The 57,671-nt window shown below is 32.2% G+C and carries 54 protein-coding genes and 1 other RNA gene (1 of these 55 running past the window's edge); 32 read left to right on the top strand and 23 right to left on the bottom strand.

The genetic code is table 11. The features are described from left to right. Positions 1 to 2,294, bottom strand: partial view of an endonuclease gene (locus tag DK442_RS07860; protein WP_109435314.1) — the 5' portion only. It extends 283 nt beyond the left edge of the window; 2,294 of the gene's 2,577 nt are visible here — the first part of the coding sequence; it begins with the start codon at positions 2,292 to 2,294; the stop codon falls past the left edge of the window. Positions 2,295 to 2,596: 302 nt separating this feature from the next. On the opposite strand from DK442_RS07860, the gene DK442_RS07855 reads away from it, so the two are divergent. The 5 genes from DK442_RS07855 to DK442_RS07845 all read left to right on the top strand — a co-directional run bounded on the left by DK442_RS07855 (position 2,597) and on the right by DK442_RS07845 (position 4,026). Beyond that, entirely contained in the window at positions 2,597 to 2,782 is a 186-nt protein-coding gene (locus DK442_RS07855) for a hypothetical protein (protein WP_109435313.1), read from the top strand. Positions 2,783 to 2,904: 122 nt separating this feature from the next. Continuing rightward, on the top strand, positions 2,905 to 3,081 hold the full coding sequence (locus tag DK442_RS28150; RefSeq protein WP_160114085.1) for a hypothetical protein: 177 nt from the start codon (positions 2,905 to 2,907) through the stop codon (positions 3,079 to 3,081). A gap of 174 nt (positions 3,082 to 3,255) precedes the next feature. Beyond that, positions 3,256 to 3,441 (top strand): hypothetical protein, encoded by a 186-nt coding sequence (locus tag DK442_RS07850; protein WP_109435312.1) that lies wholly within the window; start codon positions 3,256 to 3,258, stop codon positions 3,439 to 3,441. 103 nt (positions 3,442 to 3,544) lie between these two features. Next, positions 3,545 to 3,721: a hypothetical protein gene (locus tag DK442_RS28145; RefSeq protein WP_160114084.1), complete on the top strand. Its 177-nt coding sequence runs from the start codon at positions 3,545 to 3,547 to the stop codon at positions 3,719 to 3,721. Between the two features lie 119 nt (positions 3,722 to 3,840). Continuing rightward, positions 3,841 to 4,026 carry a hypothetical protein gene (locus DK442_RS07845; RefSeq protein WP_109435311.1) on the top strand — a complete coding sequence of 62 codons (186 nt, stop codon included), beginning with the start codon at positions 3,841 to 3,843 and terminating at the stop codon, positions 4,024 to 4,026. A 243-nt stretch (positions 4,027 to 4,269) separates the two neighbouring features. On the opposite strand, the gene DK442_RS07840 is transcribed toward DK442_RS07845, so the two are convergent. From DK442_RS07840 to DK442_RS07815, 6 genes are all read right to left on the bottom strand, one after another. Then, positions 4,270 to 5,460: an acetate/propionate family kinase gene (locus DK442_RS07840; protein ID WP_109435310.1), complete on the bottom strand. Its 1,191-nt coding sequence runs from the start codon at positions 5,458 to 5,460 to the stop codon at positions 4,270 to 4,272. Positions 5,461 to 5,479: 19 nt separating this feature from the next. Beyond that, entirely contained in the window at positions 5,480 to 7,573 is a 2,094-nt protein-coding gene (pta, locus tag DK442_RS07835) for a phosphate acetyltransferase (RefSeq protein ID WP_109435309.1), read from the bottom strand. A gap of 180 nt (positions 7,574 to 7,753) precedes the next feature. Then, complete coding sequence (locus DK442_RS07830; RefSeq protein ID WP_109435308.1) at positions 7,754 to 8,854, bottom strand: DUF2911 domain-containing protein; 1,101 nt, start codon at positions 8,852 to 8,854, stop codon at positions 7,754 to 7,756. A 209-nt stretch (positions 8,855 to 9,063) separates the two neighbouring features. After that, the gene (locus DK442_RS07825; RefSeq protein ID WP_109435307.1) at positions 9,064 to 10,131 is read right to left on the bottom strand and encodes a hypothetical protein; all 1,068 of its coding nucleotides are present in this window, start codon (positions 10,129 to 10,131) and stop codon (positions 9,064 to 9,066) included. Between the two features lie 12 nt (positions 10,132 to 10,143). After that, complete coding sequence (locus tag DK442_RS07820) at positions 10,144 to 10,542, bottom strand: lipocalin family protein (RefSeq protein WP_109435306.1); 399 nt, start codon at positions 10,540 to 10,542, stop codon at positions 10,144 to 10,146. 258 nt (positions 10,543 to 10,800) lie between these two features. Beyond that, positions 10,801 to 12,030, bottom strand: coding sequence for a peroxiredoxin (locus DK442_RS07815; RefSeq protein WP_109435305.1), 1,230 nt, complete (start codon positions 12,028 to 12,030; stop codon positions 10,801 to 10,803). 147 nt (positions 12,031 to 12,177) lie between these two features. Here DK442_RS07815 and pheT point away from each other — a divergent pair, with 147 nt between their 5' ends. The 3 genes from pheT (at position 12,178) to DK442_RS07800 (ending at position 17,418) form a co-directional block, all read left to right on the top strand. Further along, positions 12,178 to 14,613: a phenylalanine--tRNA ligase subunit beta gene (gene pheT, locus DK442_RS07810; protein WP_109435304.1), complete on the top strand. Its 2,436-nt coding sequence runs from the start codon at positions 12,178 to 12,180 to the stop codon at positions 14,611 to 14,613. Between the two features lie 140 nt (positions 14,614 to 14,753). Beyond that, positions 14,754 to 16,613 (top strand): PQQ-binding-like beta-propeller repeat protein, encoded by a 1,860-nt coding sequence (locus DK442_RS07805; RefSeq protein ID WP_109435303.1) that lies wholly within the window; start codon positions 14,754 to 14,756, stop codon positions 16,611 to 16,613. A gap of 247 nt (positions 16,614 to 16,860) precedes the next feature. Next, complete coding sequence (locus DK442_RS07800) at positions 16,861 to 17,418, top strand: helix-turn-helix domain-containing protein (RefSeq protein ID WP_109435302.1); 558 nt, start codon at positions 16,861 to 16,863, stop codon at positions 17,416 to 17,418. Positions 17,419 to 17,765: 347 nt separating this feature from the next. Here the strand turns inward: DK442_RS07800 and DK442_RS07795 are convergent, their stop codons facing one another. Together DK442_RS07795 and gyrA are read right to left on the bottom strand one after the other, a co-directional pair. Further along, complete coding sequence (locus DK442_RS07795) at positions 17,766 to 19,040, bottom strand: tetratricopeptide repeat protein (RefSeq protein WP_109435301.1); 1,275 nt, start codon at positions 19,038 to 19,040, stop codon at positions 17,766 to 17,768. A gap of 27 nt (positions 19,041 to 19,067) precedes the next feature. Next, positions 19,068 to 21,611, bottom strand: a complete 2,544-nt coding sequence (gene gyrA / locus DK442_RS07790) for a DNA gyrase subunit A (RefSeq protein WP_109435300.1) — start codon at positions 21,609 to 21,611, stop codon at positions 19,068 to 19,070. Between the two features lie 370 nt (positions 21,612 to 21,981). Here gyrA and DK442_RS07785 point away from each other — a divergent pair, with 370 nt between their 5' ends. The 3 genes from DK442_RS07785 to DK442_RS07775 all read left to right on the top strand — a co-directional run bounded on the left by DK442_RS07785 (position 21,982) and on the right by DK442_RS07775 (position 25,556). Then, on the top strand, positions 21,982 to 24,540 hold the full coding sequence (locus tag DK442_RS07785; RefSeq protein ID WP_109435299.1) for an ATP-dependent Clp protease ATP-binding subunit: 2,559 nt from the start codon (positions 21,982 to 21,984) through the stop codon (positions 24,538 to 24,540). A 129-nt stretch (positions 24,541 to 24,669) separates the two neighbouring features. After that, the gene (locus DK442_RS07780; protein ID WP_109435298.1) at positions 24,670 to 25,065 is read left to right on the top strand and encodes an STAS/SEC14 domain-containing protein; all 396 of its coding nucleotides are present in this window, start codon (positions 24,670 to 24,672) and stop codon (positions 25,063 to 25,065) included. Between the two features lie 113 nt (positions 25,066 to 25,178). Then, positions 25,179 to 25,556, top strand: coding sequence for a hypothetical protein (locus tag DK442_RS07775; RefSeq protein WP_109435297.1), 378 nt, complete (start codon positions 25,179 to 25,181; stop codon positions 25,554 to 25,556). An 86-nt stretch (positions 25,557 to 25,642) separates the two neighbouring features. Here the strand turns inward: DK442_RS07775 and rny are convergent, their stop codons facing one another. The 5 genes from rny to glf all read right to left on the bottom strand — a co-directional run bounded on the left by rny (position 25,643) and on the right by glf (position 29,228). Then, a complete protein-coding gene (gene rny, locus DK442_RS07770; protein ID WP_109435373.1) occupies positions 25,643 to 27,211 on the bottom strand; it encodes a ribonuclease Y in 1,569 nt (522 codons plus the stop codon). A gap of 55 nt (positions 27,212 to 27,266) precedes the next feature. After that, positions 27,267 to 27,374: non-coding RNA, 6S RNA (gene ssrS / locus DK442_RS07765), on the bottom strand. A 53-nt stretch (positions 27,375 to 27,427) separates the two neighbouring features. Next, complete coding sequence (locus DK442_RS07760; RefSeq protein WP_109435296.1) at positions 27,428 to 27,718, bottom strand: cell division protein ZapA; 291 nt, start codon at positions 27,716 to 27,718, stop codon at positions 27,428 to 27,430. A gap of 7 nt (positions 27,719 to 27,725) precedes the next feature. Next, positions 27,726 to 28,016 (bottom strand): hypothetical protein, encoded by a 291-nt coding sequence (locus DK442_RS07755; protein WP_109435295.1) that lies wholly within the window; start codon positions 28,014 to 28,016, stop codon positions 27,726 to 27,728. A gap of 93 nt (positions 28,017 to 28,109) precedes the next feature. Further along, positions 28,110 to 29,228, bottom strand: coding sequence for a UDP-galactopyranose mutase (glf, locus tag DK442_RS07750; protein ID WP_109435294.1), 1,119 nt, complete (start codon positions 29,226 to 29,228; stop codon positions 28,110 to 28,112). A 179-nt stretch (positions 29,229 to 29,407) separates the two neighbouring features. Between glf and DK442_RS07745 the strand changes: the two genes are divergently transcribed. The 3 genes from DK442_RS07745 (at position 29,408) to DK442_RS07735 (ending at position 34,688) form a co-directional block, all read left to right on the top strand. Next, positions 29,408 to 30,454: a beta-1,6-galactofuranosyltransferase gene (locus DK442_RS07745; RefSeq protein WP_160114083.1), complete on the top strand. Its 1,047-nt coding sequence runs from the start codon at positions 29,408 to 29,410 to the stop codon at positions 30,452 to 30,454. A 62-nt stretch (positions 30,455 to 30,516) separates the two neighbouring features. Further along, a complete protein-coding gene (locus DK442_RS07740; protein ID WP_109435292.1) occupies positions 30,517 to 32,205 on the top strand; it encodes a M23 family metallopeptidase in 1,689 nt (562 codons plus the stop codon). Positions 32,206 to 32,219: 14 nt separating this feature from the next. After that, entirely contained in the window at positions 32,220 to 34,688 is a 2,469-nt protein-coding gene (locus DK442_RS07735; RefSeq protein ID WP_109435291.1) for a carboxypeptidase-like regulatory domain-containing protein, read from the top strand. A 10-nt stretch (positions 34,689 to 34,698) separates the two neighbouring features. On the opposite strand, the gene DK442_RS07730 is transcribed toward DK442_RS07735, so the two are convergent. Continuing rightward, complete coding sequence (locus DK442_RS07730; RefSeq protein WP_109435290.1) at positions 34,699 to 35,847, bottom strand: cysteine desulfurase family protein; 1,149 nt, start codon at positions 35,845 to 35,847, stop codon at positions 34,699 to 34,701. Between the two features lie 219 nt (positions 35,848 to 36,066). Here DK442_RS07730 and DK442_RS07725 point away from each other — a divergent pair, with 219 nt between their 5' ends. Both DK442_RS07725 and DK442_RS07720 read left to right on the top strand, forming a co-directional pair. Beyond that, positions 36,067 to 37,080, top strand: a complete 1,014-nt coding sequence (locus tag DK442_RS07725) for a hypothetical protein (RefSeq protein ID WP_160114082.1) — start codon at positions 36,067 to 36,069, stop codon at positions 37,078 to 37,080. A gap of 19 nt (positions 37,081 to 37,099) precedes the next feature. Then, positions 37,100 to 37,633 (top strand): hypothetical protein, encoded by a 534-nt coding sequence (locus tag DK442_RS07720; protein WP_143916646.1) that lies wholly within the window; start codon positions 37,100 to 37,102, stop codon positions 37,631 to 37,633. 1 nt (position 37,634) lies between these two features. Here DK442_RS07720 and DK442_RS07715 read toward each other — a convergent pair whose 3' ends face one another. Next, the gene (locus DK442_RS07715) at positions 37,635 to 38,183 is read right to left on the bottom strand and encodes a Smr/MutS family protein (RefSeq protein ID WP_109435287.1); all 549 of its coding nucleotides are present in this window, start codon (positions 38,181 to 38,183) and stop codon (positions 37,635 to 37,637) included. A gap of 2 nt (positions 38,184 to 38,185) precedes the next feature. Next, on the bottom strand, positions 38,186 to 38,401 hold the full coding sequence (locus DK442_RS07710) for a hypothetical protein (protein ID WP_109435286.1): 216 nt from the start codon (positions 38,399 to 38,401) through the stop codon (positions 38,186 to 38,188). A 109-nt stretch (positions 38,402 to 38,510) separates the two neighbouring features. Here DK442_RS07710 and DK442_RS07705 point away from each other — a divergent pair, with 109 nt between their 5' ends. The 6 genes from DK442_RS07705 to DK442_RS07680 all read left to right on the top strand — a co-directional run bounded on the left by DK442_RS07705 (position 38,511) and on the right by DK442_RS07680 (position 40,565). Then, a complete protein-coding gene (locus DK442_RS07705) occupies positions 38,511 to 38,783 on the top strand; it encodes a DUF2752 domain-containing protein (RefSeq protein ID WP_167571818.1) in 273 nt (90 codons plus the stop codon). Between the two features lie 7 nt (positions 38,784 to 38,790). After that, a complete protein-coding gene (locus DK442_RS07700; RefSeq protein ID WP_109435284.1) occupies positions 38,791 to 39,114 on the top strand; it encodes a CCC motif membrane protein in 324 nt (107 codons plus the stop codon). A gap of 120 nt (positions 39,115 to 39,234) precedes the next feature. Beyond that, positions 39,235 to 39,513 carry a CD225/dispanin family protein gene (locus DK442_RS07695; RefSeq protein WP_109435283.1) on the top strand — a complete coding sequence of 93 codons (279 nt, stop codon included), beginning with the start codon at positions 39,235 to 39,237 and terminating at the stop codon, positions 39,511 to 39,513. Then, positions 39,514 to 39,906: a DUF2752 domain-containing protein gene (locus tag DK442_RS07690; protein ID WP_109435282.1), complete on the top strand. Its 393-nt coding sequence runs from the start codon at positions 39,514 to 39,516 to the stop codon at positions 39,904 to 39,906. Between the two features lie 47 nt (positions 39,907 to 39,953). Next, on the top strand, positions 39,954 to 40,244 hold the full coding sequence (locus DK442_RS28850) for a DUF2752 domain-containing protein (RefSeq protein ID WP_109435281.1): 291 nt from the start codon (positions 39,954 to 39,956) through the stop codon (positions 40,242 to 40,244). Positions 40,245 to 40,253: 9 nt separating this feature from the next. Further along, the gene (locus DK442_RS07680; RefSeq protein WP_109435280.1) at positions 40,254 to 40,565 is read left to right on the top strand and encodes a CCC motif membrane protein; all 312 of its coding nucleotides are present in this window, start codon (positions 40,254 to 40,256) and stop codon (positions 40,563 to 40,565) included. Between the two features lie 70 nt (positions 40,566 to 40,635). On the opposite strand, the gene rocD is transcribed toward DK442_RS07680, so the two are convergent. The 3 genes from rocD to DK442_RS07665 all read right to left on the bottom strand — a co-directional run bounded on the left by rocD (position 40,636) and on the right by DK442_RS07665 (position 43,092). Continuing rightward, positions 40,636 to 41,913, bottom strand: coding sequence for an ornithine--oxo-acid transaminase (gene rocD, locus DK442_RS07675; RefSeq protein WP_109435279.1), 1,278 nt, complete (start codon positions 41,911 to 41,913; stop codon positions 40,636 to 40,638). Positions 41,914 to 42,161: 248 nt separating this feature from the next. After that, positions 42,162 to 42,545: a DUF6768 family protein gene (locus DK442_RS07670; RefSeq protein WP_109435278.1), complete on the bottom strand. Its 384-nt coding sequence runs from the start codon at positions 42,543 to 42,545 to the stop codon at positions 42,162 to 42,164. After that, entirely contained in the window at positions 42,538 to 43,092 is a 555-nt protein-coding gene (locus DK442_RS07665; protein WP_109435277.1) for an RNA polymerase sigma factor, read from the bottom strand. Before DK442_RS07665 ends, DK442_RS07670 begins: the two co-directional genes overlap by 8 nt. Positions 43,093 to 43,208: 116 nt before the next feature. On the opposite strand from DK442_RS07665, the gene rlmD reads away from it, so the two are divergent. From rlmD to ggt, 6 genes are all read left to right on the top strand, one after another. Then, entirely contained in the window at positions 43,209 to 44,618 is a 1,410-nt protein-coding gene (rlmD, locus tag DK442_RS07660; protein WP_109435276.1) for a 23S rRNA (uracil(1939)-C(5))-methyltransferase RlmD, read from the top strand. A 372-nt stretch (positions 44,619 to 44,990) separates the two neighbouring features. Then, complete coding sequence (locus tag DK442_RS07655) at positions 44,991 to 45,299, top strand: hypothetical protein (RefSeq protein WP_109435275.1); 309 nt, start codon at positions 44,991 to 44,993, stop codon at positions 45,297 to 45,299. A 44-nt stretch (positions 45,300 to 45,343) separates the two neighbouring features. After that, a complete protein-coding gene (locus tag DK442_RS07650; RefSeq protein ID WP_109435274.1) occupies positions 45,344 to 45,754 on the top strand; it encodes a hypothetical protein in 411 nt (136 codons plus the stop codon). Positions 45,755 to 46,239: 485 nt separating this feature from the next. After that, on the top strand, positions 46,240 to 46,758 hold the full coding sequence (locus tag DK442_RS07645; RefSeq protein WP_109435273.1) for a DUF6452 family protein: 519 nt from the start codon (positions 46,240 to 46,242) through the stop codon (positions 46,756 to 46,758). After that, positions 46,724 to 47,458 carry a DUF6048 family protein gene (locus DK442_RS07640; protein WP_109435272.1) on the top strand — a complete coding sequence of 245 codons (735 nt, stop codon included), beginning with the start codon at positions 46,724 to 46,726 and terminating at the stop codon, positions 47,456 to 47,458. Before DK442_RS07645 ends, DK442_RS07640 begins: the two co-directional genes overlap by 35 nt. 55 nt (positions 47,459 to 47,513) lie before the next feature. Then, on the top strand, positions 47,514 to 49,199 hold the full coding sequence (gene ggt, locus DK442_RS07635; RefSeq protein ID WP_109435271.1) for a gamma-glutamyltransferase: 1,686 nt from the start codon (positions 47,514 to 47,516) through the stop codon (positions 49,197 to 49,199). A gap of 115 nt (positions 49,200 to 49,314) precedes the next feature. On the opposite strand, the gene DK442_RS07630 is transcribed toward ggt, so the two are convergent. Together DK442_RS07630 and DK442_RS07625 are read right to left on the bottom strand one after the other, a co-directional pair. Further along, positions 49,315 to 52,587, bottom strand: a complete 3,273-nt coding sequence (locus DK442_RS07630) for a glycosyl hydrolase (RefSeq protein ID WP_109435270.1) — start codon at positions 52,585 to 52,587, stop codon at positions 49,315 to 49,317. Positions 52,588 to 52,728: 141 nt separating this feature from the next. Then, on the bottom strand, positions 52,729 to 53,886 hold the full coding sequence (locus DK442_RS07625; protein WP_109435269.1) for a class I SAM-dependent RNA methyltransferase: 1,158 nt from the start codon (positions 53,884 to 53,886) through the stop codon (positions 52,729 to 52,731). Positions 53,887 to 53,991: 105 nt separating this feature from the next. Between DK442_RS07625 and DK442_RS07620 the strand changes: the two genes are divergently transcribed. From DK442_RS07620 to DK442_RS07605, 4 genes are all read left to right on the top strand, one after another. Beyond that, positions 53,992 to 54,723 carry a class I SAM-dependent methyltransferase gene (locus tag DK442_RS07620; RefSeq protein ID WP_109435268.1) on the top strand — a complete coding sequence of 244 codons (732 nt, stop codon included), beginning with the start codon at positions 53,992 to 53,994 and terminating at the stop codon, positions 54,721 to 54,723. Then, positions 54,723 to 55,400 (top strand): ZIP family metal transporter, encoded by a 678-nt coding sequence (locus DK442_RS07615; RefSeq protein ID WP_109435267.1) that lies wholly within the window; start codon positions 54,723 to 54,725, stop codon positions 55,398 to 55,400. Before DK442_RS07620 ends, DK442_RS07615 begins: the two co-directional genes overlap by 1 nt. Positions 55,401 to 55,404: 4 nt before the next feature. Beyond that, positions 55,405 to 55,833 carry a DUF4268 domain-containing protein gene (locus DK442_RS07610; RefSeq protein ID WP_109435266.1) on the top strand — a complete coding sequence of 143 codons (429 nt, stop codon included), beginning with the start codon at positions 55,405 to 55,407 and terminating at the stop codon, positions 55,831 to 55,833. Positions 55,834 to 55,933: 100 nt separating this feature from the next. After that, positions 55,934 to 56,734 carry a hypothetical protein gene (locus tag DK442_RS07605; protein ID WP_109435265.1) on the top strand — a complete coding sequence of 267 codons (801 nt, stop codon included), beginning with the start codon at positions 55,934 to 55,936 and terminating at the stop codon, positions 56,732 to 56,734. A gap of 50 nt (positions 56,735 to 56,784) precedes the next feature. Here the strand turns inward: DK442_RS07605 and DK442_RS07600 are convergent, their stop codons facing one another. Then, entirely contained in the window at positions 56,785 to 57,414 is a 630-nt protein-coding gene (locus DK442_RS07600) for a hemolysin III family protein (RefSeq protein WP_109435264.1), read from the bottom strand. Positions 57,415 to 57,671 lie beyond the last annotated feature (257 nt).

Here is a 57,671-nt window from a genome sequence, read left to right as displayed (position 1 = left end):
TTAGAAGCTGAAGCTCCAATATTTACTGTATAATCTTCTACTTCACCATAACCAAAAGTTTCACAAGAGGTTGGCGCTCCATTCCATTTCATAGAAACTCGCATTCTAGTTGTACCAGAACTGGCAGAAGTTGGAATCGTAAAATTATATGACAAATTACCTGGGTTCGAAGTAGAACCTGTAACTACTTGTTCTGAAGCTTCAAAGGATCCATTTTTATTAAAATCGATCCAAACTGCCCAATGTTCGGTATAAGAAGCACTCACAAATCCAACACTTAACACAATTGTATTATCACCATAATTGAGGTTTCCTACCCGAGAAGTAAAATCACCATAACCTCCATTAGCTTGAGTAGTATTGGCAATACCTCCTATTCCAACATAATCAATAAACTCATAATTTATTGTATTTCCTTTTGATTCACAATAGGATACTATAATATCTTGTGTAGTTACAGTTATCGTATTACTTGATACAGAATTATTTCCTGCAGCATCATAAGCCTGTACTGTAAATGTATATGATGTTCCTGTTGTTAAACCAGACGCAATATATGTTGTTGAACCAGTAGTTGTTAACAATGTACCATCTTGAAATATAGAATATCCTTCTACACTAATATTATCGGTAGCAGCAGTCCAGGAAAGGTTCACACTATTTTCTGTGATATTAGAACCACTAAGGTTTGTAGGAACAGATGGAGCTTCTGTATCAACACTATTACCTCCTCCATTAAAAGTATGCTTTCCCAAATCATCAGTTGTATTTTGAGGAAAAGAATCCCATTCGATAGATTTATACGTAGACGAAGGAGATGAAATATCTGCTTTTCTTCTTAAGGTAGCATCTTTTGCAAAATTCGATGATCCTCCATTAAAATTTCCAATAATATCTATCAAAACATTATTTTTAAACAGACCTACAGGGTCATTACCATTAAAAGTCATCTCTGAAGCCCCAGAAGTTAAATCTGCAACATTTTTGATTGTATTAGAAGCTGAACTATTTGCTATCACAAAAACATCATTATTGGCTATACTTCCTGATAAATTTAATCCTCCAGACCAAGATCCAGAACCGTTAGTTTGTCGTTTTATTGTATATCCAGAAAGATTAACCGATGCTCCTGTATAATTTGCTATTTCTAATGCTTTATTATTTGATGATCCCTCTATATATTCTGAAAAAAATAATGCGGTTGCGTTACCTCCAGAAGAAGCGCTTTGAGTAGTTACCGTTATGGTGCTACTAGAAGCTGATATATTACCAGCAGCATCTTTTGCTCTTACAGAAAATGAATACGTTGTATTTGCTGTCAATCCTGAAGCACTATAACTAGTCGTTGTAGCCGAGGCCAAAAATGTATTGTTTCTATAAATATCATACCCGGTAACACCAACATTATCTGTAGATGTATTCCAAGATAGTACTGTAGAAGTTTGCGTTGTAGAATTAGATACTAAGTTACCCGGCACACTAGGAGCTTGAGTATCATTACCTCCCCCTACATTTCCGAACCTATCTTCTGCTTGTGGTCCTCCCCAAATTTGTGTCGCAAATGCCGGGTTATCGATAAATGGATTCCGGTTTCCTTGAATTCCTTCTAAGATTGGGTTACGCTGTAATTCTAATTGTGATACCGGATCTTCTGCATTCCACTCAAGAAATAATTGAAGCATATTACTATCACTTGCCGCAGGAGAACCAACACCAACATTTTTTGGTAGACAACGATTACCATAATGAATATACATATACATCATCATACGCGCTACGTCACCTTTAAATTCATCTCCAGGATACCAATGTCCTTGAGCCGTGGTTCCTGAGTTTCCAGAACCGTCTGCAAATTTTCTATTTCCTCTGGATGAATTACGTTGTACATCAGAAGGTCTTAGATGATGAGCATCAGAACCTGGGCCTGAAGAACCAAGATTTGGGTTTCCTAAAGATCTTGGATAGACATGTTCTCTATTCCAATCGGTAGATCCTCCTCCGTTATTATTCACTCCTCGAGTTCTGTCTGTTGTCGTATTTCCATCGGTATCACTAAATCCATAAATCAAAATTACCTTAGAAGCGTCAGAAGGATCCAGGTCTGTTTGTTTTAGAGCATCCCAGACTCCTGGAGTATATGTAAGAAAAGTGGTATGTGTATTTATAACTTTATTACCCAATTCATTTTGTAGAGCGTTTCCAGATAAATTAAGATTAACATCATTATAATATGATGGTATTTGACTATAACCAATAATTGGAATAGCCAATAATAAAAGAATTATTTTTTTCATTGTGTTGTGAGTTAGTTTATTATGTGTGATTATGCGGATTCGAAACTAAAGTTATTTTCTTAGACTTACTATAGTCAAACGTTATCAAAACGTTACCTAGTATGTTGACAATCTAGGAATTAAAAAAAACATTTAATTCAAAATATTAAAAATCAAACCTTTACAAACCTTAACACTTGTTAATAAGTTATTTCTTACAACACAAAACCAATAAGAAGACCTTACATATTCGGTGGTTTTTATGTAACTGTTATTCAGTATTTTAAACTAAATTTAAGTACTAACATTTAAATATACACATCATGAAAAAAATCTTAAACCTAACAGGAGTTCAGAAGCTATCCAAGGAACAACAACAAGAAATAAAAGGTGCTTTTGGGCGTGCTACTTGTTGTCCTAATGGACGAGGATGTCTTATCAGTTTTGGTAACCAAAGTTTTTGCGAACCAGGATATTGTGATCGTTGGGGGCGATGTATTTTTGCCTAATCTCGATACTAATCATACAAAGAAGACAAACTTTAGGTTTGTCTTTTTTATTAGTAAATAATTCTAATTGGAATATCATTATAAGTCAAAAATTGAATTATTAACTTTTAAATATACACATTATGAAAAAAATCTTAAATCTAACAGGAGTTCAGAAACTATCTAAAGAACAACAACAAAATATTAATGGATCAGCTTCGAGAGGAGTTTGTTGTCCAAGTGGCAGAGGTTGTCTCATTGCCGGACGTTTTTGTGAACCAGGTCGTTGTAATCCTTGGGGAGGATGTGTCTTTTACTAAAAACATAAACAAAACACACATAATCAACACCTTAACCTGTTTAACCCTTTTAATTTAATACCCCAAATTTATAAATATCATGAACATAAACTTGTATTCCCAATAAACGTCTTATAACTTTAGAATACATATTTATACCTGAATTTTAATTACTAACTTTTAAATATTTACACAATGAAAACAATATTGAAGCTAACAGGAGTGCAAAAACTAAGTAAAAAAGAACAACAGGATGTAAATGGAGCCAATTTTTCCAGACCTTATTGCAATGGTCCTAATAGATGCTGTGTAAGAACTCCAAGTGGAATAGAATTTTGTGACTATGGATACTGTGTTAGTGGCGGATGTATCTGGGCATAATAAAATATAAATAATGAAAAGAGGATGACTTTATTGCATAAGGTGATCCTTTTTTGGTTAGAAAGCATATCTCAATTCGTATTAACTTTAAATTAAATATATAATGAAGAAAATCTTAAATCTAACAGGGGTTCAGAAATTATCCAAAGAACAACAAGGTCAAATTAAAGGTGCAGCTTTCGCTGGTTGTTGTAGTCCAAACAGGTGCCGAGTAAGCTTTCCAGGAGGAAGTTTTTGTGAGCCTGGACGTTGCACAAGTTTTGGTTGTATCTTTTACTAAGAACGCAATTAGTATAAAAAGACAAACTTTAGGTTTGTCTTTTTTATTAGTGAATAATTCTAATTGGAATACTATTCTAAATCAAAAATTGGATTATTAACTTTTAAATATATACAAAAATGAAAAAAATTTTAAATCTTTCGGGAGTTCAGAAATTATCTAAAGAACAACAACAAGAAATAAAAGGTGCTATAAGAAATTACGGTTGTTGCAATAGTCAACAATGTCGTGTAAAACTAGCGGGTGGTGCTTTTGGTTGTGAATATTCACTTTGTATTGATGGTTTTTGTCAATACTTGTATTAAACACTAATCGTAAAAATTATTCTTGTTAAAAAAATCTTAGAATTAAGTAGAGTTCAGAAATTATCCAAATGAACATTAAGGAAGAATTAAAGGAACCAGAAGAAATCCAGGATACTTTAATATTCAATGTGATCTAATAGGTATAGGTAATTCTCTTTGTCTCAATAGTACATGTGCAAATCTCTATTACAAAATTCTAAAACAACCTCTTATTTCAAAAAACAAGAGGTTGTTTTTAAGTCATTATGAGGACAGCACTTCAAATGATTGCTTAGCAATCTCTAATTCTTCATTTGTTGGGATAACCAATATTTTTACTTTTGAAGAAGGTAAGTTAATCTCTCGGATCTCTTTTGATCGTATCTCGTTTTGTTTTGTATCTAATTGAATCCCAAGGAACTCTTGATCATTACACACTAACTCTCTAATAACACTAGAGTTCTCCCCTATTCCTGCAGTAAATACAATAGCATCTAAACCGTTCATTATCGATGCATAAGCACCAATAAATTTTTTGATTCGATATGCATTCATCTGTAATGCCAATTTACAATCTGAATTTCCTTTTTCTGCTTCGGCTTCAATATCTCTTAAATCACTATATCCTGTTAACCCCAGCATTCCACTTTCTTTTTGTAAGAGGTTATTTACTTCATCTAATGAATACCCTAGCGAGTTTACCATATAAAAAATAACCGCCGGATCAATATCACCGCATCGTGTCCCCATAATTAAACCATTCATAGGTGCAAACCCCAAAGTATGATCAATACTTTTACCATCTTTGATCGCTGTCATACTACATCCATTCCCTAAGTGAATCGTAATAATTTTTGAGTTCTTTTTCTTTTCCAAAAACGCTATCGCTTTTTCTGAAACATATTTATGACTAGTTCCATGAAAGCCATAAACCCTAATATTATTCTCATCCAAAAATGTATTGGGAATTGCGTATTTATAAGCATCAACAGGCATGGTTTGGTGAAAGGCTGTATCAAATACTGCAACTTGTTTTGCCTCAGGAAAAATTTCTTCAGCTACCAGGATCCCTTCAAGATTAGCAGGGTTATGCAATGGAGCTAATACTGATAGTTTTTCTATTTTTTGTTTTACTTCTTCAGTAATTTCAACTGTTTCAGCAAAAGTACTCCCTCCATGAACCACCCTATGCCCTACGGCTTCAATTTCTGAAGCTGCCTGAATAACGCCTATTTCTTTATCCATTAAATAACTTGCAATAAATTGCAAACCATCCTTATGATTATTAATTATCTCTGTCGCTTCAATTTTATTGATATCTGACCGATAGTTAATTTTTGCATTATCCAATCCAATACGTTCTACCAATCCAGAGCAAATAACTTTTGCCTCTGGCATGGTAAATAATTGAAACTTTATCGATGAACTTCCTGAGTTTAATACAAGTATTTGCATGATCTTCTTTTCTCTTTTTTTATAATCCTTGAGCTTGAATTGCAGTAATAATCACCGTATTGTATACATCATCTACAGTACATCCCCTACTTAGGTCATTTACGGGTTTATTTAACCCTTGTAACATTGGACCTATTGCTAATGCACCTGTTTCTCTCTGCACAGCTTTGTATGTATTGTTTCCTGTGTTTAAATCTGGAAAAATTAAAACACTGGCCTGACCTGCAACTTCGGATTCCGGAAGTTTACTTTGTCCTACTCTCATGTCTACCGCAGCATCATATTGTATGGGACCTTCTATTTTAAGATCAGGACGCTTCTCTTTAACAATCGTAGTTGCAGTTCTTACTATTTCTACATCCTCACCTTTACCAGAATTCCCTGATGAATATGACAGCATTGCAACCTTTGGTTCGATCCCAAAAGCAGCAGCAGACTCTGAAGAAGAAATTGCTATTTCTGCTAATTCTTCGGCGTTTGGATTTGGATTTATCGCACAATCACCAAATACCGAAACTCGGTCTTCGAGACACATAAAAAACACAGAAGAAACCACTTTTACTCCTGGTTTTGTCTTAATAAACTGTAGTGCTGGACGAATAGTATGCTGAGTAGTATGAACTGCTCCCGAAACCATTCCGTCGGCATGTCCCATATAGATCATCATTGTACCAAAATATGACACATCTGCCATCATATCTTTAGCCATATCCAGGTTTACATTTTTATGTTTTCTCAATTCATAAAATGTCTGTACATAATCATCATAATGAGGAGATTCTGTTGGGAAAACAATATTTACTTTACTAAAATCAATTGGGATATCGAGTTGTGTAACTTTATTTTTTATTTTTTTTTCATTTCCGATTAAGGTAATGTCTACAACTCCGGAAGCTAATAATCTTGAAGTTGCCCTTAAAATTCTTTCATCGGATCCTTCAGGAAGAACAATATGCTTTTTATGCTTTAATGCACGTCTTAATAAATTATACTGAAACATACGTGGTGTTAACCCCTCTGATTTAAAAGTAATCATTCTATCTGCCAGGCGATCTTCATTAGCATATTTCTCGAATGTACTTATAGAGGTGTTTATTTTTTGTAAATTATCCAAATAAACTTTTGATTTAATAGCTCCTATCCTATTCGCAATAGAAAATGTGCCACTTGGAACGGCTATAATCGGGAATGATAAAGAAACCCCTTCTATAAGTTTAAGAATTGATTGTTCAGGAATTATTCCCCCTGTTAATATAATTCCTGAAATCTTAGGGTAGTTATCAGAAATATTTGCCTGTAACACTCCCAAAATAATATCTGCACGATCCCCAGGTGTAATCACCAGACTATTATCCTTAAGATGAGTTAAATAGTTTCGTAATTGCATGGCTCCCACTCCAAAACTACCTGCTTGATTATTTAAATATTCTTTACCAAACAAAACATTTCCATCTAACTCATTGACAATCTCTTTGATTGTTGGATTTAATAAAGAATTGATCTTAGGAATTACAATTCGATCTACCTCATTAGTGAAATCATTTTCAAAAACACGTTCTAATCCATCTTCATTCCCTTGGGTAACTTTGTTTGCAACAACGGCCAAAACTTCAACATCTTTACTATTAAAAGTATCATAGGCGAGCTTTAAATTACCTACAATTTCTTTATTGGTCTTATCCAATCCACTGGCTACTATTACTGCCGGAATTCCTAAATTTTTTGCTATAACAACATTTATGTCAAACTCAATAATACTACCTTCATCAGAAAAGTCGGTTCCTTCTACAAGGACAAAATCGAATTTTTCTTCAAGATTTTTATATTTTGTTATAATACCATCTATAATCTCTCCTGCCTTACCTTCATTATACTTCTGAAGCACTTCACTTCTGGTATACGCATATGCTTTTTTGAAATTAATATCTAACTCAAAATGAGAAATTACAGTATTGATATGATTATCTACTTCTCCTGCTGCAGGATCGTCAATTATTGGTCTAAAGTATCCTACCCGGGCAACCTTGCCCAGAAGCATACGCATCATCCCTAAAACAACAATAGATTTACCACTATTCGGTTCGATAGTAGCAATATAAACGGCTTTGCTCATGTACATAAATTTGGTGTATACAAAGATACGGTAATGCACTAATGTACCATAAAATCATATGATATTAAAACTGTTTTCTACGATAGTATTATGTTATTAACAGTTTGATTTTAATTTCAATAAAAAAAGGTTTAGAAAAACTCTAAACCTTCTTTAAAAAACTATAAATTTTGATTTTTTTTAATTTATATCTTCTCCTTTTTTAAGTTTCTCAAGAGCAGCCGTTAACCTTGGCTTAAATCTTTCTGGTGCTTTTGTCATTGCTATATTTAAAGATTTTACGGCATTTTTATAATCTCCCTTTGCAGAATATGCCCTTGCCAAACCAAAATTTGAAGGCCATGCACCGTTATTATTCTTTACATTATCTTTTAAAATAGCTAACGCTTTATCATTTTGTTTTTGGCTAATCAATCCGGTTCCTAATTGAAAAACCTGACTTGCATTACCTAATTTAGCTGCTTTATCAACAAGTGTCATAGCATCATTTGTTTTTCCTTGTTTTACTAAGATCTGTGATTTAAGAGATAAATTTGAGAATGTTTCTTTGCTAAAAAAGTTCCCGCTAATAGAACCATTAATCCACTCTAAAGCTTTATCTAATTCACCTGCATTAAAAGCATAATTTGCTGCATTATCCCAATTTGATTGAGTAAACCCTGAAGTATTACGAAGGTCATTTTTAATTCCCGCCATTACTATGCTCTTTACATCTACTTCTATTTTAAACGGAATTTCTTTTTTCTCCCATCGTAGAGCCGCTACGGTACTATTGGCTTCAATTATAGGGAACGAAAAGCTCAAAATTTCTGTGTGTGGCGCCTCTTTAGTTTTGACATCTACTCTTAAAGCATCTTCTTTTTCATCATAAAAATAACTTCCCCAAGAAGTAGAATTGTTAGAAAATATTATGGTAGCTCCTCCATCTTCTTTTAATGCTATATGTAAACCATAGATTCCTGCCTCAATATCTTTTCCTTCTACCTTTACGTCATTTGTAAATTCAATAGTTGTATTAAGATTAGCTCCAGCTCTCCAAGGTGCTGCCTTTGATGTACCAAAACCAAGGTCATTATAACCATAAGGTACTAATTTGCCCCATATTTCGCGTTCTTTTACACTAGGTCTTCCATAATCAATTGTAATATTAGTAATTCCCACACGTTGCATTACCTGTGCACGTTGGCTTCCCTCGGGCGTCTTTAATTGTGCCTTCGTATCAATTGTGAATAGCATCATTGCTGCCGCAATACATGCGATAATAAGGTTGGAGTTTTTCATGACTGACTTTTTGATTTAATAATTATTTATAAATAGAAATCGATCTCGATTTCTACCCCAAAACAATGTAAGAGGTAATTATTAATCCTAATGTTACGATAGTGTTAAACTCAATAAAAAATTAATAATAGATTGTTAAACCACTCTTTACTTAACAACTAATTAACAAAACTATATTGCTATTATTTTTAAGGACATGCTTTAGCTTCTTAAAAATTAACCCCTAATTCCAATTCAAAACCAAAATCTGTTTTATATACTTTGGATGTTTGAACTTGTTGAAATATATTGGCTCCCATAACAATCCCAAAGTCTTTAAAAGGGATAAGTTTTATCCCTTGTTTTGCGTTTATACCTATCAAAAAATTAGTCCGTTTCCTGTTTTCTGTGTTTCTTGTAACTTCAACACCTATTGGCACTCCAATACCTAAACCAACATATACTCCCGGGAACATTTTAAAATATCCATCAAAACCTGCTCCTAGTGCAAAATAATCAACAGATTTGTATCCTTTATTCCTCAATGACTCTGGCTTTATTTTATAGGTACTATACGATAATACAAACGGTAAAATAAAACGATCTTCACTATCTGAAAATCCTATATAACTAATGTTATACCCTTCTCTATTTTTACTAAAAAGTTGTTTATATGTAAAAATATCAAACCACTTACCCAATTTGGGTACTGTAGCCAAAGAAATTGGTTCTTTGGATGCCCTAAATTCTAATGTATCCTTTTCAGAAGTTTTATTTTCTTTATAGTTTTTTACAAAAAGTTGCATGCAATATTCTAATGTTGCTCTAATATTCTTTTCATGACTTTCAAATATTCCAGATGTATTCGATATGTCAAAAATCTGATCTTCGTAATGATTAATATTAAAAATTTCTTTTAATGAATTTTCTTCTTTTTCAAAGAAAATTAGATGCGCATATGCTCTTGTTGTTACAGTATTTATAGCACTTTGTGATTGCTGTATTTCTAATGCTTTAATTTTAATATAAATTGGCGTAGCTTCTTTTGAAAAAGGAAAAGAAACATCCATAAATTCCTGAATTGCTTTTGACGCATTTGGATTTAATATTACTGTACTTTGTTTTCCTGAGCTATTATCTACATTACCTAATGACTTTTCTTTTCTTTCGTCCCTTATATCCTTTACATATATTGATATATTATCTGTTTCAAAGAGAACTGTATTAAGACGAATCCTTTCTTGAGCGAATGTTGTAAAGGATATAACTAAAAGCAGTATTGTGCATTTATATTTCATAATCACTCAATTTTATAAATGACTACTATACACAACTTCGACTTCTTTAATCTCTGCTACGTCAAAGCGCAGTATTAAATTCTCAAAACTTAAACTTACGATATAGGCTTTTATCGTTTCATTGTTATCATCGATCATCAAAATATAACCACCATTATTATTTAATATCCAAGTTCCGGTTTCTATTGTATTTTCTGACTTAGAAACAAATGTTCCATCTTCCTTAAAATGTATATAATCATTCTTTTCTTTTTTGGATGGTGAATACTCTTTGCTCTTAATTTTATAACTATTCAAATGCCAGATTTCAAACAAATTAGTCTTGTCTATTTTTTGAGCATTGATAGTATTGATAAAAAAGATTAATCCTATTCCTATTAAAGCAAAGGCCATTTTGATTTTATATTCCATATCGTTATTCTAATGTTTTGAACAAAAATATAGATCGCAAAAAGTATGGTGTTTGTTCTTTTTGGACAAAAACAAAAAATTGATTTTGTTAAGAAAACTTAAGTTTAAAATGGATCAGAAAACTATAAGGTTACTTTTATAGATAGTAATGTTATGCAGAAAATTGAGCCTTAATGTATTGTATCTTTAGCTATGTATCAGTAAAACTCTACCAGCATGATACTATCACGATGGTAGAGTTTTATCTATTTAATATACTTATTCTTTTGATAATTGATCAACAAATTCTTCAAATTCCTTTTTGAAATCAACATATTTTTGACCTGTCGCGGGCCCATTAAAACCTGTATGGATTTTACGTACTTTCCCCTTTTTATCTATAAAAATGGTCGTAGGATAGGATAACACATGATTAAGCATAGGTAATTTCTCTTGTGCCTTTTGTTTGTCTGAGGTACCATATTGAGCAAGAAGAATTGGATATTCTACATTTAATTTTTCTTTCAGTCTCTTTATTGACTTAAAGGCCTTTTCTTCAGTTTTTGCATATTCAAAAGCTAAGGCGACAAGCTTTACATCTTCAGAAGTGTTACGATTATAAAAATCTACATAGTACTTAGTTTCATCCATACAATTTGGACACCAGGTACCCATAATCTGCACTACTACTACTTTGTTTTTAAACTGTTCATCCTGAAGTGAAACTTCTTTTCCATTGGTATCAGGAAAACTAAACGTCAAACTATCATACCCTTCTTTTAAGAACGTTAATGAATCTTCAGACGGTAATTTAAAGTGCTCATTTCTTTTGGCAACAAACGGTTCTTTCCAATGGTTTCCAGAATAGAAAGAGCCATTAAGGGTACTATCTGTTACTTGCGCTGTAAACAGAAATGCATGCGCACCATCAAAAGTAGATAATTGCAACTCATTATTATTCATTACTCCTTCTAAGTAACGGTAGTCCCCGGTGGTTGTTCTAAATGTTCCTGTAACAATATTTCCATTTTGTTTAAAAATCCCTTTAGCAATATATCTATCTTCTTTATTGTCTTCACTAAAAACAGCCTCCCAATTCCCTGTAATATTGTATTCTTCCTTTGATTCAATATCAAATCTATCCTGTTCTCCATATTTTGCTTCAAATGGTACTACTCTATCCAAACTTTCTTTAATAAAACTACCCGAAATTGTCACAGAATCTACAAATTTTGCTGCAACATATCCTTCAAATACAGGAAACTTGATGGTAATTGAATCTCCACTGACCACAACTTCATCAACATTTATAGTTTCTTCTGCATTAAAAATCTTTAAAGTATGATCTTCCATAACCTCCATTAAAAAAGGCAGTTTTTTATTGTCCTGAACTTCTAACGTTGCTCTCCAAGGACCACTTTTAAGATGCATTATTTTGTTGGTTTGATCTTTCTTACAAGAAGAAACAATAACTAAAGAGAATAAGATAAGTGTGATAATTCTTTTCATTATAGAAATTTTATAAAGAGTCCGGAAAGTTACTTAAAACTTACCGAATTATTTCAGTTCATTTTATATAAACATTTTGGTATCTGTTTATTTTAACAGGCAGATTCAATATATTATCTTTACCGACTGAATTAAGAAAGATCACAAATGAAGATTTCATATAACTGGCTAAAACAATTTGCTAACCTAGATTGGGATGCAGAAAAAACGGGCGAACTCCTTACTGATTTAGGACTAGAAGTTGAAGGAATAGAAGCTTACCAAAGTGTAAAAGGAGGTTTAGAAGGAGTTGTTGTAGGGCAAGTTCTTAACTGTGAGAAACATCCAAATGCAGATAAACTAAAAATCACAAAAGTTGATTTAGGAAATGGAGAACCTGTTCAGATTGTATGTGGAGCACCTAATGTATCTGCTGGCCAAAAAGTACCAGTTGCAACTATCGGAACTAAGCTTTATGACGATAAAGGTGAAGAATGGACTATAAAAAAAGGAAAAATCAGAGGCGAAGAAAGTCATGGAATGATTTGTGCCGAAGATGAATTAGGATTAGGAAAAAGTCATGACGGAATCATGGTTCTTAATTCTGACATTCCTGTTGGGACAAAGGCTGCAGAAATATTTGATATCGAAAATGACTATGTTTTTGAGATAGGACTAACTCCAAATCGTGCTGATGCAATGAGCCACTGGGGTACAGCAAGAGATCTAAAAGCTGGTCTACTTCAAAAAGATCTTAATATAGAACTTATTACTCCGTCTGTGAGTAATTTTAGAGTAGAAAATCGATTAAAGAAAATCGATATCGAAGTTACTAATCAAGATTTAGCACCTAGATATTGCGGTTTAACAATTTCTGATATTAAAGTAAAAGAATCTCCATCTTGGTTACAACATAGACTAAAAGCTATCGGAATAACCCCTAAAAATAATGTAGTCGATGTCACCAATTATGTATTACATGAGCTGGGGCAGCCTTTACATGCATTCGACGCACATTATATTGAAGGTGATAAAATTGAAGTAAAAACAGTAAAGGCAGGAACAAAGTTCACAACTCTGGATGAAGTAGAAAGAGAATTACACGAGGAAGATTTAATGATCTGTGATGCTGTAAAACCTCTTTGTATTGCAGGAGTATTTGGAGGAATGAACTCTGGAGTTTCAGAAACAACGACTTCTATTTTCTTGGAAAGTGCATATTTTAACCCCGTTAGTATTAGAAAGACGGCAAAAAGACATAGTCTAAATACAGACGCTTCTTTTAGATTTGAACGCGGTATTGATCCCAATATTACAGAGTACGCATTAAAAAGAGCCGCACTACTAATACAGGAACTTGCTGGTGGAAATATCTCTAGTGAAATACTAGATCTATATCCTAAAAAAATTGAAGATTTTCAAGTGTTTTTGTCTTTTGAAAACGCAACCAAACTTATTGGAGAAGAACTTCCTCAAGAAACTATAAAACAGATTCTAACCTCGTTAGATATCAAAATTAATAGCGTTACAGAAAGTGGGATTGGTCTTACCATTCCTTCTTATAGAAATGACGTACAAAGAGAAGCCGATGTTATAGAAGAAATTCTAAGAGTATACGGGTATAACAATATTGCATTTACTCAAAAATTAAATGCCTCGATCTCTAATATTGATAAATTTTCAGATCATAATGTGCAAAACATAATATCAAATCAACTGGCAGGGCAGGGATTTAATGAGATGATGGCAAACTCGCTTACTACACCAGAATATATTCATTTAAGCGAACAGTTAAAAACTGAAAATAATGTAGAAATGCTTAATCCGCTTAGTAATGATTTAGCAGTAATGCGACAGTCCATGCTCTTCTCTGGTTTAGAAGCTGTATCTTATAATAGTAACAGAAAAAGAGCAGATCTTAAATTTTTTGAATTCGGTAAAACTTATCATCATTATCAAGAAGATAGTAGAATAGAAAACAAGCATTTAAGTATCATTATTACAGGAAACCGGTCTAAAGAAAGTTGGAGAATTAATAACAGCTCCCAAGTTAGCGACTTCTTTTATTTAAAAGGTGTTGTATTATCTGTATTGGAACGCCTAGGTATAAACAGATTAAAAACAACTCCAATAAAAAACGATATATTTTCTGAAGGGATTTCATTAACTGTCGGAAAAGCTAAAGTTGTTGATTTTGGAATTATTAAAAAATCAATTCTTAAGCATTTTTCTATTGCTCAAGAAGTACTTTATGCTGATTTTAATTGGGATGCTGTTTTAGAGTATGCAAAACATAATAAAGTAAAGTATTCTGATATTTCAAAATTTCAAGAGGTACGTCGGGATTTTGCTCTTCTTTTGGATAATGATGTAAAATTTGAAGAAATTCATACCATTGCCAAACAGACCGAAAAACAACTATTAAAAGATATAAATTTGTTTGATGTTTATCAAGGTAAAAATCTACCTAAAGGTAAAAAATCATATGCAGTAAGCTTTACTCTACTTGACGAAAAGAAAACACTTACAGATAAACAAATTGACAAAATTATGAACAAACTACAACATAATTTTGAAAATAAACTAGGTGCAGAACTTAGATAAAACAACTTAGGATGCGCTTTAAAAATGCATCCTAAGTTGTTTAGAACTTCTAATTTGATACGACAAATTTGTGGATAATCATATTTTGTTGCATTTTTGGCGTGCCTAAACTTATTTTTTCTAACTAAACACTCAACCAAATGAAAAAAATCTATGTCATTTTTCTGGCAATTTTATCAATTAGTTTTGGATATTCACAAGACAAACTTTGGGAAGTTGATCTCAAAGAAACACTATACGAAGTAGGTTGGATCAAGCAATCTAATGATGGTCTTATTATCGCTTCTGGTGCAAAGGGTTTATTAGCCATGAACAACACCACTGGAGAAACCGTATGGCATAATAAGGAACTTAAAGCTGTTGATAAAAACACTTTTCTTACCATTGATGGTTTACCTCTTTTTTATGTTGAATATATACCACTAGCTGGTAAAACAAGAGGTATTATTATTAACTCTAGTAATGGAGACATTGTTTTTGATACTAAAGATGATGGTTATAGAATAAAAGACTTTACCATATTACAAAATAATGGTGTAATCCTTTTTGAACTGACTAAAGACAAAGAACGCTATCTTATGAGTTTCAGTCTAAAAACTTGGAAAAAAGAATGGATAACAGCGCTTGGAGAAAGTAAGGGCTTCATTAAAAGCCTTATTTCAAAAAGAAGTTTTATAGATCATGGACCATATTTTAACAAAGAGAATAATTTGATTATTGGTATCAAAAATCAAATATTTACTATAAATGGTACTAATGGAGAAATTGTATGGAAACACGAAGCTGATAAGCGAATTAAAGCATTAGTATATTCTGACATTAATAACAGCCTTTATCTTGGTATCAAAAAATCCAATAAACTTACAGTACTAGACCCTATAAATGGAAGTGATATAACTCCCGGTAAATTAAAACTACGAGGTACACTAATAGATGTACGTCCAGATGAAGCTAACAATCTAATTGTTGTAGAAACAGAAGGTTTTAATATTATTGATCCAAAAACAAATGTGTTTAAATGGAAAAAAAGCTTCAAAATAGATTTTCTAGACGAAGTAATTCCTCATCCAAAAGGTTTTATTGCCATTGGTAAGCATGAAAAAGATGGTACTATAGCTCTAGTTAATCCCGAAGGAGATAAAATCTGGGATAGTAAAGTTAAAGGGTATGCATATTATGTGACTCCTACAGAAAAAGGTATTATGTATGTATCTACTGAAAGATCAAATATTCTTGATTTTGTAAAAGGAAAAGATGTATGGGATAAAGATGTGAAATTTAAATCAATCCCGGCAGTTACTTATGATGAAAAGGAAGAAAAAGTAGTACTTTTTGAGAATAAAAAGGGATACAAATTTGATTTAAAATCTGGACAAATAGAATTATTTGCAGAAGATATCGCTCTAGAAAATGTAAAAAAGAAAACCCCACTTGTTGCAGAATATGTAAAAGATGGCGGATATCTATTATTTACCGAACAACATATCTCCTTGTTATCTCCTACAGGAACCTTAAAGTATACTCAGTATTATGAACCTGCATCTAGTCTAAAAGGTTTTGCACAAATGGCTGAAATAGGATTAGCAGTGGCTGGTGTAGATCTTGATATTGGTGGAGCTTTGGAAAATATTGATCAACTTTCTGCCTTGTCTAGTGGTGTTTACAGAAGATCAACAGATCAAAATGATGGTACAGCTACAGAATCTATGGTAGCTGGCTTATATGTTGGAGACGGTCAAAATATGGCTACTGTTTTTGAAATTACAAAAACCAGATACTCTAATTCAAAAAGTATTAAGGACCATCAATTTATAGTAGCAAAAATAAAAAGCGACACTGCTCCTACAAAGCATTCTATAAATATGATTAACAAAAAAACCGGAGCAATCGATAAACAAATTGATCTTTTAGATAAAACACCAAACTATCTAATAGATGTGATCGATGATGTTATTTTCATTAATGAAAAAAATCATTTGATTTCTTCTTATAAGTTTTAGAGATACTAAAATTTAAAACTTAATTTCAAAAGAGGCTGTTTTATGAAACAGTCTCTTTTTTTGATTTATTTGTATTTTACTTTTTTTGAAATTAATCACCATCCTATCGTACACAAATTAGTTCTAAAACTTATATCTTTATCCTAAAGCAGTAGATAAACTAATAAATGACATATAGGTGACATAGATATGTCGTAACAAAAATCGTGAGCTCTTGATAGCTTTGTTCTAAACAAAAATCAAAATTATGGAAGATCGATCAATAGCAAAAAACTTAGTATATCAACGTAAGTTAAAAGGATACACTCAAGAAGAACTCTCAGAACGAACTCACGTTACCATTCGAACTATTCAACGTATTGAAAAAGGTGAAGTAAATCCACATTTACAAACTGTCAAACTTCTTGCTACTGCGTTAGAAATCGAAGTTGATGACCTATTAATCTTAGAGGATCCAAAAGAAGAGACGATTCAGAAAAAATGGCTATTACTAATGCACGGAATTCCTATTTTAGGATTAGGTATTCCCTTATGCAATATATTGATTCCTTTATTTTTATGGATTCATAAAAGAGAGGATCATAAAATTTATGATATTCATGGAAGAGCAATTGTTAATTTTCAGATCACCATTACGATCCTATTTGTATTATCTCTTATCGCATTAGTAACCATACCTGGTGCCTTTTTCTTTTTTATTGCGGTTATCCCATTTAGTATTATTGTAATGATTAAAAATGTAATATCTGCTATAAATTCTCAAAAATGCTATTATCCACTCTCTATTCCTTTTATTAAAAAATAAAAAAATCAATAAAAACACTAAGCATTATATTTCTTTTGTACGTCATAAACTTCCCTAATAGTCTACTATACGAATCTCCTTATGAATTTGGAGTATTCAAAAAAATCCATAGTGATCGTCTCATACCCATTTGATCGTATTTCAAAAAACAGGAAAAGGAGTGATGATAATACTAGATAAATTATTCTTAAAGAACTTCTTAAAATTGTATTACATGACATTTATATTCCTTGGAAAGGAATATAAAATTATATGATATACAAAAAATAAAACACATATAATATTCTAATAAAAAAAGCCAGAATCGAATGATTCTAGCTTTTATATTTTCATAAGCTTTTAGTAATCTAGTTACCTCCTTCTAAAGCTTTTAATTTACTTTTCATTTCATCAGCTTTTGGATTGTCAAGCTGATAATAGATATTCATCAAAGTACGGATAGCCTCTACATTGTCTGGCTTACTTTTTAAGGCTCCTTCAAGATAAGGGACAGCATTTTTGTATATATTCTGTCTTTCTACCTTAAGTTCCTCATATCTTTTATTGTCTTTTGAAGATGTACCCAGACCATTCATTTCATCAACAATCTTAGTTTCTCCACCTAGGATAATAGAAGCAATATTAATTTGAGCTGCAGTATAATCTGGCTTCAATTCTAATGCTTTTTTATAATATCCTAATGCTTGGTCATTATCTCCAAGACGAGATGCACTAACACCTAAATTATAAAGTAAGTCTGGATTCTCAGGATCATTAGCAACAATCTGCTCCATAATTTCTTTATACTTAGCGATGTTTCCTAACTTATAATATACATCAGCTTCAGCTTGCATTAAAGCTGCATCATTAGGATTTTCTTTTTTTGCATCACTTATAGCAGCTACAGCTTCTTCATCTTTTCCTTGACTCATATAGATCAATGCTATATTTTTAGCAATCTCTCCTTTTTTAGATTCAGAAGTGCGAGTTTCTGGTTTGATGTATGAACCAGATTTCACAGATGCATCTCTAATCAATTTTGAATCAAAAGGCTCTACTTTACCTGTTGCTTTATCTGTTGCAACAAATTCAGTTTTAATACCACTAAAATTAAGTTCTTTTAACTCTTTGTAGTATAATAATGCTTTATCATAATCTTTTGCATTAACAGAATTACCAGCAGCATAATATAAATATGTTGTATCTGCTTTATTGGTTTTATATCCTAAATATAATTTTTCTGCTGCACCTTTATAGTTTTTAGCATTTTGATCTTTAATTGCATTTTCTATTAAAGCTTGACGCAATAACTGCAATTTTTGGCTAGCATCTGCAGTATACTTAGATCCACCTGCCGTTTTTTCAATCTCTATTGATTTATTATAAGCATCTGCAGCAGCTTCTACTTTCTCTAAAGATTCTCCAGACGAAGATGCCAAGACCTGACCTTTAAAGAAATAAAATTGAGCTTTCATTTTTTCATCAGCCATATCTAACTGCCCCTCTGCAGCTTTCAATGCATCACTAGCAACATCCATATTTCCGGATTTAAGCGCCTTTGCAGCAGCTTTTAATGCTTGTTTTTGAGAAAATCCAATAGCACTAACTGCTAAGAACAGTACTACGATAAATTTAGTCTTCATTACTTGAGTTTTTAAAATGGGATTTAATTATTGTTTCGTTTTATCATCAATATTCGTGCCATCTGAAGCATTATCAGCATCTGTCATAGGAGAATCTACATCTTCTACAATTTCTGCATCATCTATATCGTCTTCATCATGCATAACTTTTGCTACTGCCGCAATAGAATCTTTACCTTTTAAGTTAATTAAACGTACTCCCTGAGTTGCACGTCCCATCACCCGCAAATCTTCTACGGCTAACCTAATAGCTATTCCTGATTTATTTATAATCATCAGATCATCAAGATCAGTAACATTTTTAATAGCTACCAGATTACCTGTTTTGTCGGTTACAGAAATAGTCTTAACTCCTTTACCTCCTCTATTCGTAATTCGATAATCTTCTAGCTTTGAACGTTTTCCGTATCCGTTCTCTGAAACCACTAAGATATTACTTTCCATCTCATTTACAGCAACCATACCAATTACTTCATCTTTTTCATCTGCTAATCGTATACCTCTTACACCTGAAGCACCACGTCCCATAGGTCTCGTTTTCTCTTCTTCAAAACGAATAGCCTTACCTGATCGTACTGCTAGCATCACCTGACTTTTACCATCTGTTAGCTTAGCCTCTAGAAGTTCATCATCATCTTTAATGGTAATTGCGTTTATACCATTTGTTCTTGGTCTGGAGTATTGTTCTAAAGATGTCTTTTTGACCTGACCTTTTTTCGTTGCCATAATGACATAATGAGAATTAATGTACTCTTCATCTTTAAGATCTTGAGTACAAATAAAAGCTTTCACTTTATCATCACTATGAATATTAATCAAGTTTTGTATCGCTCTACCTTTTGATGTTTTACTTCCTTCTGGTATTTCATATACTCTCATCCAGAAACATTTTCCTTTTTGTGTAAAGAATAACATATACTGATGATTAGTCCCTACAAACAAGTGCTCAAGAAAATCTTCATTACGTGTAGTACTTCCTTTTTGTCCTACTCCTCCTCTATTTTGTTTCTTGTATTCATTAAGAGATGTTCTTTTGATATAACCTGCATGCGAAATCGTAATTACTACTTTTTCATCAGGAATCATATCTTCAATACTTAAATCTCCTCCAGCATATTCTATCTGAGAACGACGTTCATCACCGTATTTTTCTTTTATTTCAGCAAGTTCTTCTTTGATAATTGTCATTCTACGATCTTTCTTCTCCAAGATATCCTTAAGATCTTCGATAGTCTTCATCAAATCTTCATACTCTGCACGTAACTTATCTTGCTCCAGACCAGTTAACTGACGTAATCGCATCTCTACGATTGCTTTAGCCTGTATCTCAGATAGCTTAAAACGTTCAATAAGCTTTTCACGAGCCTCATCAGCATTAGAAGAAGCACGGATTAAAGCAATAACTTCATCAATATTATCAGAAGCAATGATTAAACCTTCTAAAATATGAGCTCTTTCTTCTGCCTTTCTTAATTCATATTTTGTACGACGAACAACAACCTCATGTCTATGTTCTACAAAATAATGAATCATTTCTTTTACATTCAACAACTGTGGCCTTCCATTAACAAGTGCAATATTATTAACACTAAAAGAAGACTGTAATGCGGTATACTTGTATAAAAGATTTAAAACGATATTAGGTATAGCATCACGTTTTAATACGTATACAATACGCATCCCTTTTCTATCAGACTCATCTCTGATCGTAGAAATACCATCTATCTTTTTGTCATTAACCAGATCTGCAGTCTTTTTAATCATATCTGCTTTATTGACCTGATAAGGAATTTCAGAAACAATGATACATTCTCTACCATTTACTTCTTCAAAACTTGCTTTTGCCCGGATAACAATACGTCCTCTACCTGTTTTAAAGGCTTCTCTAACCCCATCATATCCATAAATTGTACCTCCTGTAGGGAAGTCAGGAGCCTTTATATGCTGTATTAACTCATCTATTTCGATGTCGTTATTATCGATATAAGCTACCGTACCATCTACAACTTCAGTCAAATTATGAGGAGGCATATTTGTGGCCATACCAACCGCAATACCAGAAGCTCCATTAATCAAGAGTCCTGGAACCCTTGTTGGTAAAACTGTAGGTTCTTGTAGTGTATCATCAAAATTAAATGTATGATCTACGGTTTCTTTTTCTATATCTGCAAGCATATCTTCAGATATCTTTCTCATTCTTGCCTCTGTATAACGCATAGCAGCAGGACTATCTCCATCTACAGAACCAAAGTTACCTTGACCATCAACTAACATATACCTTAAACTCCATTCCTGAGCCATACGTACCATTGTGTCATATACCGAGGTATCTCCATGAGGGTGATATTTACCAAGTACCTCACCTACAATTCTTGCAGACTTCTTATGGGCACTACTGGCTTTAACACCCAGTTCATACATACCATATAATACACGCCTATGTACAGGCTTAAGACCGTCTCTAACATCTGGAAGTGCACGAGAAACAATAACCGACATTGAGTAATCAATGTAGGCAGATTTCATCTCATCCTCGATGTTGATGGGTATAAGCTTTTCTCCTTCAGCCATAAAAAATTTATTTTATTCTAAAATTGATTAATTAAACGGGCTAATTTAAGTAAATTAAGACGGTTTTAACAGCTATTGACCTATGTAATATACGTAATTTATTAACAATGATCAGGATGTATATGGTTAATAAGTCTACTATCTTAGGTTTTGATTATTAAAGCTTTTTTTGTCTATTTACCATTAGAAGTAAAAAACATTAACAAAAACTACTTGTTTGAGTGACTGTTTTTGAAAGAAAGGAATTACATGACAAAATTTCCTATTCAGTATAGATATATGTTAATCATCGATTAAAAGGAATAGTTTTTGTCAATGTAATTCTAAAAATTACTATTTTAGTTATAAAGAAAAAGAAAGAGTATAATTTATGGATGATAATTTTTCACCCAGAGTTAAAGATGTTATTGCTTACAGTAAAGAAGAAGCTCTTAGATTGGGGCACGATTTTATTGGTACAGAACATCTTATGTTAGGATTATTACGTGATGGAAGTGGGAAAGCAATTAGTATCCTTGATGCGTTAGATATAGATTTGACTAATTTAAGAAGAAAAGTTGAAATCCTTAGCCCTGCAAATCCTGATATAGCGGTGGCCTCAAATGAAAAAAAGAATTTACATTTAACTAGACAAGCAGAAAGAGCATTAAAAACTACTTTTTTGGAAGCAAAACTATTTCAAAGTTCTTCTATTAATACTGCTCATCTTCTGTTATGTATTCTAAGAAATGAAAATGACCCAACTACAAAGCTTTTAAATCGTTTAAAAGTGGATTATGATAACGTTAAAGACCAATTTAAGTTTATGATAACGAACGAAGAAGAATATATAGATAACCCAAAAGCAGAATCTTTCTCTGAAGATGATGATGATTTGACAGGGGATGCGTCTAAAGAAAACCCTTTTAATTCTCCATCTGGAGGAAATAAAGCGGGTAAAAAATCAAAAACTCCTGTTCTAGATAATTTTGGAAGAGACCTTACTGCAATGGCAGAAGAAGGTAAATTGGATCCCGTTGTCGGTCGATCAAAAGAAATAGAACGTGTTTCCCAGATTCTTAGTAGACGTAAGAAAAACAACCCTTTATTAATAGGAGAGCCTGGAGTTGGTAAATCCGCTATAGCCGAAGGACTTGCCCTAAGAATTGTACAACGAAAAGTCTCTAGAATATTATTTGACAAAAGAGTAGTTACTCTTGACTTAGCTAGCCTTGTTGCCGGAACCAAATACAGAGGTCAATTCGAAGAACGAATGAAGGCTGTTATGAATGAACTAGAAAAGAATGATGATATTATTCTTTTCATAGATGAAATTCACACTATTGTAGGTGCCGGAGGAGCAACCGGAAGTCTTGATGCTTCAAATATGTTCAAACCTGCTTTAGCAAGAGGTGAAATTCAATGTATAGGAGCTACAACTTTAGACGAATATCGACAGTATATCGAAAAAGATGGAGCTTTAGAAAGAAGGTTTCAAAAAGTAATTGTAGAACCTACTAACATAGAAGAAACTATAGAAATCCTTAATAATATTAAGGAGAAATATGAGGAGCATCACAATGTTAGCTATACACCAGAAGCTATAAAAGCTTGTGTGAAGCTAACCAATAGATATATGACAGATCGTTTTCTTCCAGATAAAGCTATAGATGCTCTGGATGAAGCAGGCTCCAGAGTTCATATTACTAATATCGACGTTCCTAAGAAAGTTTTAGATTTAGAAAAAAAATTAGAGGAAGTTAGAGAACTCAAAAATAGCGTTGTCAAGAAACAGAAATATGAAGAGGCTGCGAAACTTAGAGATGATGAGAAAAATCTTGAAAAAGAATTAGGAGTTGCTCAAGAACAATGGGAAAAAGAATCGAAACTACATAAAGAAACAGTAGATGAAGAAAATGTTGCTGATGTAGTTTCTATGATGACAGGAATTCCTGTAAATCGTATTGCCCAAACAGAAAGCAATAAACTAGCGGAGTTACCAAGCCTTATTATGGGTAAAGTTATTGGGCAAGACGAAGCTGTTACTAAGGTCGTAAAAGCAATACAACGTAATCGTGCAGGACTTAAAGACCCAAACAAACCGATTGGATCCTTTATATTTCTTGGACAAACAGGAGTTGGTAAAACTCAATTAGCAAAAGTATTAGCTAGAGAACTTTTTGATAGTGAAGATACACTCATTCGTATAGACATGAGTGAATACATGGAAAAATTTGCTGTTTCAAGGCTTATAGGAGCTCCTCCGGGATATGTTGGCTATGAAGAAGGTGGACAACTTACAGAAAAAGTAAGAAGAAAACCATATGCTGTCATTTTATTAGATGAAATCGAAAAAGCACATCCTGATGTTTTTAACATGATGCTTCAAGTTTTAGATGATGGATATTTGACAGATAGTTTGGGTCGTAAAATCGATTTTAGAAACGCTATAATTATAATGACCTCTAATATTGGAGCTCGTAAATTAAAAGATTTTGGACAAGGAGTAGGATTCGGAACTACAGCCAAGAAATCTCAGGCAGAAGATTATGCAAAAGGAGTTATCGAAAATGCTTTAAAAAAGGCATTTGCTCCCGAATTTTTAAATCGAGTAGATGATGTTGTAGTTTTTAATGCTTTAGAAAGAGAAGATATTCATAAAATTATTGATATCGAACTTGATAAGCTATACGGAAGAATCAAAAGCCTTGGATATGATTTATCCCTTAGTGAAAAAGCTAAGGATTACATAACAGAAAAAGGGTTTGATAAACAATATGGAGCAAGACCACTAAAAAGAGCTATTCAGAAATATATAGAAGATGCTTTGGCTGAAGAGATTATAAATGCTCAACTACAGGAAGGTGATAGTATTTTCATGGATATGGATGATGATTCTGGAGAACTTACAATAACCATTAAGAAAGCTGAAAAATCAGCTGAATCTTAAAAACAAACTGAATTATAATTAAAAAAGACTACTATATAGCTATAGTAGTCTTTTTTTTACTTAATCTATTGACGACTAAAAATTTATAATTTTTTAAGTTTATCTTTGTTAGACTAACAAATCAATTTAATGATTACATCTTTTGATTTCAACTTTGGTATAGTTGAAGTACATAATGACTATATTTTGTCAGTCATGAAAGAAGGAGTCACTGTTTTCTCAAAATACAATGACCTTCTAAAAATGGGAGCTAATCAATACTACAAAAACAAGCCTTTTGTATATATAACAAATAGAATAAATTCATATTCTGTAGATCCCGCTATCCATATGGAGATGTCTAAAATAAAAAATTTGATTGGAGTTGCCGTAATATCCAGCGATCCTAGACAAAAAATGCAAACCAAATTAGAAAAATCACTTTTCAAAAAAGAATTCAAATTATTCGAAACTCTGGAACAAGCTTTAGAGTGGAAAAATGAAATTTTGAAAAAGCATATTCGTGATTCAAAAGATCTTAATTAAACAAAAACTCTACTATTTTTAATATATTCGTCATTCACAATAAGGGAAAAACACTTTTTTTTCATCTTATTTAAAGATTAAACTCATATCTTTAAAAAGCTAAGGCATACTAAATGGTTACTTCATATAATTTTGATTTTTGTCATATAGAAATTTATAATGACTATATAAAAGCTGTAATGAAAGCTGGAATTACAGTTTCTCCTGAGCACAATACCATTTTATTACAAGTTGTAGAAAAACATTTTAAAAATAAACCTTTTGTATATCTTACCCATAGGATTAACTCCTATGCTGTAAATCCAACCATATATTTAGAGACGGCTAAAATCAAAAACTTAGTAGGATTTGCTGTTGTATCAAACGATCCGAAACAAATCATGCAAACTAAAGTTGAAAAAATATTTTTCGGAAAGGAATTTAAACAATTTGACACTATAGAAGCTGCATTAAACTGGAAAAATGAAATCATTAAAAAATATAAGGATTAATCAACCCCTATCAAAAAATATATAAATACAAAAAGAGCAGTTATCTATAATGACTGCTCTTTTTTTATATTAGATTTCAAGCTTATTTACTTAGCTATATTTACCGCTCTTGTTTCTCTTATCACTGTTACTTTTACCTGACCTGGATATGTCATATCTGTTTGGACTTTTTGAGAAATTTCAAATGAAAGACTAGCTGCTTTTTCATCATTTACTTTTTCACTTTCTACAATTACTCGTAATTCTCTTCCTGCTTGAATTGCATACGCTTTTTTAACTCCATCAAATCCAAAGGCTATACCTTCTAAATCCTTTAGTCTTTGTATATAAGAATCTAACACCTGACGTCTTGCTCCTGGTCTTGCTCCACTAATCGCATCACAAACCTGAACTATTGGAGAAATCAAAGAAGTCATTTCTACTTCATCATGGTGAGCACCAATCGCATTACAAACTTCTTTCTTTTCACCGTATTTTTCTGCCCATTGCATTCCTAATATAGCATGCGGCACCTCGGTTTCAGTATCAGGAACTTTCCCAATATCATGAAGCAACCCTGCCCTCTTCGCTAGTTTAGGATTTAATCCTAATTCTGCAGCCATTACTCCACATAATTTTGCTACTTCTCTAGAATGCTGTAAAAGATTTTGCCCATAAGAAGATCTGTATTTCATTCTTCCTATAGTCTTAATTAACTCTGGATGTAATCCATGTATTCCAAGATCGATTACGGTACGTTTTCCTACTTCGATGATTTCTTCATCAATTTGTTTTCTGGTTTTTCTTACAACCTCTTCAATTCGCGCTGGATGAATCCTTCCATCGGTTACTAATTTATGTAAAGATAAACGAGCTACTTCTCTCCTTACAGAATCAAAACATGATAAGATAATAGCTTCTGGGGTATCATCAACTATAATTTCTACTCCGGTTGCAGCTTCAATTGCTCTGATATTTCTTCCTTCTCGACCTATAATTCTACCTTTTACATCATCACTTTCGATATTAAATACAGAAACACAGTTCTCTATTGCTTCTTCTGTCCCAATTCTTTGAATTGTATTAATAATGACTTTTTTAGCTTCTTGCTGTGCAGTTAATTTAGCTTCTTCTATGGTGTCTTGAATCACGGCCATGGCATCAGTTTTTGCCTGTCCTTTTAAAGATTCTACCAACTGTTCTTTTGCCTCTTCTGCAGACAAACCTGATATCACTTCTAATTGCTGTACCTGGCTTTTATGTAATTTTTTAAGTTCACTTTGTTTCTTTTCTAAATAATCTTGACGTTGTTGTGTCTCTTTTATTTTTTCTTCTAACTCTGTGTTTAGCTTTTTACTTTTTGATAATTCATTAGAAACTTGAGATTCTTTATCTCTAGTTCTCTTCTCGGCTTCTGCAATTTTTTTATCTCTGGATAATATTACTTTTTCATGTTCAGATTTTAACTCTATAAATCTTTCTTTAGCTTGTAAAATTTTATCCTTTTTAATGGTCTCCCCTTCGCTTTTTGCGTCTCTTATTATGCTTTCAGAAGTTTTCTTAGCACTTTTAATCATTTCTGATGCTTTGCTGCGCTCCAAGACTTTAGCGATGATAAATCCTATCACCAATCCTGCGATCCCGGCAACTATCAAAAATATAATATTATTATCCATAATTTGTGTTAGTGTTTGTATATAAAAAAAGCCTGCACTAGCAAAGGTTCTGTATAAACTCTGTAAAAACAGGTTTAGGGCTAACAAATTGCTCAAGAATCCGCTCTATGGCGGCGCGCTTTTACAACTTAAACTCACCCTTTTTAAATAATTCTTGTTGAGTTTATCAAAATAACAACTAGTGCAGGCAGTAACCTTTATTTATTTTAAAGAACGTTATGATAAATGATCATGTAGCAAATCGTTTAATTCATTCAATCTATTTGCCACATTAATCATATCATCATCTTTATCTATAGTCTTTTGTTCTACTTGTGCAGCAAATTGCAAAGCACACATTGCTAATACATCTTGCTTATCTCTAACCGCATAACTTTGCTCAAATTGCTTAATCATAACTTCTATCTTTTTTGCAGCCTTCCGTAAACCTTCCTCTTGATCAGGGTTAATTGTCAATGGATACACTCTGTCTGCAATAGATAATTTAATTTTAAGCTTATCTGCCATACTTTATTTACTCGGAGAGTTGAGCAATACACATATCAATCTCTCTTATTAAAGCGTTTATTTTGAGCTTTGTTTCTCTTTTATGTTCGTCACTGCCTAGCATTGCATTAGCATTTTTGAGGGCACTGAATTTTTCTTCCCAATGCTTTAATTGATCTGCCTGATCCTCTGAATTGGACTCTAATGCAACAATTTTCTCTTTTAGATCTGTATTTTGTTGTTTCAATAATTCATGCTTATGAAGCAACTTACTTATTCTATTTTCAAGAGAATCAATAATTTCAATTAAATCACTCATTGATAACTTTTACACAATACTTCGTTACACAAAGTTAACATACCAATTGAAAAAACCCAATAGTTTTTAAACTAATTTTAATGCTATCCCTTATTATACTTCAATCTTTAATATTTCTTCTACTTTAGTCAAGGATGATGCTATTATCTGATGCATATCATAGTAACGATATTCTGCTAATCTTCCGCCAAAAATAACATGTTTAGATTTCTTTGATTCTTCTTTGTACTTCTTAAACACATCTTGATTCCTATCGTTATTAATTGGATAATATGCTTCTTTACCTCTATCCCAACTTTCGGGGTATTCTCTTGTTATGATTGTTTTATCCTGTTTTCCAAATTCGAAATGTTTGTGTTCTATAATCCTAGTAAACTTGTACTCTGAATCATTATAATTAACAACTGCATTTCCCTGATAATTTTCTACATCATGCAATTCATGCTCAAATCGTAATGACCTATATTCTAATTGTCCATACTTATAATCAAAAAACTCATCTATCTTACCTGTATAAACCACTTTATCTGCCAAAGATTCTAACGCTACTCTATCTTCAAAAAAATCAATGTTAGTTTTTGTTTCGATACCTTCTAATAAACCATTAATGATAGTATTGTAACCTCCAATTGGTATGCCTTGATAAATATCATTAAAATAATTATTATTATATGTATATCTAACTGGCAACCTTTTAATAATAAAAGCCGGTAAATCTGTGGCTTTAGTCCCCCATTGTTTCTCTGTATACTCTTTGATAAAGGTTTCATAAATATCTTTACCTATTAATGATAAGGCTTGTTCCTCAAGATTTTTAGGAGATTTCACACCATATTCCTTTATCTGCCCATCAATTATCTCTTTTGCTTCCCGAGGTGTTTTGGTCCCCCATAATTGATAAAAAGTATTCATGTTAAACGGTAAGTTATATAACTTTCCTTTTGACAATGATAGAGGAGAATTTATATAATTATTAAATGTTGCAAATTGATTTACATAATCCCAAATTCGCTTATCATTTGTATGAAAAATATGAGCCCCATACTTATGTACATTAATTCCTTCTTTTTGTTCACAATATACATTGCCTCCAAGATGTTCTCGTTTATCAATTACCAAACATTTTTTATTGTGTTTGGTCATTTCGTGAGCAAAAACACTTCCAAATAATCCTGCCCCTACAATCAGATAATCATATTTTTTTTCTTTCACTCTACTTGTTTTTTCTTAAGAAGCTTCTATTTCAATTTCAATTTTCAAAACTAATACATTTATAGCTAATTTACGTGCATATTTATAAGATGAAAAAATCACAACTTGATAATCCTTATATGATAGGGTATAAAAAATAAAATGTATGTATCTTTCAAGCCACAAATCGATATATTTATATGATGGGATATTTTATTTCCAGAAATTACAAATCTCTTTTTAATGCTGCTGGAAAAGCAAAAACGGATTGTGAGTCTATTCTTGCGCAAATGGGATTCAAAAATCTCGGATTCAAACAATCTTCAATACCTAATTCTGCAATAGGTACTATCAAAAACTTTTTAGGCATAACATATGCTTTATTAAGATTACCATATAAAAGCACATTATGCACTCAATACCCGTTAAATAAATTTAGAGGGTATGTCTTATTCATGGCAAAGCTCAAAAAGTGTAAAATTATTACTATAGTTCATGATGTTCGATTTTTAAAAGGAAGAACTGGTAATGCAGATAAAGAATTAAAGAAAATTATTACATCCAATGCCATTATTGTTCATAACGATGCTATGAAAAACTGGTTTCTTGAACAAGGTGTTAAAATACCTATTATTGTACTCGGTATCTTTGATTATATTCTCAAAGATGGACTTCCTGATCAAAATGACAATAACCAGGGAGAAAAACCTCATGAAATAGTGTATGCAGGCGGATTTGGTGAAGGTAAAAACTCTTACATATACGATCTTGATACTCTTAATGAAAAGAATTTTAAGATGAACCTATATGGTATAGGTTTTGATTATCAAAAACTCAAAGTTTCTAAAGAAGAATCTGTTCTATCCTATGAAGGTGCATTTCCTTCTGATGTCGTGGCCTATCATATCAAAGGTTCATTTGGGCTAGTCTGGGATGGTATTTCAACAGAAGAATGTAGTGGACAATATGGACAGTATCTCAAGTACAACAATCCACACAAAACTTCCTTGTATATCTTATGCGGATTGCCAGTTATTGTTTGGGATCAAGCAGCTATCAGTTCATTTATTAAAGAAAATAATATTGGCTTTACGATATCTAATTTAGATCAATTGAGTGATATTCTTGATAATTTATCAGTAGAAGAATATAAAGAAATGAAAAGTAACGTTAATAATGTTAGAACCAAAATCATTTCTGGTGGGTATTTAAACGACGCAGTTAATCAAGCATTAAAAATTACCTAACCTACCAAAAAAATAAGTAGTTTTATAGACAATTGACAAACATTCATATATTTTCCCCTTATATGTATAAATTTTTAATTTTCAGTTTACTAAGTTTCTCCCTTTGTTATGGGCAAAAAGATCTTCCAAAAGATTATTTCATTCACCCATTAGAAATCCCTATTACAGCATCAGGTACGTTTGGAGAATTAAGATCCAATCATTTCCATTCTGGACTAGACATGAAAACCCTTGGAGAAGAAGGACTTAACGTTTATGCATCTGCGTCTGGTAGAATAAGTAGAATTAAGATTTCACATGGAGGATATGGAAAAGCTTTATATGTTGTTCATCCAAATGGATATACCAGTGTATATGCTCATTTAAAAAAGTTTTCACCAGAAATAGAGGCTTTTGTAAAAGAAAGACAATACGCTAAAGAATCTTATGAAATAGAGCTTTTTCCCAAATCTGGTTCTTTACTCGTAAAACAAGGCGATATTATTGCATATAGCGGTAATACCGGAGGAAGTTCTGGACCGCACCTTCATTTTGAAATTAGAGATCCAAGATCAAGACCAATGAATCCTATGATTTTTGGCATAGAAGTAAAAGACACAAAAAAACCCATTATAAATAGTCTATGGGCATATAGTTTGGATAAAAACACTCATATTAATGGCGCCCAAAAACCCGTAAAATTAAAATTAACTCCACAAGAAGATGGAAATTTTAAAGCAGAAAATGTAAATGTTTTTGGAAAAATTGGATTCGGAATTTCTACCATTGACAAACAAGATTTGGCAACAAATAGTAATGGTATTTATGAAATTGTAACAGAAATTAATGGAGAAAAGAATTTAAGATTAGAGATGAATCGATTTTCTTTTGCCGAAACACGATATGCAAATCGACTTATAGACTATGCTTACTATAAAAATCATCGTAGTAGAATAACCAAACTATTTATTGAAAAAAATAATCCTTTAACCATTTTTAAAAGTAGTATTAATAAAGGTATACTTACAGCTGAAGATGGATTGTCCTATAATTATAAAATCCATGTAAGAGATTTTAAAAACAATAAAGTAACCATATTAGTTCCCCTACAAGGGAAAAAAGTTGACTCTATTATCAAGAAAGAGATCATTACAACGCCAGACTTTGCTAAAACAAGCGAAAATTTCACTTATAGTAAAGGTATTTTTGATCTATTGATTCCAAAAGGCAGTCTGTATGAAGATACCTATCTTGATATTTCGGTTAATGGCGAAAAAGCAAAAATTCATAATAACGCGACCCCATTACATAAAAATATGACATTAGTTTTTGATGTATCTCGTTATACTGAAGAAGACAAAAAGAAACTTTATATCGGAAGAATAAATGGTTCTAAGAAGCCATACTATTCCAGAACTTCAAAAAAAGGAAACCGTTTTTCTATAAGAACAAGAACTTTTGGGACGTATTCCTTATTTTCTGATCAACAAAAACCAACAATAGTCCCCATCAATGTTGCCAATAAGAAATGGATATCTAAGGCAACTCACCTTAAAATAAAGATTAATGATTCTGAATCAGGAATAAAAAATTATAGAGGAACTATAAATGGAAAATTCATTTTATTAGAATATGACTATAAAACAGGAATGTTGGTTTATGATTTCAATGATAAAATTATCACAGATTCAGAAAATAATTTTAAACTTGTGGTGTTAGATAATGTAGGAAATAGAGCAACATTCGAAACCACATTTTTTAGAAAACCTTAAAACCTAAATACTTTTTGAAAAATCAATTTTTCTTCCTTCTGATTTCGCTGATTTTAATCAGTATTTCAACTTCGGCTCAAAATGCTACGATTAAAGGTGTAGTTCTAGATGAAAATAATATTCCAGTTCAAGGTGCTAATATCACTTACGATAATTCGGGTACTCAGTCTGATAAAAATGGGGTATATCAACTTAGAATACCTGCCAATCAAGATGTTGAAATCAATATATCGCACATAAGTTTAAAAAATCTTCTGTTCACTATTAATCTCCAGGAAAATCAGGAATATGAATTAAACCCAGTACTAAAGACAGATGTTGAACAAATCAGCACGGTAGTTATCTCAGGTAGGGAAAGAAAAGTAGTGGAAGGAATCACTACATTAGACCCAGAGACCATACGCTCTACCCCTTCTGCTAATGCAGGTGTAGAAGGCCTTCTTAAAAGTTTACCTGGTGTAAGTTCTAACAATGAATTAAGTACACAATACTCTGTTCGGGGAGGAAATTTTGATGAAAACCTGGTATATGTTAATGAGATTGAAGTATACAGACCTTTTTTAATTAGATCAGGTCAACAAGAAGGGCTAAGCTTTGTTAACACAGACTTGGTTCGTAATGTAGATTTTTCTGCCGGAGGTTTTCAGGCAAAATATGGAGATAAACTTTCATCTGTTCTAGATATCACTTACAAAAGACCTACGCGATTAGGAGCAACAGCCAACTTAAGTCTATTGGGGGGCAGTGTTTCTGCTGGCGGAATTTCTAAAAACAAAAAATTGGCTGCTATTGTTGGTGTTCGATATAGAGATAACAGCCTATTGGTAGACGCAAGAAATACCGAAACTAATTTCCAACCGAGATTTGCTGATGTACAAACGTACCTTTCCTATAATTTCTCTGATAAGTTTGAACTAGGTTTTTTAGGCAATGTAGCGCTTAACACCTATGATTACGAGCCTTTACGAGAACAAGTGAATTTTGGAACCTTGCAAACAGTACAAGCTTTAACAGTGCTTTATGACGGACAGGAAGAAGATCGATACGAAACTTATTTTGGAGCGTTTAAAGGAACTTATAAACCTAATGACAATCTAACATTAAAGTTAATTACATCAGCTTATCATACACAAGAACAAGAGCATTATGATATTTTTGCAGCTTACGCTTTAGGGACTGTAAATACTGATATTGGAAGTGAAGACTTAGGTCAGGTAGAATTTAGTGAAGGGATCGGATCCCAATTAACTCATGCCAGGAATGATCTGGACGCCTTAATTTTCAATATAGAACATAAAGGAACCTATACCGCAGACAAGCATCAATTTGACTGGGGTGTAAAATACACATCAGAAGATATCAGAGATCGATTACAAGAATTTGAAATCATTGATTCTGCTGGTTTTTCTATACGTCCACCAATTTCTGACTTTATAAATGATCAACCTTATACTCCATTCGTTAGTCCAATTGTTCCATTTACTAGTGTTAGAGCAACAAATAAAGCAAAAATTGATCGCATTTCGGGATATGCTCAATATAGCTTACGTTCACATATAAAAGAAAATGAAATTTGGGCAAATATTGGCATACGGTCTCATCACTGGAATATTTCAGGAAATACAGTTAACAGTAGTGATTCTCAAATTGTATTTAGTCCAAGAGCACAAATTGCAATTAAACCAAACTGGAAAGCTGAAATGATTTTTAGAGCTTCTGGCGGGTTATATCATCAACCTCCTTTTTACAGAGAGCTAAGAGATTCTTTGGGTGTAGTTAGACCAGAAGTAAAAGCCCAGCAGTCTATACACATCGTTTTGGGTAATGATTATAGCTTTTCTATGTGGAAAAGACCTTTCAAACTTACAACAGAAGCCTATTATAAAAAATTGACTGACGTAAATCCATATACAATCGAAAACGTAAGAATACGATATCGAGCAAGAAATAATGCAGAAGCATATGCTTATGGGCTAGATCTTAGATTAAATGGAGAATTTGTTCCCGGAACTGAGAGCTGGGTTAGTCTTGGGTATTTAAAAACAGAAGAGAACATTGATAATCGCGGGTATATATCAAGACCTACAGATCAAAGGTTAAAAATCGGAGTGCTGTTCCAGGATTATGTACCAACTATACCTAGTCTAAAAATGTACTTAAATATGGTATATCAAACAGGAGTACCAGGAGGATCTCCTAGTTATGCTGATCCTTATGATTTTCAGACCCGATTAAGAGACTATCGAAGAGCTGACTTAGGAATATCATATGTTGTAGTAGATAAAAATAAAAGACTTAGAAAAGGGCATTTTCTTAATACGTTCAGAGAATTAAGTCTTGGGTTCGAAATTTATAATATTTTTGACAATCAAAATTCAATAACAAATACCTTTGTAAGAGATGCTTCAACTCAGCGCCAATTTGCAATTCCAAATTTTCTGACCCCAAGAGTTTTTAATGTTAGACTCGGAATGAAGTTTTAAAATGATTGTATTAACTCTCAATAAACTTTTTTAACACATCTACCGTATAATCTACTTCTTCTTTAGTATTATATTTCGAAAAAGAAAAACGCACAGAGGGTTTTTGCATATCATCTTCAGAAAGAATTTCAGTTAGAACATGTGACCCTTTACTACTTCCACTCTGACAAGCACTTCCTTTTGAACTGGCTATACCATTAATATCTAAATGAAATAGTAATATTCCTGCCTTCTCATTAGAAACCGGGAGACAAATATTGATTAATGTATATGTACTATGCCCAGCAGTGCAGCAGTCTGCATTAAATTTTACTCCTTTAATATTATGTTTTAACGTTTCTACAAAGTATTGTTTTAACTCTATTATGTAGCTCTTTTCTTGTTCCAGGTTTTCATAAGAAAGTCGCAGTGCTTCATCCATTCCCACGATATTATGTACACTTTCGGTTCCAGCTCTATACCCTCTTTCTTGCTCTCCACCAAAAATCAATGGTTTCAGCCCAGAATTTTTTCTTATATAAGCAAACCCCACTCCCTTTGGACCATGAAATTTATGCGCACTCACCGCTGTAAAATCCACATGTATCTTGTTAAAATCAACTTCATAATGTCCAATTGACTGTACCATATCACTATGAAAAAGCGCATTATACTTTTTACATAAATCCCCAACGCGCTCTATGTCAAGCATTGTTCCAACCTCATTATTAATATGCATCAGACTTACTAGAGTTTTATTATTTGATTTATCAAGTAGAGATTCTAAGTGCTCATAATCAATAGCTCCATTTTTTTGTACGCTTACATAACTCACTGATGCCTCTGTACGAGTTTCGATTTCTTGTACAGTATGTAGTACTGCATGATGCTCTATTTTTGAAGTAATTATATGACGTACTCCAAGATCTCTTACTGCACTATTTATTACAAGATTATCAGCTTCTGTACCTCCAGATGTAAATATAATCTCTGAGGCACTAACCCCAAGACGACTGGCTATATTTTTTCGTGCATGTTCTATATGGTTCTTAGCAGAACGTCCATACCCATGGGTAGAAGACGGATTTCCAAAATCCTCTTCTAAAACTGAAACCATCTTTGTGATAACTTCTGGTCGTAATTGCGTAGTGGCTGCATTATCAAAATAAACCTTTTGCATAAAACAAAATAATTAAATATATAAACTGATTATTGGAGAAATTTTAAGAATACAAAATTAGTTTAAATAAAATTATTTTCGGCCAGGCTCGTTATAATCTTTCAATTCCTTTACTTTTGTCAGAAATTGTTAAAACATTATAAAATCAGAACATTTTCTATTTTCATTCGTCCTTAAGAGTAGAAATAAATGATTTTAATACATATAAATTTTAATTAGGTGAAAAAGCTATTTTCTTTTCTTTTTTCAATGGTACTGTTGTCTTCTTGCGACGATGGAGATATAATAATTACAAGTTTTGAGTTTGATGATGTTGATTTACAATTTTGCGAGGGAGCAAAAGAAAATGAATTTGTCTTTTTTAAAATTAACGAAAGTAACAATGAAGCTATTTCCTATAATTTTATAAGCGAAATATTCTCTGACACTATACCTACGACATCTTCGATAATAATCGACCTTACTGATGGAACTAATGATTTAATTTACAGAACTTTTAACATCCCTGTCACCGCAACATATTATTGCTCTAATGTACCATCTAGTGACATTAGGATTATTGAAGAACTAATTGGATCCTCTGGTACTGCAGAAATCACAAATGAAATCATTACCGAAGATGATGATGATGGTGTAGACCCAATTGATGAATCTGGAGGTATTGACCCCTTAGGAGATATAGACAATGATCAGATCCCAAACTATCAGGACAGTACTGCTAATGGAAGCCAGGCCGGCCCCACCTGTCCTGACACCAATGAGGATGGTATCTGTGACACATTAGAATCTATATTTGATACTGATGGAGATGGTATCCCTAATTATAAGGATCAGGATGACGATAATGACAATATCCTAACGAGTGTAGAGTTGCAAAATGGTATTCCTAATGATGATAGCCCTAGAGATACTGATGGAGATGGCATACCAGACTATCTTGAAGAAGATGATGATAATGATGGTGTTCTGACTAGAAATGAGGATGCAGATCAAAATGGAAATCCTAGGGATGACAGAGATGCTTCTAATAATTTATATTACTTAGACAATACTATTCAACCTCCTGTTGTAACTGTAGAACCTGCTCTTGATAATACTGTGCAAACTACTTTTAGAGCTACTTTAGAAATAAACAATCTTATTCTTAATGGTAACACAGATAATTTCCAGGACGGAGAATTTAAATTTGGTTTTAGAGATCGCACTATTCCTAAGACTACAAAAAAAATGTAGAATACACTAGAATATAATTATGAATAAAGTATTTTTCCTTATTATTTTCACTCTTTTGATTAGCTGTAGTGAAGGAGATATTATCGAAAATGATATTAGTAATTTTACTGCTCCTTTAGAAAATTGTTCTAATCAAAGTAATGATACTTTTGTTTTTTTTAAAACAGATTCTGAGATCAATCAATCCATATCGCTTAGTTTTACAAGTACTGTTTTTGAGTTAAATACTATCCCAGACAATGAAGAGTTAACATTAACCATAACACTTGATGGTACTGCAAATGTTTTGATCTATAGGCAATTCGATACTGCCATTAATGGCAGTGAGTATTTTTGTAGCAGTGTACCTCCTGGAGACATCACGGTAACTCAGGAATTAATAAGCTCTAATGGAAATGCAGAAATTAAGTATACTTTACTAAGTGAGACTATGACTGAAGCTACATATACCAGAACCTTTACTCTTAACGACATTACTTTGGAAGGACCTGATATTGCCATACGACAGGAAGTACTAGAATTTGGCAATGATGAAATTACTATTACCAAATAATTTATTTAGGATTTTGGACGATATAAATCTCCATTGCACCTAATCCATATTTTTTATAATCGGCATCTGAGATCTTAACATTATCATATCTGCCTAACAAATAAGTAAGCTCTTCTTTTAAAACTCCTTGACCTACTCCATGAATAAATACCACTTTTGGTATACGTTTATGAATTGCAAAATCTAATTGTCTTTTTGCTGTATCTAATTGCAATGTAACCATATCGTAATTAGTCATTCCTTTTGTTGATTTTGTTAATTTATGGATATGCAAATCCACTTCCATAGGAGGAATATGACGTTCCTTTGGTTTTACCATAGGTCTTTTAGGCTTCTTTTTAAAAACCTCTTTCTCTTGTAAATTTCTATTCACTTCTTCATATGAAGGAATAATTATATCTTCAGATTCAATTTTTACTACTTCTTTTATTAAAAAAGTCATATCAAAACCATCTTCAGTTTCAATAGTCACTTCCTCCGTAGTTAGCCCAACAACCTTTCCTGTAATAGGTTCATCCAGCACCGATACTATATCTCCCAACTTTATCATATCTACTCTTCTTCTTCTTCAACATGTTGATATGCATCAACTTCTGTTTTTGATTTCACATTCGTATTGACTAGAAATACTCCAGACATTAAAAAAACGACTCCAATGATTTGAATATAATAATTCTTTACTGAAGAAGAAATTTCACTAATAACTGCTATTGTTCCTAAAACAATAAAAAGTACACTTATAATCTTTTTAAATTTATTATAATTCATACCTGCAAAAATATTAAATAATAGATTTTTAATCCTCTAAATATTTTAAATAACTTAATTATGTATATTGCACATAACAAATAGTAAAATATTGCCCTTGGAAAAATACATGCTTCCTTGCTTAAATAAAAAGTTATTTGGTGTTGATTGTTTAGGCTGCGGTATGCAGAGATCAATCGTACTGTTATTAAAAGGAGAGTTCTCTGCAGCTTTTCATATGTACCCCGCGATATATCCATTAATGCTTTTACTGGCATTTATTGGTTTCAACTTTTTTATTCAATTCAAAAATGGGAAATCTATTAAGGTAGGTTTAATGATTTTTACGGCGCTTACTATGATTATAAGCTATGTTATCAAAATGAAAGTTCATTTTAACTAATCAAACTATGGAAAAACAAACATTACCCAACTCTACCCTTATTCTTGTTTTTGGTATTATATCGATTTTTGGTTGTTGTTGTTATGGGGTTATAGGTATAATTTTTGCAATTATCGCTTTAGTACTAGCACAAAAGGCCACCGCGGTATATTCAGAAAATCCAGAAATATACAGTGGTTATGAAAATGTAAAGACTGGAAAAATATTAGCGATTATTGGTTTAGTGCTATGTATAATCTCTTTTGTTTATGGTATAGTTCTTCTAGTAATGGGAGGAGCAGATGGATATATGGATATGTTAGAGGAAATCAGAAGATCAACTGGATCATAATTTTATAAATAATAATTTAATTGTTTGGATAAAAATATATCCTAACAATTCCCTTAATCTTTCTTGTATTAACAGTATTGTTACTACAAATAAACTTTTTTTATAACTAAAATCAAATTTATGGAAACTAGTCAAGCAAGACCAAAAAATTACCTAGTAGAATCTATTTTAGTAACTCTTTTCTGTTGCTTACCACTTGGAATTGTTGCAATCATTAACGCAACAAAAGTGAACTCTGCATTTGATGCAGGTAATCATGCAGAAGCACAAAAAGCATCAGATGATGCAAAAAAATGGATGAAGTATGGGCTAATTGGAGGCGTTGTAATTTTAGTAATTTATATACTAATGTTTGCTTTAGGAATGGGAGGAGCAATATTAGGAAATGGTGGATACTAAATGAAATACAAACATGTATTTATAGGGATAGGAGTATGTATACTCCTATCCCTATATTATTTCTCTAATCCTTGTGATGTAAATTACTTCCCAAAATGCCCATTTCATACATTAACAGGCTTTCATTGCCCTGGATGTGGCAGTCAACGTGCCTTACATCAACTGTTGCATTTTGAAATTATGGAAACCCTTAATTATAATGCACTATATATTTTGGGACTAGGTACCATTATATATAACACCTCTGTAAATACCATTAATAAGTATTGGAATAAGAATTATTACAACATTTTATACCACCCTAAAACTCCTATATACATAGGGATCATAATAATTTTGTTTTGGATATTAAGGAATATAGACATTTACCCTTTTAATATTCTTGCTCCGTAATCTCTGATGAAAAAAAGTTATTATCAAAAAAATGACTTTTATTTTACATGAAAGAAATTATTAGTTTTCTTGAATCCAACATATTACAATGCCCTACTAAACAGTTGATTGGAATTGATTGCCTTGGATGTGGTCTTCAGCGTAGTTTCATTTTACTATTAAAAGGTAATATAAAGGCTTCTTTTTTAATGTATCCTGCTCTCATTCCTATGATATGCATGATGATATATTTAATAGCCCATCTTGTTTTTAACTTTAAAAATGGCGCCAAAACCCTAACCTATTTTTATATCTTAAATAGTATACTTATCATTGCACATTATTTCATTAAATTCTAATCATTTAATATGCAAACTAAACAACAACTGCCAAATGCTACTTTGGTCTTAATATTCGGTATCGTTTCAATCGTTACCTGTTTTTGCTATGGAATTCTTGGTCTAATATTTGGAATTATAGCTTTAGTAATTGCAAAAAGATCTATTGAATTATATAATGCTAACCCGGAACTATATATGGGTTATGAAAATCTAAAAGCCGGAAGAATTTGTGCAATCATTGGTACTATAATGAGTTCTTTATACCTTCTTATAATTATAGTATATATCATATTTATGGGAGCAGCTTTAATGCCTTGGTCAGAAATAATGAATCAGTAGACTATATGTTAAATTAAAAAAGGAGATTACTAAGTAATCTCCTTTTTTAATTTGCACAATACTTATTTCTTTACTCAAATTCTTTCAATGTTTCTGTAATAATATTTACACAATCCATCAATTCCTCTTTATTCATTATTAGTGGCGGTGCAAAACGAATGATATTTCCATGAGTTGGTTTTGCTAAAAGACCATTTTCTTTAAGTGCAACACAAATATTCCATGCGGTTTCACTCTCTTCATCATCATTAATTACAATAGCATTTAATAATCCTTTACCACGAACTAGATTAACTATTTTAGAATTCTCTATATACTTGTTTAATTCTGATCTAAATAGTTTTCCCATTTCGAAAGCATTCTCAGCAAGCTTTTCATCTCTAACCACTTCTAGAGCAGCTACTGCTACAGCAGCAGCAATAGGGTTTCCTCCAAATGTACTTCCGTGATTACCTGGTTTTATTACTTCCATAATATGATCATCAGCAAAAACAGCAGAAACAGGATACGCCCCTCCACTCAGTGCTTTTCCTAATATCAAAATATCAGGTTTTACATTAGGCTCTCCAGAACAATTTTTATCATCACATGAACAATTTCCACAAGTAGCTAATAATCTTCCTGTTCTGGCAATACCAGTTTGTACTTCATCTGCCAAGAATAATACATTATACTTTTCACAAAGTTCTTTTGCTTTTGCCAAATACCCTTCAGAAGGCACATATACTCCTGCTTCTCCTTGTATTGGTTCTACTAAAAAGCCTGCTACATTTTTATTGTTTTTTAATGCATCTTCTAATGCAACAAGATTATCATATTCTATTTTAATAAACCCTGCTGTATATGGTCCAAAGTTTTTCCTGGCTACAGGATCATTTGAAAATGATATGATGGTTGTTGTTCTTCCGTGAAAATTATTTTCGCATACTACAATTTGAGCTTCATTCTCTGAAATACCTTTCTTTTCATATGCCCATTTTCTACAAAGCTTCAATGCTGTCTCTACCGCTTCTGCACCAGTATTCATTGGTAACAGTTTATCAAAACCAAAAAATTCGGTAGCAAATTTCTCGTACTCTCCTAACTTATCATTATAAAAAGCTCGAGATGTCAACGTTAATGTTTGTGCTTGATTTACCATTGCACCCACAATTTTAGGGTGGCAATGTCCTTGATTTACCGCAGAATATGCACTTAAAAAATCATAGTATTTTTTTCCTTCTACGTCCCATACATATACACCTTCACCTCGGCTTAAAACCACGGGTAACGGATGGTAATTATGAGCTCCATACTTGTTTTCTAAATCGATTGCTTGTTGTGAATTTAACTTGTCTAAAACAGCCATTTTTTACTAATTTAAATTTATAAAATAACCATTCCTTCTATACCTTTATCCTTTCGATAAGTCTCGAAAATTCAGCGTGGGAGAGAAATCATCCCTAAGAGAGCCGCAAATTACTAAATCTTTATCAAATTATCAGAAAGGACGGGGTACTTTTAAATAAAACAAGAAAAACACTTAGGATCAGAGGTATATATTACGAATTCAGTTAATTTCTATTTTAAAATCACCAAGTATGTTGCCTTATTCTATTAAGGTTTTTCACCTGCCAAAGAGGACACTTGTAGTTCTAATCTTTTAATTTCTCTTAATAATGCATTTTTATCCATTTGCATCCAAGAAAATAACTTCAATAATGCTGTTATCATAATACAGAAAAAACCTGCGCTACCCCATTTGATAAGTTCATTCGTATTATCAGTATTTAGAAACTGAATAAGACAATAAATGAAAAGTACAAATGCAATAATATTCACAATTATCATCATTATCATAACCCATCTATGCCTGGTATTAAAGAGCCCTCCCACCATATCAATAAGGTTCTGCTCATCTAGTTCGTCATAAAACTTTGCCTCTTCCTGAGTCAATGTCTCTTTAATCAATTGATCAATATCTTTCATTTTATTATCCATGATTTCTATTTTTTAGAATTAATTTCAATTTTTCTCTAGCGTTAAACAAACGCGATTTAACTGTACCTGCCGAAACGTTTATAATCTCGCTTATTTGCTTGATGCTATATTCTTCTAAGTAAAAAAGGTGAAGTACTAACTGTTGATTATGAGGTAACTTTTTAATCAACTTCTTTAATAGAATAGAAGGATCTGAATCATTATGATCGTATTCATTTGTTGAATTTTTATGATCATAATGGTAACTATTTAAACTCTCTAATTCTTTTTTATGTTTACGTAACCAATTAATAGCATTTCTAGTCACAATCGTCAATGCCCAACTCCCAAAACTATTAGGGTCTTTCAGGCTACCAATTTTTTGCAATATAACACTCCAGCTATCTTGAGCAATATCCTTTGAGTTTTCAATATCATTGGTATACCAATAGGCTTGCTTGCATAATTTCACATGCCACCTTTTAACAAGAATTGCTGCAGCTTTTCTGTTTCCGGATTGGCATTGTAAAACCAACAAAGAATCGAATGTTTTATTGGTATTTGTCATACTAACCTTTATACTATAGACGTAGAAAAATGAAATAGGTTCATTTTTTTGTTTCTTTTTTATAAGATATCCCGAATAATTAATAAGTATATCTTTTCTATTCTTATTTTTGCGCCATGGCAAGAAAAAACAGAAGACAAGTCTTTGAAAAGATAGAGGTTATTGACGCAGGTTCAAAAGGCAAGAGTATTGCTAAAGCTCCTGATGGAAAAGTTATATTCATTAATAATGCAGTACCAGGAGATATTGTAGATATTCAAACTACAAAAAAAAGAAAAGCTTTTTATGAAGGCAGTGCAACTGTTTTTCATAAAAAATCAGATAAGCGTGTTGATCCAACCTGTAAGCATTTTGGTACCTGTGGAGGGTGCAAATGGCAATTTATGGGATATGAACATCAATTAGCATATAAACAACAAGAAGTAGTAAATAATTTGACTCGTCTGGGTAAAGTCGAATTGCCTGAAGTAAGTAACATTCTTGGATCAGAAGATCAGTTTTTCTATAGAAATAAAATGGAATTTTCTTTTAGCGACAGTAGATGGCTAACTCTTGAAGAAATTCAAAGCAATACTGAAATTGAAAATAGAAATGCATTGGGATTTCACATCCCGGGAATGTGGGATAAAATCCTCGATATTGACACATGTTATCTTCAAGAAGATCCAAGTAATGCTATACGAAATAAAGTAAAAGCATTTGCCACAAAAAATAACCTCTCCTTTTATAATGCAAGGAAACAACAAGGTTTTCTACGAACTTTAATGCTTCGAATTGCATCAACTGGAGAAATTATGGTTTTAATACAATTCTTTCATGAAGATGTTGAAAAAAGATCACTTTTATTAGATTATATTGCATCCGAATTTCCTGAAATTACTTCATTACAATACACAATTAATCCAAAAGGTAACGATACTATATATGATCAAGATGTTATTTGTTATAAAGGGAAAGATCATATTGAGGAGGAAATGGAAGGTTTACGTTTTAAAATCAATGCGAAATCTTTTTATCAAACCAATTCAAAACAAGCATATGAGTTGTATAAAATAACTCGAGATTTTGCTAATCTTACAGGAGAAGAATTAGTATATGACCTATATACAGGAACGGGAACTATTGCTCAATTTGTTGCAAAAAAAGCTAAAAAAGTAATTGGTGTAGAAGCTGTTCCTGAAGCAATTGAAGATGCCAAGGAGAATGCAAAACGTAATAACATTAACAATACAGAATTTTATGTTGGTGATATGAAAAAAGTTTTCACCAAAGATTTTATAGCATTACATGGTCAACCAGAAGTAGTTATTACAGACCCGCCTAGGGATGGGATGCATAAAGATGTTGTTGGCCAACTACTAAACATTTCTCCAGAAAAAATAGTGTATGTTAGTTGCAATAGCGCAACACAAGCTAGAGATCTGGCATTATTAGATGAAAAATATAAAATAAGTAAAGTGCAACCCGTAGATATGTTTCCTCAAACATATCATGTTGAAAACGTCGTTTTACTCGAAAAACGATAATTCAAAAATTCGTTAAAATTCTACCGTTAGTTTTATTTTAAAAACTAGAGAATATAAATTTTTGCACGCATTTCATCTATTTTTTTAATCATTTCATATTTTATTAAAGAATTATTCATTAATTTATTAATGAATAATGCCATAATTAGTTATAATCTCATTTTCTTTAACAAAAAACAATTAAAAATCTGAAATTCAATATCTTGAATTCAAAATAAAACTAAATTACGTTTAATATTTCGATGGTTTTACCGTAAAAAGTTAATGGTTTGGCTGTATTTAATATTATGCGTTATTTCCTACATTTGTACTCGAAGATTGCTACTACAATAAATTTATAGTCAAACCAGAAGTTTACTTAAACTAACAACTATGAGAAATGTGGTAAAAATCCCTCTTATCTTCATTCTTCTAATTTTAATTTATTTCGTGTTTACAACAGGTTCTGACGAAACGATTCATCAACAAATTAACGAAACTAAAAATCAAGTTGTACAAGATGCTATAGAACAATACAATATTATTAAACGAAATGGATCTGATCTGGAAATCTCTATGCATGCTGGTTTTGTAGCCGATGCTTTTCTTAAAGTTGGAGATAAAGAGAATTATTCCAAATGGAAAAAAATAGAAAATCAAAAAGAACAAAAAGCTAAAAATGCTAATGTTCGTTTACCATAAACCTTTCTACACACAAATTATTTTACTTTTTCAAGGCTACCCCCATGATAACACCAAATTTTAAAAAAAGAGAGTTGGTCACAAGACTCCTTATATTTTTTCTAACTTGCATTTTATTAACATCCGGAACCGTATTACTTAGTTCACACTCAAATGACAAAAGAATATTATTCAATTCTGGAATAAATAAAAAAAGTACATTTTATTTTACTAAATCAGAGGCATTAATTGCATCTCATTCTATCATTAACAGAAGATTAAGATCCTCTACTATTACATCCTTTGGAAATAATGATGAAAATGTAAGAATCATTAATGACACCACTTTTACCGTTGTAAACTATGTTGAATGGATTGATATAGAAGGAAAAAACCAAAGAAATTATTATAGTTGTACGGTTACTTTTAATCAAGATTGTACCACCAATGCAAAAAATTTAGTTTTTCTAGAATAGTACAAATACACCCTTTAGATTATGGCAACTTGATGTAGCAATCTTCTACATTTTCTATTGCGGTTACCGGGAACTGCAACATGTTCCCGGTTTTTAAAATAAATTACCCCCAACCCCTTTTTTTACTTGAGATAAAACACGGTGGAAAGATTCGGGGCTTTTCTTTAGAAGCAAAATCAATTTTTCGTTTTCCACTAGTGTTTATACCGGGAATTTACCTCATAGTTCCCGGTTTTTTTTGTACAATAAATTAAACAGTCAAACAATTAAAATATCTTTAGATTTTATTTAACAAAGCAACATTAGAACTTTATTTGAGTCTTTTATTTTTGAAAAATAACTAATATGAATTGGTTTATCTTTTATATTTTTGGTCATTTAAATTATGATTTTTATAAGTATAATAATAAAAGTCTAAAAAAACATTTTGCAAACAAACACTAAAGCTCTATTTAAAAAATGATTTTGCTAGAAAAAGATGCTATATGAGAGTACTTAAATATTTATTATTTACACTAAGCTCAATTTTTATTTTAGGTTGTGAGCGAGATGACATCTGTGCAGAAGGTACTCCTACGACTCCACTGCTTATTATTAAGTTTATAGATTTTGATAATGGTACCGAAATAAAAGCTCCATCAGAGCTACAAGTAAAAGCTGTAGCTGTTGATATGGACGTAGAAGACCCATTCCCACTAGGAAGTGTTACTGATTCGATCTTAATACCCCTTAGAACTAATTCTTCTATTACTGATTATGAACTCACTATAGATTCTAATACGACCAACGAACCAGAAACACCCGCTAATACAGACGTCATAAGCATTCAATATACAACTGTAGAAGAATATGTAAGTAGTGCTTGTGGATTTAAGATTAACTATGAAGGATTGACTATATCTCCTCCAGTTGCTGGAGATGATGGGAGTTGGATCAAAAATATAACAATACAAAGAGAAGACGTAACCGATGAGACAACTGCACACGTATTTATTTTTCATTAGTCTATTAATAACCTGTTGTTTCTATGGACAAGAAGAACAAAACACTAAAATCAAAGATACACTTCCGGTTAAATCTAATGATACTTTGCCTCCGGCAGAAAAATATGGTTTTAGAGCAGGTGTTGATCTTGGAAGAATAATTCGTTCTGCAGTAGACAATAAATACTCTGGCTTTGAGATTGTTGGAGATTACAGGTTTTATAAAAATTTCTATATTGCTGCCGAGGTAGGTAATGAATCTTTAGTTAGAGATGAAGAAAACATTGAAGTAGAAGGTTCTGGAAGCTATATTAGAGCAGGAGTTGACTATAATATCTACGATAACTGGTACGGAATGCAAAACAATATCTATGTAGGTGTACGCTATGGATTTTCAACCTTTGATCAGACTCTTAATGAATATACAATTTTTACTGGCACAAATTACTTTGGTCCCAATACAATAACTGATAAAATTGAAGTTAAAGACCTTAATGCTAGCTGGGCAGAACTTGTACTGGGCATAAAGGTAGAACTTATCAGAAACCTCTATTTAGGAGCTAATGTATCTTTAAGGACCTTAATAACCGAAAAAAAACCTGATAGATTTGATAACCTTTACATTCCTGGATTTGGAAGAACAAATGATTTTAGTAGTATTGGTGTAGGTTATGGATACTCAGTAAGCTACCTTATTCCATTTTTTAAGAAGAAGAAATAATCTTTATTATCTCTTATTTCTTATATTGTTTGAATATTTTATAATATTCTCACACATGAAATTATCTATAGGGCTTTGTTTTCTACTTTTACTTTTTGTTAATATTACCTCTTCTCAAGATCGAATTACAGGTAAAAATTTTACTACCAGATCAGAAATAATTGCAACTCACGGTATGGCCGCAACCAGTCACCCATTAGCTACACAAACTGCACTTGACATACTTAAAAATGGAGGAAACGCAATAGACGCTGCAATCGCTGCAAATGCAATGTTAGGATTAATGGAACCTACTGGAAATGGTATTGGAGGAGATCTATTTGCAATTGTTTGGGACGCAAAAACAAAAAAGCTTCATGGTCTTAATGCAAGTGGAAGGTCTCCAGAAAAACTTACTTTAGAGTACTTCAAGAAAAACAACCATAAAAAGATACCTGCTCACGGTCCGCTTCCTGTTTCAGTTCCAGGATGCGTAGATGGTTGGTATGAATTACATAATAAATTTGGAAAATTAAGCATGCAGGAAATTTTAAACCCTACAATTAATTATGCCAGAGATGGTTTTCCTGTTACAGAATTAATAGCCTATTATATGCACCGTAGCTCTGCTTTCTTATCAAAATATCCAGGCTTTTCTGATACTTATATGCCTAATGGCGCTACTCCCAAAAAAGGAGAAATTTTTAAAAATCCATTTCTGGCAAATACGTTAGAGAAAATTGCAAAAGAAGGTAGAGATGCTTTTTACAAAGGTGATATAGCAAAAACTATAGCAAAATACATAAAAGATAATGGAGGGTTTCTAAACTATAACGACCTCAAAAATCATACTTCAGAATGGGTTGAACCCGTCTCAACCAATTACAGAGGATATGATGTATGGGAATTACCTCCAAACGGACAAGGAATTGCTGCATTACAAATGCTAAATATTTTAGAAGATTATGATATTAAAGGAATGGGGTTTGGAACTCCAGAATATCTTCATATCCTTACTGAAGCTAAAAAATTAGCTTATGAAGATCGGGCAAAATTCTATGCTGACCCAGACTTCAATACCATTCCTGTAACGCAACTTATATCTAAAGAATATGCAGCCAAAAGAAAAAAATTAATTAACGTTGATAAAGCCACAAAAACCTATGATGCAGGAAACCTTAATGATGGAGATACCATCTATCTAACTGTAGCAGATGAGGAAGGCAACATGGTTTCTCTAATACAAAGTAATTTTCGTGGTATGGGGTCCGGAATGACACCTACAAAGCTTGGGTTTATACTACAGGATAGAGGTGAATTATTTTCATTAGAAGAGGGACACTTTAATACTTATGAACCTAAAAAAAGACCTTTCCATACTATTATTCCGGCATTTGTAACCAAGGATGGAAAACCCTTTATGAGCTTTGGTCTTATGGGAGGAGGTATGCAACCTCAAGGTCATGTACAAATTATCGTTAACATGATCGATTTTGGGATGAATCTGCAAGAAGCAGGTGATGCTCCTCGAATAAATCATATGGGGTCTTCTCAACCAACTGGTGAAAATATGATCAACGGTGGCACATTACACATAGAATCAGGTATTTCTTATGAAACCATTAGAAGTTTATTATCCAAAGGTCATAAAATATCATATGCCTTAGGTCCATATGGAGGATACCAAGCTATTATGCTAAAAGATGGTGTGTATTATGGAGCTTCAGAATCCCGAAAAGATGGACAGGCAGCGGGTTATTAATTCACTTAAATACTGAACATAATATTGTTCTTCTTCTCAAAGAAAAGATAATACATTTTAAATACATGCTCCTTTAGTTTATCAGGAGCATGTATTAAACCTTATACCATGTGTACTAATCTTCAACAAATGGTGCTCCTGCTTCTTCTAACACTTTTAAAAGCGCAATAGATTCATTTTTTATTAGCGCGAGTTTTGAAGTAATCATACCTATTTGATTATTGATAATCTGCATTGTTTCCAAATGCGTACTAGTTGGTCCATATGTAGAGCGATCCACTCCCCTATATATTGCAAATACCCTATTTCCAATAGTGGGTTTAGTTTTCTCACCTACTTGTTGCTTAGAACTGTTTCCATACAAATCTCTCCTTAAGTCCATCATACGTTTTTCTAGTGTATTTAAACGGTTATCGAGATCTCCAGGAGTACTATTAGCCCTTTGTAAAGCTATCTTCAGCGCTTTAATACGTTTTTCTTGTCTATTCACCTGTATATCCAAAGCAGAAACTTTTCCAATTGTTTTTTCAAAACTCCTCCAAAATTCTGCAACTTTTTCTGGTGTTGCCCCTTTTAAAGCACCATTATTCATACGTTTCACTGTAAATGTGATCGGTGTTGATAATTGAGTTACTTTTCCATCTTCTATCTTTGATAAAGTAGCAGTATACACTCCTGGTACTGCCATAAAACCTTGAGAAGTATTAGAAGAGTTTCCTTCTGTTTTTAAAGGAATTGCTTCAGAAGAAGGATATCGTAAATCCCAAGCTATTCTATGAAAGCCTGATTTCACCGGTCCGCTAATTCTCCTAATCACTTCCCCAGTGTTATTTGTTATAGTTAATATGACTTCTGGTATATTTTCTGTGCGCTCTGCTTCTACTTTATCCCAACCTGGAAACGCAATATCTTTTCCTTTATTTTTTTTCTCGATTTCTTGTCGTTTTTCTTTACTTGTTTTTAAACTATTTTTTAAATAGTATGTAAAAACGGCACCAAAATCTGGATTAGGCGCTACATAATGTGAAGCTCCTTGACTTCCTTTTTCGTCATCAAAACTTAAGTTGGGTCTTGGAATATACCACCATGCATCTCTAGTAGGGAACAAAACCGCTTCTTCTTTCAATTTAGATTCTGAAATCGTTCGCAAAAATGAATAATCATCAAATACAAAAAACCCTCTCCCAAAAGAAGCACCTACCAGATCATTCTCCCTACGTTGAATAGCAAGGTCTCTAAATGATATGGTAGGCATATTTCCTTTTAATTTTATCCAGTTATCTCCCCCGTTTATTGTGAAATAAATTCCAAATTCGGTAGCAACAAACAAAAGATTAGGTTGCACATGATCTTGTACTATACGCCAAACTAATGTTCTTTTAGGCAAATTACTTTTAATAGATTTCCATGTACGCCCATTATCCATACTTTTTAATAGATAGGGTGTAAAATCACCATATTTATGATTATCCAAAGCTACATACACCGTATTAGCATCAAAAAGATCAGCTTTAATATCATTTACAAAAGCTGTAGCTGGTACCCCAGGAAGTATCCCAACGTTAATCCTTCTCCAATTACTTCCTCCATCTTCAGTCACCTGAATAATTCCATCATCAGTACCTGCATAAAGTATCTCTTCTTTCTTTGGAGATTCTGCTATTGATGTAATTGTATTATAATTAGACATTGCCAAAAAATCCCAAGGAGCATCCCAGGATTGTTTTTTACCCATAATAGGCAGCTCTATTCTTTCCTGATCTTTAGTTAAATCTCCTGAAATTGGTGTCCATTTATCTCCTCTATTATCAGATCTCCATAGACGTTGAGAAGCAAAATAAATACGTTTTGGATCATGTGCACTTACCAAAATAGGCGCATCCCAGTTAAAACGTTCAAAATTTTCATTTGCTCCAGGTTGGGGTTGGATATCCACAACTTCTCCTGTTGTTAAATCAACTCGTGATAAATTACCTTGCTGACGTTCTGCATACATGATATTGGGGTTACCCGGTTCAGTTGCAGGTTGATGACCATCCCAATTTAATACAATCTTCCAATCAGAATTCTGAATCCCGTGTAAATTATCAGTTCTTGAAGGTCCTCCTTGAGTACTATTATCCTGTGTACCACCATAAATATTATAGAACGGCTCAGCATCGTCCACAGCAACCTTATAATATTGCGTTACAGGAAGGTTGTCTACAAATTTCCAATTTGCAGTAAGGTCAAATGTTTCATATAACCCTCCATCGGTTCCAACCAAAAGATAGTTTGGGTCTTCTTTTTTAAAAGCAATAGAGTGATTATCCCCATGCTTATGTTTTGCATTCATTCTTGTAAATGTTTTTCCTCCATCTTCAGAAATTTGCATCCGTGAATCTACAAGATATAATCTTTCAAAATGATGTGGAGAAGCATATAACTCTTGATAATAGTGAGGTCCTGTAGCACCTGCTACTGCATCAGAACGTTTCTCCCAAGTTGTTCCACGATCTGTAGAACGATATACTCCTCCTGTTCTTCTATCTAACTCTATAGCGGCATATAAAATATCTGGTTGTTGTGGCGAAATAGCCAATCCTATTTTACCCATCCAGGACTTAGGAAGTCCATTCTTGAGTTTTTCCCAGGTCTCTCCTCCATCAACACTACGATGTAAGCCTGAACCTGGACCACCTCCCATGTAAGCAGCAACAGTGCGATGTCTTTGCCATGTAGCTGCATAGAGTTGATCAGGGTTCCTTGGATCTATTACTACTTCTGTTACACCAACCCATTCATCATCTCCCAAGGTTTTTTTCCATGTTTTTCCACCATCAACAGATTTATATAATCCCCGTTCTCCTCCTTTTTTCCATAATGGCCCTTGAGCAGCAACCCAAATCACATTAGAATCTTCTGGATGTATAATTATTTTAGAAATATGTTCAGAATTCTTTAGCCCCATATTTTTCCAGGAAAGACCTCCATCTTCACTACGATAAACCCCGTCACCATATCCCATGTGACGACCTCCAACATTCTCTCCCGTACCTACCCATATAACATTATGGTCTATGGGGTCAATAGTAACACATCCTATAGAATATGAAATTTGATCATCAAAAATAGGCTTCCAGGTAGTTCCTGCGTTTACAGTTTTCCAAACTCCTCCCGAACCTACAGCAACATACCATATACTTTCATTTTCTGGATGAATAGCCACATCAGCAATTCTACCAGACATAAATGCAGGACCTATATTTCTTAACTTTAATCCAGAAAAAACTGAATCTGAGAATACTGATAACACTTCTTGTTTCACTTTAGATCGCTGCGCGTCTATTGAAAAGGTAAAGATGAACAAGAATGCTATGAAAAATAATTGTGTGAATTTTGTTTTCATATCAAATAGGATGATTAGTTAATAGCCAAATTGTTATCAGAAAATTATTGTTATTTCAATAATAATCTCTTAACAAAAACATAAACTATTAAAAAAAATCCTAAGAAGAAAAATCAGAAGATATATAAGGGTAAAATCATATTACTTTTGATACTTTGCCTTTTTACTACCTGCATACATTTCATATTTTACTAGCCTGGCTTCTAACTTCCCGTTAAATACTTTTATCTTTCGAGAAGGTCGGAGTCCAACATATTTTAATGCTTCAAGATTTCCAGTAATAAACCATGCATTAGTACCTGGGTAATTTTGTTTTAATGTATCCCCTATTTGTGAATAGAACTCTTCTATATCGATTTCTAAACGTTCATCATAAGGTGGGTTAAACACTATATGAAGTTGTCCCTCTATTTCTTTAGTTGTTTCAAAAAAATCTCCTTCTCTTATTTTAACAAAATCAGTAAGATTTGCATTTTCTACATTGACATTTGCCTTTCTTACTGCAGAAGGAGCTTTATCCATCCCAATTATAGAATGATGAAAATCTCTGGTTTTATTGAGACATGATTCTTCTATTTTTTCGAATAAATCCATATCCCAATCCAGCCATTTTTCAAAAGCAAATTCCTTACGATTTAGGTTTGCCGGAATATTACAAGCGATCATAGCTGCTTCTATAGCCATGGTACCACTACCACACATCGGATCCAAAAAATCACATTGACCATCCCAGCCAGAAAGCAATAACAATCCTGCGGCCAAAACTTCGTTAATTGGCGCTATATTAGTCGCTGTACGATACCCTCTGTGATGCAATGAGCCTCCAGAACTATCCAAAGAAACCGTACATACATCTTGCTGAATATGAACATCTATAGAAAGGTCTGGATGTTCTATATCTACATTGGGTCTTTTGCCTGTTTCTTTTCTAAATTTATCTACTATCGCATCTTTGGTTTTTAAAGCTATAAATTGTGAATGAGTAAAGAGAGTAGAATTGACAGTAGCGTGAATTGAAAATGTATCATCTATACTTAAATATTCTTTCCATTCAATAGTTTGAATAAAATCATATAAACCTTGTTCATTCTTTATTCTCCTAGAAGTAATTGGTTTTAATATTTTAATAGCAGTTCTACAGCATAAATTTGCTTTATACATAAATCCTGTATCGCCATAAAAACTGACTACGCGATTCCCTATTTCTACCTTTTGCGCTCCTAAGTTTCTAAGTTCTCTTGCAAGAACTTCTTCAAAACCAAAAAGGGTTTTGGCTACCATTTTAAATGAATTACTCACTATCCAAGTTTTCGATATAAAGTCGTTTAATTTTTCTAAGACGAGAGATAAAACTTTAAACAACTTCTATAATTAAACCGCAAAAATACATTAATTTTGCGCCCTATGCTAAAAGATTCAACAATGTGGTATGCATCATGGTTTGATACGCCATACTATCATATCCTATACAAAGATAGAGATGATACTGAAGCTCAAAATTTTATGGATAATCTAACTCATTATCTAAGTTTAGAAGCTGATGAAAAAATTTTAGATTTAGCCTGTGGTAAAGGCCGACATAGCATATATCTTAATAAATTAGGATATAATGTTACTGGAGCAGACCTCTCTAAAAACAGTATAACCTATGCTTCTCAATTTGAAAATGAAGCATTAAAGTTTAGAGTTCATGATATGCGTAAACCCTATTCTGAAAAATTTTCTGCTGTTTTTAATTTATTTACAAGCTTTGGTTATTTTGATAAAGAAGAAGACAACCTCAATACTATTAAAGCCATTAAATCAAATCTAAACAATAAAGGCTTTGGAGTTATTGATTTTATGAATGTCGATTACATTATAGATAATCTAATTGAAGATGAAATAAAGGAAGTTGATGGAATTTCTTTTAAAATCAGAAGATATCATGAAAATGGATATATAATAAAAGAAATAAGATTTAGAGATAATGATGAAGATTTCTTCTTTACAGAAAGAGTAAAAAGTATATCCTTAGCTGATTTTGAGAATTATTTTAAAGAAGCAAATGTTGACTTACTAGATATTTTTGGTAATTACCAATTACAAAAATTTAATAAAAATAATTCACCACGACTTATATTAATATTTAAATAGTGTACAATTATATACTATCCATAGTCGCCGTATTTATAGGAGCATTGTTGGTTTTTATATTCAAGGCATCTAATCAGAAAAACCTAAAATTACTTCTAGCTTTTAGTGGTGCTTTTCTTCTTGCAATTACAATTTTTGACTTACTTCCAGAGATTTTTGAAAATAATCCTTTTGCAAAACGAACAGGTGTATGGATAATGATTGGTATTTTGTTACAAAAGGTATTAGAATATTTTTCTAAAGGTGCGGAGCACGGCCATATTCATTTAGATAAAGAAACCCATCGAGTACCAAAACTACTATTCATCAGTTTAGGATTACATGCTATATTAGAGGGTTTTCCTATGCATCATACCGATGGAATTTTAATGGGTATAATAATTCATAAGATTCCGGTAGCAATGATATTAACTACCTTTTTATTACATACTAAAATAAAAAGATTCATTATTATTTTATCATTAACAGGTTTTGCACTAATGACTCCGTTAGGCACTTTTCTTTCTGAGAACTTCACATTAGCTCAAAATTATTATAAAGAAATTACTGCTGTAGTGATTGGTATATTTCTTCATGTATCCACAACTATCCTTTTTGAAAGTAATGAGGGGCATAAATTTAACGTTACAAAACTTTTAGTTATTCTTGCGGCAACTGCGGCGGCATATCTCATATAAAAACATGTTTAGCAAATCTGAATCAAAAATAATTCGACAAGAATTCTGGACTAGTTTTGGAAAAGAATACTCCCGTAAATGGTTACTATATAACACCAAAATCAAAGATGTAACTTTAAAATTTACATTTACTACAAAAAAAGCACAAGTATCTATAGACATAGAACCTTATGACAAAATAATAAGAGCGTATTATTATGAAAAATTAGTGAGTTTAAGAAATATTCTAACTTCAGAATATATTCCAGATATTGTTTTTGATGAATATTATGAATTAGATAATGGAAAAACTATTTCCAGAGTTTATACTGAATTAACAAATGTTAGTATCCATAATAAAACATGTTGGAAAGAAACTATGAAATTTTTGAATGAAAAAATGTCTCAGCTTGAAATATTCTTTTTAGAATATAAAGATTATATTAAGGACTAGAAAAATAACAATTCTTTTGTTTTTTAGCTAATTTTTTATATTATCAATAATTTTAAGTGTTTTTTGTAAATTAGTTAGCAATAATACAAACTCACTATTTATGAAAAATTATTTTAAGATAATAGCAATACTGCTATTCGCGTTCATTTTCTCAAAATGTACTTCTGATGCTGTTATTCCTGATGCAAAAGAATTGGGATTAGAACAGCAAGATTCAAATTCTTTTATTGGTAAAATTAGAATTCAAAACTCAGAGATTAGATATTCTGTAAAAGCCAAATCAGAACTTGTATTTACTGTCATCATTGAAATCAACAAAAAATCCATTCAGGCAGATATTAACTATCAGAATGAAAGTTTATTTATCGATGGTCATAATATTATTTTAACTGAAAAAGAAAAACAGAGTATTCTTACCTTAGGTGGTACAATTTCTAATTATCTTCTGGAAACAAAAAAAGGAGAAATCCTAATGACAGAATACACACTATTAAGTCTTATGGAATATTGGGCAAAATCACCTCCTGATTACACCTATACTAAAAGAGTTATTGAGGCAGAAGTAAATACAACTAATCTCAAAAGTAGAAACGAGGGTATCACCTGCATTAGGAAGAACACTTATGTAAATGCAGAATATGACGACTCAAGAGGAAATCACTCTGATCGAATAAGAGTGGGAAGCAAAGCAAGAGATAATTATGGATGTATGGGAAGATGTGGTGGTGATTGTGGTAGATGGTGGATACCAAGCGCATGGACAAAAGATTGCTTAGATCATGATCAATGTAGTAATGTGAATTTCTCTAGTGGTGGCGGTAGTGATCGAAATTGTGGTGATGAATTTAATGAAGCTGCAGACGATTATGTCTTTGGAGTACTTCGAGGATGTAGAGGATAAAAAATTATTATAAAATAGGCATTAAACTTCTTTTGATGTCTATTTTTTTATCAAATCACATACCTAAGAATAAACATATAATGAAAAATACTGCCTGCGAGTACAAAAAGATGCCAGATAACATGTCCAAAGGGTATCTGTTTTAATGCATAAAAAACTATACCAATAGTATATGCAGCCCCCCCTAACATCAAATATGTAATTCCCTCATCACCTACCACATTAGATAATGTATCTATATCTAATACAATCAGCCACCCCATGATAAGATATAGGATAACTGATAAAACATCAAATCTACCAGTAAAAAATATTTTTAATATTGTTCCGATAACAGCCAAAGACCAAACAATTATAAATAATGATATCCCCTTACTATCTATTAAAGATATTAGAGTAACTGGTGAATAGGTGCCTGAAATTAGCAGATAAATGCTTATATGATCTAGTACCCTAAATTTTCTTTTTAATGTAGCATCAGAAGTATAATGATAAGCAGTAGAAGCAAAATACAGAATTAACAATGAACTTGTATAAATTATTATAACAAACGTACTATATAATGTTTTATTAGAGTTTGAATTGAGCAAAATAAAAAAGCCAATTATAGAAAGAATGAACCCAACTCCATGCGTTATCCAATTCCAACGCTCTTCTATTTGTGATTGTATGTTACCCATAAATAATTAAAAAGAATCACGTTTTAATTTATAAAAATAAAGACTAAAAAATAATAACAAGCTATTAATTAAAAACTTATTATCAACATATTAAATATGAGTCGTCCTAAAATAGGTTGACAATTTTACGATATTTAATTTAGTCCTGTGAAGCTAGCTTCACAGGATTTTTTGTTATGTATAAAATTAGGTGTTTTTAAATTAAGACTCCAATGTGGTCTTTTATTATTATAAGTTTCTATGGATTGTTCTATTAA

This window comes from Aquimarina sp. AU119 (assembly GCF_900312735.1).
In the GTDB taxonomy this organism is placed as follows: domain Bacteria; phylum Bacteroidota; class Bacteroidia; order Flavobacteriales; family Flavobacteriaceae; genus Aquimarina; species Aquimarina algiphila.
Note: the sequence above shows the minus strand (reverse complement) of the source record. Positions and strands in the feature narration are given on the sequence as shown.

Coding starts and splice junctions, on each gene's coding strand:
- DK442_RS07695 (WP_109435283.1), top strand. CDS start 39,235: ATGGAAACTAGTCAAGCAAGACCAAAAAATTACCTAGTAGAATCTATT.
- DK442_RS07655 (WP_109435275.1), top strand. CDS start 44,991: ATGAGAAATGTGGTAAAAATCCCTCTTATCTTCATTCTTCTAATTTTA.
- DK442_RS07845 (WP_109435311.1), top strand. CDS start 3,841: ATGAAAAAAATTTTAAATCTTTCGGGAGTTCAGAAATTATCTAAAGAA.
- DK442_RS07850 (WP_109435312.1), top strand. CDS start 3,256: ATGAAAACAATATTGAAGCTAACAGGAGTGCAAAAACTAAGTAAAAAA.
- DK442_RS07605 (WP_109435265.1), top strand. CDS start 55,934: ATGAAAAATTATTTTAAGATAATAGCAATACTGCTATTCGCGTTCATT.
- DK442_RS07745 (WP_160114083.1), top strand. CDS start 29,408: ATGATGGGATATTTTATTTCCAGAAATTACAAATCTCTTTTTAATGCT.
- DK442_RS07650 (WP_109435274.1), top strand. CDS start 45,344: ATGATAACACCAAATTTTAAAAAAAGAGAGTTGGTCACAAGACTCCTT.
- DK442_RS28145 (WP_160114084.1), top strand. CDS start 3,545: ATGAAGAAAATCTTAAATCTAACAGGGGTTCAGAAATTATCCAAAGAA.
- DK442_RS07645 (WP_109435273.1), top strand. CDS start 46,240: ATGAGAGTACTTAAATATTTATTATTTACACTAAGCTCAATTTTTATT.
- DK442_RS07755 (WP_109435295.1), bottom strand. CDS start 28,016: ATGAGTGATTTAATTGAAATTATTGATTCTCTTGAAAATAGAATAAGT.
- DK442_RS07855 (WP_109435313.1), top strand. CDS start 2,597: ATGAAAAAAATCTTAAACCTAACAGGAGTTCAGAAGCTATCCAAGGAA.
- DK442_RS07775 (WP_109435297.1), top strand. CDS start 25,179: ATGGTTACTTCATATAATTTTGATTTTTGTCATATAGAAATTTATAAT.
- DK442_RS07820 (WP_109435306.1), bottom strand. CDS start 10,542: ATGGAATATAAAATCAAAATGGCCTTTGCTTTAATAGGAATAGGATTA.
- DK442_RS07665 (WP_109435277.1), bottom strand. CDS start 43,092: ATGACAAATACCAATAAAACATTCGATTCTTTGTTGGTTTTACAATGC.
- rlmD (WP_109435276.1), top strand. CDS start 43,209: ATGGCAAGAAAAAACAGAAGACAAGTCTTTGAAAAGATAGAGGTTATT.
- DK442_RS07760 (WP_109435296.1), bottom strand. CDS start 27,718: ATGGCAGATAAGCTTAAAATTAAATTATCTATTGCAGACAGAGTGTAT.
- DK442_RS07785 (WP_109435299.1), top strand. CDS start 21,982: ATGGATGATAATTTTTCACCCAGAGTTAAAGATGTTATTGCTTACAGT.
- DK442_RS28150 (WP_160114085.1), top strand. CDS start 2,905: ATGAAAAAAATCTTAAATCTAACAGGAGTTCAGAAACTATCTAAAGAA.
- gyrA (WP_109435300.1), bottom strand. CDS start 21,611: ATGGCTGAAGGAGAAAAGCTTATACCCATCAACATCGAGGATGAGATG.
- DK442_RS07620 (WP_109435268.1), top strand. CDS start 53,992: ATGCTAAAAGATTCAACAATGTGGTATGCATCATGGTTTGATACGCCA.
- DK442_RS07610 (WP_109435266.1), top strand. CDS start 55,405: ATGTTTAGCAAATCTGAATCAAAAATAATTCGACAAGAATTCTGGACT.
- DK442_RS07705 (WP_167571818.1), top strand. CDS start 38,511: ATGCTTCCTTGCTTAAATAAAAAGTTATTTGGTGTTGATTGTTTAGGC.
- DK442_RS07700 (WP_109435284.1), top strand. CDS start 38,791: ATGGAAAAACAAACATTACCCAACTCTACCCTTATTCTTGTTTTTGGT.
- DK442_RS07720 (WP_143916646.1), top strand. CDS start 37,100: ATGAATAAAGTATTTTTCCTTATTATTTTCACTCTTTTGATTAGCTGT.
- DK442_RS07630 (WP_109435270.1), bottom strand. CDS start 52,587: ATGAAAACAAAATTCACACAATTATTTTTCATAGCATTCTTGTTCATC.
- DK442_RS07730 (WP_109435290.1), bottom strand. CDS start 35,847: ATGCAAAAGGTTTATTTTGATAATGCAGCCACTACGCAATTACGACCA.
- DK442_RS07740 (WP_109435292.1), top strand. CDS start 30,517: ATGTATAAATTTTTAATTTTCAGTTTACTAAGTTTCTCCCTTTGTTAT.
- DK442_RS07830 (WP_109435308.1), bottom strand. CDS start 8,854: ATGAAAAACTCCAACCTTATTATCGCATGTATTGCGGCAGCAATGATG.
- DK442_RS07840 (WP_109435310.1), bottom strand. CDS start 5,460: ATGCAAATACTTGTATTAAACTCAGGAAGTTCATCGATAAAGTTTCAA.
- DK442_RS07680 (WP_109435280.1), top strand. CDS start 40,254: ATGCAAACTAAACAACAACTGCCAAATGCTACTTTGGTCTTAATATTC.
- DK442_RS07780 (WP_109435298.1), top strand. CDS start 24,670: ATGATTACATCTTTTGATTTCAACTTTGGTATAGTTGAAGTACATAAT.
- DK442_RS07670 (WP_109435278.1), bottom strand. CDS start 42,545: ATGGATAATAAAATGAAAGATATTGATCAATTGATTAAAGAGACATTG.
- pheT (WP_109435304.1), top strand. CDS start 12,178: ATGAAGATTTCATATAACTGGCTAAAACAATTTGCTAACCTAGATTGG.
- DK442_RS07795 (WP_109435301.1), bottom strand. CDS start 19,040: ATGAAGACTAAATTTATCGTAGTACTGTTCTTAGCAGTTAGTGCTATT.
- DK442_RS07710 (WP_109435286.1), bottom strand. CDS start 38,401: ATGAATTATAATAAATTTAAAAAGATTATAAGTGTACTTTTTATTGTT.
- pta (WP_109435309.1), bottom strand. CDS start 7,573: ATGAGCAAAGCCGTTTATATTGCTACTATCGAACCGAATAGTGGTAAA.
- DK442_RS07815 (WP_109435305.1), bottom strand. CDS start 12,030: ATGAAAAGAATTATCACACTTATCTTATTCTCTTTAGTTATTGTTTCT.
- ggt (WP_109435271.1), top strand. CDS start 47,514: ATGAAATTATCTATAGGGCTTTGTTTTCTACTTTTACTTTTTGTTAAT.
- rny (WP_109435373.1), bottom strand. CDS start 27,211: ATGGATAATAATATTATATTTTTGATAGTTGCCGGGATCGCAGGATTG.
- DK442_RS07690 (WP_109435282.1), top strand. CDS start 39,514: ATGAAATACAAACATGTATTTATAGGGATAGGAGTATGTATACTCCTA.
- DK442_RS07825 (WP_109435307.1), bottom strand. CDS start 10,131: ATGAAATATAAATGCACAATACTGCTTTTAGTTATATCCTTTACAACA.
- DK442_RS07805 (WP_109435303.1), top strand. CDS start 14,754: ATGAAAAAAATCTATGTCATTTTTCTGGCAATTTTATCAATTAGTTTT.
- DK442_RS28850 (WP_109435281.1), top strand. CDS start 39,954: ATGAAAGAAATTATTAGTTTTCTTGAATCCAACATATTACAATGCCCT.
- rocD (WP_109435279.1), bottom strand. CDS start 41,913: ATGGCTGTTTTAGACAAGTTAAATTCACAACAAGCAATCGATTTAGAA.
- DK442_RS07715 (WP_109435287.1), bottom strand. CDS start 38,183: ATGATAAAGTTGGGAGATATAGTATCGGTGCTGGATGAACCTATTACA.
- DK442_RS07600 (WP_109435264.1), bottom strand. CDS start 57,414: ATGGGTAACATACAATCACAAATAGAAGAGCGTTGGAATTGGATAACG.
- DK442_RS07640 (WP_109435272.1), top strand. CDS start 46,724: ATGAGACAACTGCACACGTATTTATTTTTCATTAGTCTATTAATAACC.
- DK442_RS07800 (WP_109435302.1), top strand. CDS start 16,861: ATGGAAGATCGATCAATAGCAAAAAACTTAGTATATCAACGTAAGTTA.